General features: G+C 54.3%; 43 protein-coding genes and 1 pseudogene (1 of these 44 cut by a window edge). 9 read left to right on the top strand and 35 right to left on the bottom strand.

Annotated features, from left to right (window positions below; translation table 11 throughout):
- Positions 1-78: 78 nt before the first annotated feature.
- Together AC0YNW_RS17800 and AC0YNW_RS17795 are read left to right on the top strand one after the other, a co-directional pair.
- Positions 79-1179 (top strand): ParB/RepB/Spo0J family partition protein, encoded by a 1101-nt coding sequence (locus tag AC0YNW_RS17800; RefSeq protein ID WP_475833068.1) that lies wholly within the window; start codon positions 79-81, stop codon positions 1177-1179.
- Between the two features lie 98 nt (positions 1180-1277).
- Complete coding sequence (locus tag AC0YNW_RS17795) at positions 1278-2063, top strand: DUF421 domain-containing protein (protein WP_475833067.1); 786 nt, start codon at positions 1278-1280, stop codon at positions 2061-2063.
- Between the two features lie 90 nt (positions 2064-2153).
- Here the strand turns inward: AC0YNW_RS17795 and AC0YNW_RS17790 are convergent, their stop codons facing one another.
- The 4 genes from AC0YNW_RS17790 to AC0YNW_RS17775 all read right to left on the bottom strand — a co-directional run bounded on the left by AC0YNW_RS17790 (position 2154) and on the right by AC0YNW_RS17775 (position 9373).
- The gene (locus AC0YNW_RS17790) at positions 2154-3647 is read right to left on the bottom strand and encodes a DHA2 family efflux MFS transporter permease subunit (RefSeq protein WP_475833066.1); all 1494 of its coding nucleotides are present in this window, start codon (positions 3645-3647) and stop codon (positions 2154-2156) included.
- 44 nt (positions 3648-3691) lie between these two features.
- Positions 3692-6109, bottom strand: a complete 2418-nt coding sequence (helD, locus tag AC0YNW_RS17785; RefSeq protein WP_475833065.1) for an RNA polymerase recycling motor HelD — start codon at positions 6107-6109, stop codon at positions 3692-3694.
- An 855-nt stretch (positions 6110-6964) separates the two neighbouring features.
- Positions 6965-7831, bottom strand: a complete 867-nt coding sequence (locus tag AC0YNW_RS17780; protein WP_475833064.1) for a metallophosphoesterase — start codon at positions 7829-7831, stop codon at positions 6965-6967.
- A 27-nt stretch (positions 7832-7858) separates the two neighbouring features.
- Positions 7859-9373, bottom strand: coding sequence for a DUF4153 domain-containing protein (locus AC0YNW_RS17775; protein WP_475833063.1), 1515 nt, complete (start codon positions 9371-9373; stop codon positions 7859-7861).
- Positions 9374-9487: 114 nt separating this feature from the next.
- Here AC0YNW_RS17775 and AC0YNW_RS17770 point away from each other — a divergent pair, with 114 nt between their 5' ends.
- Together AC0YNW_RS17770 and AC0YNW_RS17765 are read left to right on the top strand one after the other, a co-directional pair.
- Positions 9488-11290 (top strand): ABC transporter substrate-binding protein, encoded by a 1803-nt coding sequence (locus AC0YNW_RS17770; protein ID WP_475833062.1) that lies wholly within the window; start codon positions 9488-9490, stop codon positions 11288-11290.
- 83 nt (positions 11291-11373) lie between these two features.
- On the top strand, positions 11374-11796 hold the full coding sequence (locus tag AC0YNW_RS17765) for a DUF2500 domain-containing protein (protein WP_475833061.1): 423 nt from the start codon (positions 11374-11376) through the stop codon (positions 11794-11796).
- A 15-nt stretch (positions 11797-11811) separates the two neighbouring features.
- Here the strand turns inward: AC0YNW_RS17765 and AC0YNW_RS17760 are convergent, their stop codons facing one another.
- Both AC0YNW_RS17760 and hisJ read right to left on the bottom strand, forming a co-directional pair.
- Positions 11812-12273 carry a GNAT family N-acetyltransferase gene (locus tag AC0YNW_RS17760; protein WP_475833060.1) on the bottom strand — a complete coding sequence of 154 codons (462 nt, stop codon included), beginning with the start codon at positions 12271-12273 and terminating at the stop codon, positions 11812-11814.
- 3 nt (positions 12274-12276) lie between these two features.
- On the bottom strand, positions 12277-13107 hold the full coding sequence (gene hisJ / locus AC0YNW_RS17755) for a histidinol-phosphatase HisJ (protein WP_475833059.1): 831 nt from the start codon (positions 13105-13107) through the stop codon (positions 12277-12279).
- A gap of 245 nt (positions 13108-13352) precedes the next feature.
- Here hisJ and AC0YNW_RS17750 point away from each other — a divergent pair, with 245 nt between their 5' ends.
- From AC0YNW_RS17750 to AC0YNW_RS17740, 3 genes are all read left to right on the top strand, one after another.
- On the top strand, positions 13353-14330 hold the full coding sequence (locus tag AC0YNW_RS17750; protein WP_475833058.1) for a M23 family metallopeptidase: 978 nt from the start codon (positions 13353-13355) through the stop codon (positions 14328-14330).
- 2 nt (positions 14331-14332) lie between these two features.
- The gene (locus AC0YNW_RS17745) at positions 14333-14740 is read left to right on the top strand and encodes a bactofilin family protein (protein ID WP_475833057.1); all 408 of its coding nucleotides are present in this window, start codon (positions 14333-14335) and stop codon (positions 14738-14740) included.
- Between the two features lie 164 nt (positions 14741-14904).
- Positions 14905-15306 (top strand): hypothetical protein, encoded by a 402-nt coding sequence (locus AC0YNW_RS17740; protein WP_475833056.1) that lies wholly within the window; start codon positions 14905-14907, stop codon positions 15304-15306.
- On the opposite strand, the gene AC0YNW_RS17735 is transcribed toward AC0YNW_RS17740, so the two are convergent.
- The 4 genes from AC0YNW_RS17735 to AC0YNW_RS17720 all read right to left on the bottom strand — a co-directional run bounded on the left by AC0YNW_RS17735 (position 15296) and on the right by AC0YNW_RS17720 (position 19160).
- Complete coding sequence (locus tag AC0YNW_RS17735) at positions 15296-16108, bottom strand: AAC(3) family N-acetyltransferase (RefSeq protein WP_475833055.1); 813 nt, start codon at positions 16106-16108, stop codon at positions 15296-15298. The two genes, AC0YNW_RS17740 and AC0YNW_RS17735, sit on opposite strands and share 11 nt — an antisense overlap.
- A gap of 188 nt (positions 16109-16296) precedes the next feature.
- Positions 16297-16470: a hypothetical protein gene (locus tag AC0YNW_RS17730; RefSeq protein WP_475833054.1), complete on the bottom strand. Its 174-nt coding sequence runs from the start codon at positions 16468-16470 to the stop codon at positions 16297-16299.
- 93 nt (positions 16471-16563) lie between these two features.
- Entirely contained in the window at positions 16564-17997 is a 1434-nt protein-coding gene (locus AC0YNW_RS17725) for an MBOAT family O-acyltransferase (protein ID WP_475833053.1), read from the bottom strand.
- A 2-nt stretch (positions 17998-17999) separates the two neighbouring features.
- Positions 18000-19160, bottom strand: a complete 1161-nt coding sequence (locus tag AC0YNW_RS17720) for a hypothetical protein (protein WP_475833052.1) — start codon at positions 19158-19160, stop codon at positions 18000-18002.
- A 189-nt stretch (positions 19161-19349) separates the two neighbouring features.
- Between AC0YNW_RS17720 and AC0YNW_RS17715 the strand changes: the two genes are divergently transcribed.
- Positions 19350-20639: an arsenic transporter gene (locus AC0YNW_RS17715; protein ID WP_475833051.1), complete on the top strand. Its 1290-nt coding sequence runs from the start codon at positions 19350-19352 to the stop codon at positions 20637-20639.
- Between the two features lie 167 nt (positions 20640-20806).
- Here AC0YNW_RS17715 and AC0YNW_RS17710 read toward each other — a convergent pair.
- From AC0YNW_RS17710 to AC0YNW_RS17675, 8 genes and pseudogenes are all read right to left on the bottom strand, one after another.
- A pseudogene (locus AC0YNW_RS17710) lies at positions 20807-22002 on the bottom strand (chromate transporter).
- 121 nt (positions 22003-22123) lie between these two features.
- Positions 22124-22981: a hypothetical protein gene (locus AC0YNW_RS17705; RefSeq protein WP_475833050.1), complete on the bottom strand. Its 858-nt coding sequence runs from the start codon at positions 22979-22981 to the stop codon at positions 22124-22126.
- A 137-nt stretch (positions 22982-23118) separates the two neighbouring features.
- On the bottom strand, positions 23119-23907 hold the full coding sequence (locus tag AC0YNW_RS17700; RefSeq protein ID WP_387471369.1) for a Cof-type HAD-IIB family hydrolase: 789 nt from the start codon (positions 23905-23907) through the stop codon (positions 23119-23121).
- Positions 23908-24072: 165 nt separating this feature from the next.
- Positions 24073-24609: a glycerol-3-phosphate responsive antiterminator gene (locus tag AC0YNW_RS17695; protein WP_387471367.1), complete on the bottom strand. Its 537-nt coding sequence runs from the start codon at positions 24607-24609 to the stop codon at positions 24073-24075.
- Between the two features lie 21 nt (positions 24610-24630).
- Entirely contained in the window at positions 24631-25434 is an 804-nt protein-coding gene (locus AC0YNW_RS17690; RefSeq protein WP_387471365.1) for a carbohydrate ABC transporter permease, read from the bottom strand.
- 13 nt (positions 25435-25447) lie between these two features.
- Positions 25448-26338 carry a carbohydrate ABC transporter permease gene (locus AC0YNW_RS17685; RefSeq protein ID WP_387471678.1) on the bottom strand — a complete coding sequence of 297 codons (891 nt, stop codon included), beginning with the start codon at positions 26336-26338 and terminating at the stop codon, positions 25448-25450.
- A 21-nt stretch (positions 26339-26359) separates the two neighbouring features.
- Positions 26360-27718, bottom strand: a complete 1359-nt coding sequence (locus tag AC0YNW_RS17680; RefSeq protein WP_475833049.1) for an ABC transporter substrate-binding protein — start codon at positions 27716-27718, stop codon at positions 26360-26362.
- 440 nt (positions 27719-28158) lie between these two features.
- Positions 28159-34707, bottom strand: a complete 6549-nt coding sequence (locus AC0YNW_RS17675) for a lamin tail domain-containing protein (protein ID WP_475833048.1) — start codon at positions 34705-34707, stop codon at positions 28159-28161.
- A gap of 375 nt (positions 34708-35082) precedes the next feature.
- On the opposite strand from AC0YNW_RS17675, the gene AC0YNW_RS17670 reads away from it, so the two are divergent.
- Positions 35083-35742, top strand: coding sequence for an SIMPL domain-containing protein (locus tag AC0YNW_RS17670; RefSeq protein WP_475833047.1), 660 nt, complete (start codon positions 35083-35085; stop codon positions 35740-35742).
- Here AC0YNW_RS17670 and AC0YNW_RS17665 read toward each other — a convergent pair.
- From AC0YNW_RS17665 to AC0YNW_RS17585, 17 genes are all read right to left on the bottom strand, one after another.
- Complete coding sequence (locus AC0YNW_RS17665; protein ID WP_475833046.1) at positions 35694-36356, bottom strand: hypothetical protein; 663 nt, start codon at positions 36354-36356, stop codon at positions 35694-35696. The genes AC0YNW_RS17670 and AC0YNW_RS17665 overlap by 49 nt on opposite strands.
- Before the next feature lie 852 nt (positions 36357-37208).
- Positions 37209-37985: an ABC transporter permease gene (locus AC0YNW_RS17660; protein ID WP_475833045.1), complete on the bottom strand. Its 777-nt coding sequence runs from the start codon at positions 37983-37985 to the stop codon at positions 37209-37211.
- 58 nt (positions 37986-38043) lie between these two features.
- The gene (locus AC0YNW_RS17655) at positions 38044-38820 is read right to left on the bottom strand and encodes an ABC transporter ATP-binding protein (RefSeq protein WP_387471353.1); all 777 of its coding nucleotides are present in this window, start codon (positions 38818-38820) and stop codon (positions 38044-38046) included.
- A gap of 12 nt (positions 38821-38832) precedes the next feature.
- Positions 38833-39837: an ABC transporter substrate-binding protein gene (locus AC0YNW_RS17650; RefSeq protein WP_475833044.1), complete on the bottom strand. Its 1005-nt coding sequence runs from the start codon at positions 39835-39837 to the stop codon at positions 38833-38835.
- Positions 39824-41284 (bottom strand): aryl-sulfate sulfotransferase, encoded by a 1461-nt coding sequence (locus tag AC0YNW_RS17645; protein ID WP_475833043.1) that lies wholly within the window; start codon positions 41282-41284, stop codon positions 39824-39826. Before AC0YNW_RS17645 ends, AC0YNW_RS17650 begins: the two co-directional genes overlap by 14 nt.
- Before the next feature lie 27 nt (positions 41285-41311).
- Positions 41312-41845: a MarR family winged helix-turn-helix transcriptional regulator gene (locus AC0YNW_RS17640; protein ID WP_475833042.1), complete on the bottom strand. Its 534-nt coding sequence runs from the start codon at positions 41843-41845 to the stop codon at positions 41312-41314.
- A 431-nt stretch (positions 41846-42276) separates the two neighbouring features.
- On the bottom strand, positions 42277-43848 hold the full coding sequence (gene gcvPB, locus AC0YNW_RS17635; protein WP_475833041.1) for an aminomethyl-transferring glycine dehydrogenase subunit GcvPB: 1572 nt from the start codon (positions 43846-43848) through the stop codon (positions 42277-42279).
- A 16-nt stretch (positions 43849-43864) separates the two neighbouring features.
- Positions 43865-45262: an aminomethyl-transferring glycine dehydrogenase subunit GcvPA gene (gene gcvPA / locus AC0YNW_RS17630; protein ID WP_475833040.1), complete on the bottom strand. Its 1398-nt coding sequence runs from the start codon at positions 45260-45262 to the stop codon at positions 43865-43867.
- 148 nt (positions 45263-45410) lie between these two features.
- Positions 45411-46184: an SDR family NAD(P)-dependent oxidoreductase gene (locus AC0YNW_RS17625; protein WP_475833173.1), complete on the bottom strand. Its 774-nt coding sequence runs from the start codon at positions 46182-46184 to the stop codon at positions 45411-45413.
- 17 nt (positions 46185-46201) lie between these two features.
- A complete protein-coding gene (locus AC0YNW_RS17620; protein WP_475833039.1) occupies positions 46202-49339 on the bottom strand; it encodes a glycoside hydrolase family 2 TIM barrel-domain containing protein in 3138 nt (1045 codons plus the stop codon).
- Positions 49336-50670 (bottom strand): MFS transporter, encoded by a 1335-nt coding sequence (locus AC0YNW_RS17615; RefSeq protein WP_475833038.1) that lies wholly within the window; start codon positions 50668-50670, stop codon positions 49336-49338. The genes AC0YNW_RS17620 and AC0YNW_RS17615 overlap by 4 nt, the downstream gene beginning before the upstream one ends.
- A 24-nt stretch (positions 50671-50694) precedes the next feature.
- A complete protein-coding gene (locus AC0YNW_RS17610) occupies positions 50695-51507 on the bottom strand; it encodes a carbohydrate ABC transporter permease (RefSeq protein ID WP_387471335.1) in 813 nt (270 codons plus the stop codon).
- 10 nt (positions 51508-51517) lie between these two features.
- A complete protein-coding gene (locus AC0YNW_RS17605) occupies positions 51518-52480 on the bottom strand; it encodes a carbohydrate ABC transporter permease (RefSeq protein WP_387471333.1) in 963 nt (320 codons plus the stop codon).
- Between the two features lie 31 nt (positions 52481-52511).
- A complete protein-coding gene (locus AC0YNW_RS17600) occupies positions 52512-53813 on the bottom strand; it encodes an ABC transporter substrate-binding protein (protein ID WP_475833037.1) in 1302 nt (433 codons plus the stop codon).
- Between the two features lie 155 nt (positions 53814-53968).
- Positions 53969-55126 carry a response regulator transcription factor gene (locus AC0YNW_RS17595; RefSeq protein ID WP_475833036.1) on the bottom strand — a complete coding sequence of 386 codons (1158 nt, stop codon included), beginning with the start codon at positions 55124-55126 and terminating at the stop codon, positions 53969-53971.
- Positions 55119-56846, bottom strand: a complete 1728-nt coding sequence (locus AC0YNW_RS17590) for a sensor histidine kinase (protein WP_475833035.1) — start codon at positions 56844-56846, stop codon at positions 55119-55121. Before AC0YNW_RS17590 ends, AC0YNW_RS17595 begins: the two co-directional genes overlap by 8 nt.
- A 64-nt stretch (positions 56847-56910) precedes the next feature.
- On the bottom strand, positions 56911-57671 hold the 3' portion of the coding sequence (locus AC0YNW_RS17585; RefSeq protein WP_475833034.1) for an amylo-alpha-1,6-glucosidase. Its footprint extends 961 nt past the window's final position; only the last 761 of its 1722 coding nucleotides appear in the window; its start codon lies beyond the right edge, outside the window; its stop codon occupies positions 56911-56913.

Genomic DNA, 57671 nt, shown 5'->3' with positions numbered 1-57671 from the left:
ATGTCCAGCCCTTCCTGGTATATAATAGGGTCGTCCCACTCGGACGTCTCCATACGAGAATGACAGATACGAAGGAGAATGAACGTGGATATCATTGAACTTCCGATTGCACTAATTGATGAAGACCAAGACCAGCCCCGATACCAATTCGACGAGGAAGCCCTGCAAGAGCTCATGCGCAGTATTGAGGAGCTTGGCTTGCTGTCTCCGATCAAAGTAAGAACAACCGCTGACGGACGCTACAAAATCATATATGGGAACAGACGCTACAAAGCGACCGAACGCCTTGGACGCGCCACGATTCCTTGCATCGTATCCAATACGACCGATGAAATGGAAATCTATCTGGAGCAAATCGCGGAGAACCTGACCCGTGAAGGCTTCTCGCCGATAGAAGAAGCGGAAGCTTTCGATAAACTTATGAATGATTCCAGATTCCGCAGCTCGCTGAAGTTTTTGGCAGCCAAGCTCGGGAAGCCGGAAAGCTATATTAAAAATAAATGCGAGCTGCTGAAATTCAGCAATGCCGTAAAAAAACTGATCGTCAGCGGTATCGAGATCCGCAAGGACAAGCTAACGGAAGATCAGCTCATGCCGCTGAAGGATCTGCCTATGGAGCACCGTGATCCGCTGGCGCTCATTGCCGCCCGTGACGAGCTTCCCGTCAGCGACGTAAAGAAGATTGCGAAGCTGTTCAAGGACAAGACCATCTCGGACAACACCAAAGAAAAGCTGCTGCTGAAGTCAGGGCCAGGCCTTATCGAGACCTGGTCAGTGTATGAGCAGAACCGGAAGGAACGCTCCCGCCAGCAAGAGGAGCCGAAGCCGCAGAAGCCAGCAGCCCCAAGCTCCCAGTCCGATGCTTCAAGCGCAGCACCTAGCGTGACGCCGCCAGAGAACAAACCGGCCGCTCCTGCCAGCCCGGCTCCCACAGGACAAGCGGAGACTGCTGCAAATTCAGTCACTGCGCCAGCAGCACAAGCCGCGGCCCCATCCGCCAGCGCGCAGCCTGCCGAATTGCTAGCGCAATTGCAGACGCAGCTGAAGCGGCAGGATGAGCTTGCGAATCAGCTCATCGCGCTCGACAAAACAAACGGCGGAGTGCTGTTCCCGCACGAAATTGACGATATTATCTCGCAATTAGAGAAGCAGATCGCTCAATGGAAAGCGTTGCTGTAACCCATCACAGGCTGCCTGGAGTCTTCCCGCTCCGGGCAGCCTGTTCCTTTTTTCATAGACCGTAATCTCCTCTCGTCTGTGCATATTTCCCATCCCCGATGAGCACCTTATTCTGGGAATGGGTGGGGAATGCCCCGTTCCATATTGCCCTACGGGAGGGATGCAAGCTGGCTATTTTCAAAGATTCGCTGCTCGTGATCGGCCGCATCTATACCATCTATCCGTTGCTCCTGGCCATCACCTTGTTTATGGGCAGACGTTCGATCGGACAGCTCCCTGTCTTCGACTTCCTGATCTTCTTGTCGCTCGGCTCCGTGGTGGGCGCCGATATTGCCGATCCGAAGGTCCAGCATATCCATACCGCCGTTGCGATCATAGCCATTGCCATCATGCAGAAGCTGTTCTCCTATTTGCTAATCAAAAGCGGCAAGTTCGGGAAGTGGATGACGTTCGAGCCGGTCGTCGTATTGAAAGACGGCCAGTTCCTTAGCTCCAACCTTCGCAAGCTCCAATATAGCGTGGACGATATTTTGCGGATGCTGAGGGAACAAGGCGTATTCGATGCCGCACTGGTTGAGGTGGCGATACTGGAGGGCAATGGCGAGTTAAGCGTGCTGAAGAAAGCGATCCATCAAGAAGCGACGCCTTCTATGCTCGGCGTTCCGAACGGAACACTCGGACTCTCCTACGCGGTCATTAAAGAAGGAAAGCCTCAGCTGCTCACGCTTGGCGCTCTTCAGCTTACTGAGGACTGGCTGGAGCATAAGCTTAACAAAATGAACCTCCGAATAGAGGACGTCTTCTTCGCCTCCTTGGACGAAAGTAAAGAACTGACCGTCACATCCTATCGTCAGGAACCGAAAATAAAAGTTTTTTTCCGTTAAATGTGGTTCGGACCTGATCAGCAAAAAAAGCCTTGGCCGACTAATGGCCAAGGCTTTTTTGCATATGAGCGAATCAGATCCGATTCGCAATTAATGCCCCATAATCGCGGGGTCCGGATTGTCCACGCCCGCGACTCTTTCTTCTTCCTGCGGCTTCGGCTTGCGCAGAAGGAGTGATAATGCGACAGCCGCGGTCACGAGGCACGCGGACAGGAAGAACGTATCGCCGTAGCCCGCGACGACGGCGGTCAGCGGATTGGCGTCTGCTCCCGCGCTTGCGGCATGGGAGGCAATTTGCGACGTTAGATAACCCGTCAAGCCCGCAACCGCAAATGAGACGACGACTTGCTGAGCGGCTGTGGTCAGCGGTGTAACGCGGCCCACCAGATGACGAGGCGCAGCGTTCAGGACATGCGTGTTGAGCGGCATCATGGAGAACCCCATGCCAAGACCCATCATGCAGATGCACGCGATAATCTTCCATAACGGGGTATCCACCGAGATACCAGATAGAATATACAAGGCGACGGATACAACGGTAAATCCGGCAATGGCGAGCGGGCGAGCCCCAATCTTGTCGAACAGTCGGCCGCTGATCGGCATGCCTATTGCCGCACAGAGCGCATAAGGCATCAGGATCAAGCCCGCTTCCAGCGCAGAGTAATGCATGACGCCTTGCAGATACAGCGGCACGATCAGCATGGCCCCGAACAGAGCGAGCTGAACGACCCACGTCAAAATGATGCTGCGAGTAAAGTCGGACGACTTGAATACTTTCAGCTCCAGCAGCGGCTGCTTCTGCCTCAGCTCCACAATGATAAAGAGGATGAGCGCCACGCCGCCAACGCTCAAGCCTGTGATCGTCGATGCGCTGGACCAGCTCGTGCCGCCTTCGCTTACACCATATGCCAGCATAGAGAATGCGACTGGTGCGAGGCACATGCCCACGATGTCCAGATGCGGCGCTGCTTGGCGGTCGGATTTCGGCAAATATTTGTACCCAAGAATAAAAGCGATAATACCGATCGGCAGATTAATGAAAAAAATCCAGTGCCAGCTGACCGAATCGACCAGCCAGCCGGAAAGCACCGGACCGAACGCCGGCGCTACCAGCAATGGAATGCCGAGTACGCCCATGATCGATCCGCGGCGCTCTGGGGGCGCGAGCTTAAACACCATCGCCATCCCGATCGGGCCTACCATCCCGCCGCCCAAGCCTTGAATAATACGGAATAGGATCAGCTGTTCCGGCGTTTGCGCAATCCCGCACAGGACGGAGCCGATCGTGAACAGAGCAATCGTCGTTATAAAAATGTGCTTGGAGCCGAATTTATCGGTCATCCAGCCTGCAAGCGGGATAACGGCGGATAGAGCCAGCGTATAGCCGGTGACGGTCCATTGGATCGTCTTCAAATCGGTGTCGAAATAATCTACGAGCTTCGGAATGGCATTATTAACGACAGTGCTGTCGAGAATCACCATAATCATGCCGGCAATAATCGCGATAAGCGGAGGCAGAATCGCTTTCAACGAGAAGCCGTCCCCGCCGGCTGCCGCCGGTTTGGTTTGCGTAGGAGTGGACATAGATCCCTGCTTTCTGCTCAGCGAGCTTGATATGGGTAAAATGATTAATGCGTTGGTTGCTCATACAAATCCCCAGGCAATGTCTGCACAAACGGCGACCAATCGCCCGTCGTGTATAGATGAAGCCGGTGCATCGCCCGCGTACATGCCGTATACAGAAGCTTCCGCTCGTTATCTCGTCCGTAAGCTTCGAGAGAAGCATCACAGACCATGACGGCATCGAACTCCACGCCCTTGGCGAGATACACAGGAATGACCATTACGCCTTTCTCAAAGTCCGGCGTTTCCTTCGTAATGAGCTGAAGAGCTTCGACGCCATGAATCCGCAGCGATTCATAGACCTCCCGGCTTTCGGCCGCTGTCTTCGTAATGATGGCGATGGAGTCGTAGCCTTCCGCCTTGAGCGAAGCGATATCTGCCGCCATTTGCGCATCACGCTTCCCCCTGCCGTCCAGTTGGACCAATAGTGGCTTCCGGCCTCTCCGATCGAACGGTTCTATTTCTTCCCCTCCCGGAAGCATCGATTTTGTAAATTCTACAATTTCTCTCGTCGAACGATAGCTGCGCAGCAAGCGGACCAGGCTTGTTTCATCCTTGCCAAAAAGACGAACGAGTGGTGAATCGGGCGCGTCCAAGCTCGTAGCCTGCATAAAGATCGCCTGCCCGAAATCACCGAGCACCGTCATCCGGGCACGGGGAAACAGTTTTTTTAAATATTCATATTGGAACGGCGAATAGTCCTGTCCCTCATCGACAAAAACATGCCGAATCTCCGTGTTCGTCCGAACGCCTTCGATCAGCTCCTTCAAGTACAAATAAGGAGTCGCATCCTCATAAAATAAAGCTTGCTGATCCAGCCTTTCTCTGGTTTGCTTGCAGATGTCAGGCCATAAATCAGGAAGCCCTGCCCTATTGGTTCTCTCGTGATAAGCGACCTCACCCTTGAACAATTGGCTGTATATGCCTTTGACATCTACAAACGAGAACTTCCTCACGGCTTTCCTAAGCGGTTTGAAGCTTTCTTTCGCCACCCTGCGGCGAAGCAGCTCCTCTTCTTTCGAGGCGAAGTCAAAGTCGGCTTCATCTTCCCGGCGCTTGTTGCTCAGCTTCTCGCGAACAGAGGTGAAATGCTCCGTAAGGTCGAATAGCTCCTTCTCTTTATGCAGCGTTTGGAAGGCTTCCGCATACTGATCGGCGTCGAGATAATTCAACTCTTCTTCTACCCAAGGCGCTTCCCGTTCCTTGCGCTCCAGCGAGGCCAGTTCATTCAGCAGCCATTCCTGCAACAGAGCGATTCGATTAAACAACGGCAGGGTACGTTCATACTCGTAAAATTTCGTCCGCATTTGCTCTGCCGTAATCAGATTGCGGTTCCGAAAGCGAATGCCGTTGAAGCGCATGCCTTTCTGCCCCAGCCAATTCCCATAGCTCTGCAGGTCTTGCAGGAAAGCTTCGGATGACTTATATTTCATCCCTTGAAGCCGAGCTTCATACGATGGCTCTCCTTGTGCAGTCAGTACATATTCCATCTGATCAAAGGGGTCCTCCGGCTGCAGCGAGGAACCTAACCAATAGTCGAGATATTCTTGAAACGTCGTCTGCTGCATATTCTCTTCGCCGAGCTCCGGAAGGACGGTAGAGATATAACTGGCAAACATCGTATTTGGTGAAAAGAGCACGATCCCATCAGCTTTAATCGTTTGGCGATGTTTGTACAGCAGGTAAGCCACCCGCTGCAAGGCCGCAGAAGTTTTGCCGCTGCCGGCCGCCCCTTGTACGATCAGCATCCGGCTTGTGTCATTGCGGATGATGGCGTTCTGCTCCTTCTGGATCGTGGCCACGATACTCTTCATCTGCGAGTTTGCACCTTTGCCGAGCACTTGCTGCAGCAATTCATCCCCAATCGTTTCGCTCGCGTCAAACATGTTGCGGATTTGACCGTTTTGAATCTGATACTGCCGTTTGAGCTCCATCGTCCCTTCGATTTCTCCGGATGGCGTCACATAAGACGCCGGCCCAGGAGAGCAGTCGTAGTACATGCTCGCGATTGGCGTACGCCAGTCATAGATCAGGAAGCTCAATCCGTCTTCGTCAACAAAGGAAGAAACGCCGATATAGATTTGCTCGCTGTGGCCAAGGCCATCCTCCTGAAAGTCGATGCGTCCAAAATAAGGATTCGGGAGCAGACGGTTCATGCTTTTCCATTGCTGCATCAGCAGCTTGTGGCCGCGCTCCCGCTCGGCCAATATGGCGGACTGCTGATTAATCGAGTAGAAGCTCTCTTCGAAATCTTCGTATGTGCTTGTGTTAATCGTCACTTCTTCCCAAAACCGCTTGCGGATATCTGTAGCCTGATCGCTCAGTCCGGCAACCTCCGGCTCCAGTTCAGCGATTCTCGCTTGGAGCTTGTTCCTGACCCGCTTCAGCCGCTCCTGTTCCTGCTGCCAAACCTTCGCTTCCATTTCTTTGAACACTCTCCTTTTTCCTTTTTATGGATTTTGAAAAGAGCATTGACAAAACAAAGTTCAAGACGTACAATTAAAGTGGGAATAAAACTGGATACACACTTGATTTAATTTGTCAATGACGCTATCGATTATATCATAGCGCTGTTTTGCATTCAATTGATTTTTTTCTGTTATTTTCTGACACGTTCAGCCTTGATCTGAATGGGCACCATTTTAGATATATGACCCTCGCGGTAAGCAACAAAAAGAGGACCCTTGAATAGATCAAGGGTCCTCTTTTTGCATAAGCACTGAATCCTAACAGGCGATGTTTCCGTTCGGGGATCGAACTTTTTTCTCCTTACAAATAAGGCAAGTGGAAGGCCTACCCAACATTTGTAACGAAACTGAAATATTACGTTCATCCTCCATTAATGAAAGGGGCATATAATAGAACTCGACCCCCTTTTTTATAATATAAACTTTTTGGCCCGCTGCCCGTTGCAGCGGGTCCCTTTTTGCTTCTATACAGTGTTGCCTTTGCACGGCGAGCGCGGGACTTGCGCATCTCGCGCCTTCGTCTCGATACGCTCGCCGTGCTTTCTCCCTCATTTTCTTCATCTGCTTCTTCGGGAGTCTCCGTCGCTACCGTATTGGTGCTGGGTGCGTACTGCCGTATATTCCCGAATATTATCGTACCTTCATTCCTGAAGATCTGCACATTTCCGAGGCAACAGGGCATAAGATCATCCGCCTTCTCTATTCATCTATTACGCCATATACGATAGCGTATGCGGATGATAGAACGGACGAATTGGCGATTCCTACAGGTCATTCGCCTCTTTTCCCGGCAATTGTTCCCGTCGCTCTCTACCCCGCCGCTTGCGGGGTCAACTCCACCAGCACAATCTCGGGCTGATTGAATAAACGAAGCGGGAAGCGGCTATTGCCCAGGCCGCGGTTGACGATCATCGCACTGTCACCAATCTCGTGCATGCCCTCTGTCCATGCAGGCCACATACCTTGGCCTGGTGCGAACACGCCGCCCTTGAACGGAACACGAATCTGTCCGCCATGGGCATGTCCCGTCAAGCTCAGGTCGATTCCATTCTCCGCATAGACCGGGAACAGCTCCGTGCGATGGGATAGGAGCACCGTGTAGAGATCGGAGCCGTACGCATCCGCTAGAGCTTCGGCCAGATGGGCATTCATCTTGTCCGCATCGCCGTCGCCCTTGTGGTTATACGTCGGATCATCTACTCCAATCAACCGGAATTCGCCATCTCCAAGCGGAATATCCTCATGAGCGTTCTTCATAATGTGGACGCCGAGCGCAAGCAGGCGCTCCTCTAAATCCGAAGAGTATTCCTCAGCTCCCTGTTCATGATTGCCCCTCGCGAAGTAAACCGGTGCAATCTTCGCCATGCCCTCCATCAATCTGAAGCTGGCCTCGCCGTCATAATGATTCCGGTCTACGAGGTCGCCTGTCACCACGATGATATCGGGCTCCAGCTTCTGCACCTTGCGGATCAGCGGACGCTGCTCCTTGCCGAACTCCTTGCTCTGAAGATCGGACAGCTGCACGATGCGGTACGAATCGAATCCGTCCGGCAGCTTGTCGCTTGCGACCTTATAGGTCGTTACGACGATTGAATTGTTTTGCGCGTACAGAAAGTAAATGCACAGTACAATGGCAGCAGGCAAATAGATAAGCAACCATCTCTTTGTTCTGCTCATCTCTCCACCTCCTCTTTCACTCCTTTATCACGGTAATTGACGATGATAAGACAGGTTCCACGATTGCCAATGGTTCCGCCACTGCGCTTCTCCCTCGTACCCCTTAAGAATACTCTCCAGCTGCGTATATTCCGGATGCTTCTCCCACAGTTTCACAATAGCTGGAGCGGCATCGGCTGACAACGTCCCAAGATAATACATATCGATTTTCCCTGTCTCCTCAAACCGTGCAATGTTATTGACGGCAATACGGGCGTCAATGTTCGCGAAATTCATTATTACGTACGAAGTTATGGCTAAAGCAATATAAATCTTCGCTAATGAGAACCTTGTATACCAGATCCGGACAAATGCCACCGCCATAAGCACCCCAAGGAAAATCATAAATCCGTGGACCAGCAGACGCAGCTCCGTATAGCCATAGACCTCTTCATACATCGATAGACGGCTGTAGGCCGAGACCAGCATCACGAGTGTACAGCCCATTAAGACGCTGAGCATCACTTGTCGCAAACGCTCGAACAGCGTGCTGCCTTTGCCGATGAAATGCAGGCCTACCAGCAGGATGCCAATATTGATCAGCGCGACGATTACCAGCTCAGAGAACCCTCTGCGTGCATATTCGGCATATGCCGTACCGTCAGGCAGCATGCCTTCAGCCGCTCCGAACAAATACGTAAATTGAATAACGGCAAATAAAACATAGACCACGTTGACGCACACGAGCACTGTAGCCGCAGATATCGGATCAAATTTCTCCCGCTCCGTCCCTGGGCGCAGCTTCGGTTCGCCGTCGGGAGTCAGCTCCGCAGCGCTAAAATCTGCGGCCTTTCTCTTTTGGAACAGCAGCCCCCATAAATAGCAAAACACATAAATCGATACACAGCAGGTAAAGATGATCCTGCTCACGACACTGTCGATAGAGTCGCCGGCGAACAGAGTGCCGAGCTTGTTCACCCAGAACATAAAGATGCCGTCGGCCGATGCAAGCAGCAGAACAACCACAAATAAGAGCGGAGCCGCCAGCATAAGGCCGAAGCCGACTTTGCCTGCTACCGATCTCGCTTTGTTCGTATCCCTTCTGCTGCTCACCCAGTCCGCCATCGTATTGAACGGTGCCGTCAGATGGGCGAAAGGCGTAACGAGCCATTGCTTAATATGCTCCAGGACGAATCTGGGGCGATGCCACGGCTGCGAGCCGCCGCGCGCCAGAAGCATGGTCTGGGCTACAATCAATATAAACATCACAATGGGATTAAGAAACCGGAAGAGTTCATTCGCATATAGAACGAACGTCATGGATAGCAGTGCAATCGGCGCGAATAGGAACCATCCCATTCTCGATTGCCCTCTCCAGCGGTCGAAGCCCCCCATTCTTCCTTTCATCGCATAGAAAAACAAGACATAGAACAACGCGACGAATATCGGTACGGACACGCCGGCCGGGCGTCCCACGAACAAATATTGTCCGAGCACGCCGAGAAGGATCGATAGTATCCACATGTTATTGTATCGCCTCTGCCATGGCGCGGGATCTCTCATCGCCCATAACCTCCCTTTGTAATGAACTCCCTTTTATTGTAACCTATAAAATAAGAACAAAAAGTGCAACTTTCTATTGCGGAATTTCATATTTTGCGTATAGCGGAGGTTCAAGTGAAAATTCGAAGACATTATTTCATCCTGAGAGAATCCTATCCGCAAGCGACTGACGGAGTTCCTCTTGAAGTGACGACAGCCGAGCTTGCCGAGAAGCTGGATTGCACTCATCGTAACATGGTGCTTCTGCTTAAGCGAATGGTACAGGAAGAATGGATCGAATGGGCCGCCAGGCGCGGCAGAGGGAACCGCTCTCTGCTCACCTTCGCGAAGCCGCTCGATTCTCTCATGCTCGAGGAAGCCGAGGAGCTTGCGCTACGGGGCGATCTGCAATCGGCGCTGCAGCTTCTCCAGCCGCGGGGCGCGGCTTTGGTCGGCCGGTTCCAGCAATGGCTGTCTGGCCAATTCGGCTTCCAGACCGTTGTAGAAGGGGAACGGCGCACCGACACGCTGCGCTTCCCAATGCCCGGCAAGATCGACAGCCTGGACCCTGCCCGCATCCATTATGTCGGGGAATCTCATCTGGTGAACCAGCTCTTCGACGGACTGGTACGGATGGATGTAAGAGGCGACGCCGTGCTGCCGCATCTCGCCCATGCGTGGGAGACCAATGAATCGCGGACAGAATGGACCTTCTTCCTGCGCAAAGGCGTCTTCTTCCACCATGGCCGCGAGATGACCTCCTGGGATGTGAAATATACGCTCTACCGCCTGCATCGGCTCGCGCCGAACGGACTATACAGTTGGGTGTACAACGGGATTGAGCATATCGATACGCCGGATGACTTGACCATCCGCTTCCGGCTCAAGACGCGTAATGAAGCATTTCTGTCGTTTCTCTCCACGAACCGGGCCTCGATCGTGCCTGAAGATCTATGCGAGCAGATTGGAGATGCATTCGGGCAGGCAAGCGGCGCCGTTGTAGGCACCGGTCCATTCAGACTCTCAAGCAGCAGCCATGGCATATGGATACTAGAGGCATTCCCCTCCTACTTTCAGGAGCGCCCGTTCCTTGATCGTGTGGAAGTATGGACGATGCCCGCTGATGCGGACCGCAAGGAAGAGGATATGGAGGAGCTGCGCCAATTTCAGGTCATGCACAATGTCCGGATTGAAGGCATGGCCGGCGGCGAGTGGGAGCAGGTCCGGCAATCAGGCACGACATGCAAATTTCTGACGGTGAATGAACTGAAGACCGGGCCGCTAGCGAATGCGGCATTCCGTTCAGCGCTTGATTATGCCATCCATCGGACAGAACTGCTCAGGCGATTGTCCGGCGATGTCATCGAAGAAGCAACCAGCTTCTGGTCCCGACCGGCAGCAGATGGCGGCCGGATCGTCACCGATGATGCTGACTACCTGCAGACATGCAGCGCCATGCTGCGAGAGTGCGGCTATGACGGCCAGCCGCTCGTCCTGACGACCATACCGCAATATGAACATGACGCCGCCTTGATCCAAGAAATGCTAGGCAAAGCAGGCATTGATCTGCAGATTCATCTCATCGCCGCCGAGCAGTTCAAGGGCAAGGAACGGATGTCCGCAGATCTGCTGCTATTCGCGATCATGCTCGACGAGCATCGCGAGCTGCGCCTGATCGATCTGTACAAAAGCATGATGCAGCATATGGATCAGTGTACGGGTGCCGTTCTGGGAGATGCGCTGCAGTGCATACTCGGCGAGCCGGACGCCTCCGTCAGAATGGGTCTGTTCATGGAGATGGAGGAAGAGCTGATCAAGCGGCATACCCTGCTTTTCCTGTACCGCAAGCATTTGAAGACGGCCTTTCATCCTTCCGTCCAAGGCATCTCGCTGGAATCGCTGGGATGGGTCAGATTCCGCGATCTGTGGTTCAGATAAGTGCAACATCTGATGGAAACAGGACGTATTAGAAGTAGTTCGCGATAAAACACAACCGACCATCAGATCAGGAGGTTATCTCTATGCCAGACTTCGGGCCTGGGCCGTCATTTCCCGGTGGGGGCGGCGGATTCGACTTTATGTTCACGGTCATGCCCATCATCATTATCATTGGCTTTATCCTCGTATTCGGAGGAATCCTGTACGCGGCGGTGAAACACTTCCGCAACGCAAGCGCCCCGCAAGAGAGCGCCTATGCGAGGATCGTAACCAAGCGGATGGATGTTCAAAGCCACACCAATCATCATCATCATCATGAAAATCAAATCGGCCATACGAGCTCTTCTTCCCGCACGTATTATTACATCACACTTGAGTTCGATAACGGCTCGCGCAAGGAATATCTAGATGTCAAAGGATTGTATGGGCTGGTCGTGGAAGGCGATGCCGGCTACGCCGCAACCAAAGGCGACTGGATCGTCGCCTTCGAACGGAGTGTAGGATAAGGTGATGAGCGTTGGCTAACTGATTTTCTTCTCCATACAGAGGCTGGATTGGCAGCCGATGTATTCGCCGAACGCGGGGATCTCGTAGAAGCCAAGTTTCTTATAGAAGGCGATCGCCTCTACCTGCGGAGCGCCCGCCTCCAGCCTCATGATGGAGCAGCCAAGCTCAAGCGCTTGCTGCTCCAGGTACTGGTACAGCTGACGGGCGACGCCATGCCTTCTCATGCGCGAATCTACATAGAACCGCTTCAGCTCTGCCGACTGCCCGTCCAGCTGCCGCAGACCGGCGCAGCCAATCGGCTCGCCATCCCCATATGCAAGGACGAACACCATCTCCTCTGTCTTCGGGTCATTGAAATCGACGACAAAGATATCCTCCGGCGGATACAAGCCCTCCAGATATTGGTCCAGCTCGCGGATCAATGCCGCGAGCTCGGGACTGCCTACAGGCACTCGTTCAATGACAAGCTTCTCCATGGACTAGCCCTCTCTCCGGCCCGACATCTGCTTCTCGAACCATTCCCATCCGAAGCCGACCTGCTCGGGCTTATGCGAATCGGAGCCGTATACACATGGAATGCTCAGCTTTACGCATTCTGTCAGGAACCACTCCGGCACATACGGCTTGCCGCATGTCGCCACCCGCATCCCTGCCGTATTCACATCAATGCCTACGCCAGACTTTACCAGCAGCGGCAGCATCCGCTCCAATCGGCTGCGTATGAGGCTCTCATCCATCTCAGGCAAAGCCTGATGGAACTTCTCGATCAGATTGATATGACCAATCCGTTTGCGCATAGGAAATCTTGAAGCCCACTCGATCGCCGCTTCGACATGGTCATAATACTCATTCACGACCCGTTCCATCGAGCCGTAATACGAGAGCAGCTGCTCCTTAAAGTGCTCTGCCTTGAAGTCGATGCAGCGCATGCCGTCTCTACCGGGCAAGTAATGCACGGAGTAGACCACATCCTCCAGTTCATCCTGCCATCTGTCCAGCATCCGTTCCGTATAATCGAGCCTTCCCGGCAAATAATCAAATTCCAATCCGGCCGCAACCTCGATCTTGCCCTCGTAAGCTCGTTTCATCTCTTGCACATAGGCCATGTAGAGCGGAAGCTCCTCCTCCGGCATCGCAAGCTCGTCCCATATATCATGATCCGCAATCCAGCCTTGCGGCAGCGGAGGATGCTCGCTAATGGTATAGCGCTCGAATCCTAGCTCGATCGCTCGATCCAGATACAGCTCCTGGGCCGCATCGCTGCCATGATAACAAAACCTGGTGTGTGTATGTCCATCCCACTTCAGCATGCCTGTCTCGCTCCTGTCCCTGCCCCTGTTTCTACCTTGGTTTTAATACCGTACGAGGCTTCTTTTTCAACTAGCGTATCATGCGGCGAGCCCGACGTAAATATCGTTCAAAAGTCATAGAAGACCCCCTATTTCCCGGCATTCCGATAATTCTGCAGCATAATCGCTCGAAATAAAGGATTTTTTTGGAGACATGTCGAATAGGAGGAAGTTGAAGACGTATTGGAAAATGTAGGAGGAAAAACATGAAGTGGATGTCGAAGCGATTCACGTTCGTCGTTATACCGGACGCGAATCAATCTGTCCAGCGCTACAACGTGCCTGGACTTATCATCGTACTCATACCCGCCCTTATCATACTGCTGGCGATATGCGCAGCCCTGTTCATTGTATTATTTTCGGGAAAGGCCAGTCATCTCAACAATGTGTTGCATCAGCTGTCCCTCTCCGAGTCGGGTTATGAGGAGCAACTGAAGGAACGTGAAGACCTGATCGCGGCGCTGGAGTCCGACGTATCCGCCTTGTCCGCACAAGCCAAGCATGTCGAGAGCAAAATGTCCGAAATTACCGAGCTTGAGCTTCAGTTGAAGGAGATTGCGGGCATTCAGGAACCCGAGGTTCGGATCTCATCGGATGTAACCATTGAGGAAGGCGGCCAAGGCGGTGAAGAGCTTCTCTTGCCCCCGGATGTGAATGATACGCTTGCGGCGGAGACGCTCCAGGACTTGTCCACCATGTCCACGCAGATGGACGAGCTGAAGCCAAGTCTGGAAGCAACGAAGGACGCACTCCTCAAGCACCAGCGCATTCTGGAGATTACACCGACGATATGGCCCGCGGATTCCCGTAAAATCACATCTACCTTCGGTGTTCGCCGCGATCCCTTCACGGGACGCGCAGCCGTACATTCCGGCCTGGATCTGGGCGGCAATCGCGGCGACCCGATCTATGCTGCGGCAGATGGGGTCATTACCTTGTCAGAGAGAACATATCCGCATGGCAACAACATCATCATCGATCACGGCCGCGGCATTGAGACCCGCTATCTGCATCTGAACAAGCGGCTGGTCGAGGTTGGCGATAAGGTGAAGAAAGGCGATCTCATCGGCGAGCTTGGCAACACGGGCCGAAGCACAGGCCCCCATCTTCATTACGAGGTAATCGTAGGCGGCGAGCATGTCGACCCTATGCCTTATCTAAAAGAAGACAGAGAGGAAAAGTGACCATGTTCAAAAGCAACAAATCGGGAAGCGGAAAAATTAATCCGGATACAACGGATACGCTCATCGGCGAAGGCACGATCTTCGAAGGCAAGATCAAGTCCGAGGCCAGCATCCGCATTGAAGGCAGCATCATCGGAGACATTATGTCAAGTGGGGATGTCATTGTCGGAGAGAACGGCGTGGCCAACTCCAACATTACAGCTCGGGACCTGGTGCTTGCCGGCCAATTGAACGGTGACGTCGAAGCGAGAGGCAAGCTGACCATCTGCGCCACAGGCGTCTTGAATGGCAACATTACAGCACAATCGCTCATTATTGAATCCGGCGGCGTGTTCAACGGCAGCAGCAAGATGGCCACAGCGCCTGCGACTGCAGCGCAATCTCAGAAGGAACTGAAAGCAACCTCTTAATGAAAGAACCGAAAACGGCGGCATCAGCTCCGGTCTTCGGTTCTTTTTTCTAGCTATGAGCAGCAACACGATTTTAACAAACCTTCATATCGGCTTGACATTCCCTTCACACTCGTCCGTTACACTAAGTCTGTTCCGACATCCGTGATGAGGAGGAGTTAGCAATGAAGCTGCCAATCCGTAACACGATCCTGATCCTGCTGGCTGCCGTCACGCTGTACGGCGCACTGGCCAGTCCCCCTGCGCCGGAGCATGCGCCTGTCGCAGCGCCGATCCTATCGGCTCAATCCCAATCCGCATTCAAGCTGGCATCCGCGAATAATTCCGCCTATACGCCGCTCCATGAGCTGGTGAATCAATACGGGGGAGAGCTGACCTATAACCGAGAAACCGATACGATCGACCTGACCGTAAATAGCATGAACTTCTCCCTCTTGCTGGGGAGCGGAAGCATCCTACAGAACGGCCATGAAGTCCCCGGAGACTTCTACATGGAGAACAGCCTTATCTATATGAGCGCAGATCAGTTCCGGAAGCTGTCTGTGCTGTCCGTTTTCAGCTCTTAATGTTGCGATGCTTCTCTATCCACTCTACCCCATAATCAACCAAGCTGCGGATCGGCATAAGCCGCACGTCTGCATCTCCGACTTTCCCTGCACGAACCGCATCCCCATATTCCTGCTCGAACGCTTCTCCGATGGCGTCGAAGTCGTCTGAATCATAATCCAGATCCTGATATACCGTCCATTCACGCTGACCGTTCACGAGGCATGGCGCTCCTTGCTGCCGGTATTGCTTGGTCGCGTACTCCCCTCTATGCTCCGACAAGTGCAGAGAGGTATTCCGATTGTAGCCTACGCCCAGCAACATGACCCAGCCGTCCAACTCATATAGCTTGGCCAGCGGTGACTGCTCGCCCAGACTGTCCGTTAAGGCATGATACTCTGTTATTCGGCGTGCATGTTGACCGCGAGCGGCGAACGACACTTGCGGATGCGAGCTTCTCAGCGTCCCATCCTGTTTGCGGAAACATTCTGCCAGTTGACCCATACGCCTGGATGGCGTCAGGTCTGCTTCGAACGGCGGCATTTCCTCCCGGATAATAGGCCACCACGATTCAGGGACGGGCGGATTCTGCCAATCCGAAGGCTCAGACAAATCCGACGAGTGCGTCGGCATCACAAGCGTTCCCTGTGGCCCCAGCGCATGCTCCAGCGCTAGCACAACGGCGGAAGGCCCTCCTACGATCCAGCGATTGGTCAATTTCAGTGAAGCGTGAACGATGAGTGACATGCCGGGTTTCAACCCGAGCACCTCAAAGTCCCGCGCCAATCCTGATACGGTTAACGGCAATTGTTGTATATTCACAGGCTTTCTTAGCCTCTCCTTTCGCATACCTCTATAGCGATCATTGTATCTCTATTCAAGTGGAATGCGCCATTCTACATTTGACTATAGTTAAAAAATACAAAAAACCATGTCCGTACAGCATGCGGCTGCAGGGACATGGGTTCATCTCAGGTTCTTATCGTATATCTATAGCATGGGTCTGCTGGTTACAGCTGAGCCGCATTCTTCAGGGCATGATCCCAGCTAGGAAAATAGAACAGCGCATTCCGCATTAATTCAGGATCACTCTGCTTCACTTGCTTCTTGCTGGTAGATCCTCCGCTCGTTTGCAGCTGCTTAATCCGGCGAACGACTTCGTCCGCGCCAAGTGTGAATTCCATCGGCTTCGCTCCTTTCCTAGGTTGCTCCCCCACTCTCTAGTCTTTCATATTGAGAGAGATCTATACCTATGGAAAAGCAGTTTATGGAAGCCGCTAGAACTGGAAGTAGATAAAGCTGCTTGATTCACCCTTCATCAACAAGAAGAGAAGCACAATGGCAATGACCGCATATACCGCGCCCCGTACAATGGAAGGCACGCTAAACTGCCATGCCAGCGACCATTTCTTGAATCGGGATACGACGATATATTCCATAATATGAAGCACATACAATCCCGCTGCAACCGCGAGCAGCAGCAGATGCGCCTTTGTTAACTGCACGCCGTCCAGCATCGTCATCTTCTTCAGCATGTAGACTGCGTCAGACCAGCTATTCGCTCGGAAGAATACCCAGCCGACTACAGTCAAATGGAAGAAGACGAAGATCGCAAACACTTTGTACAGCTTGTTGTCCAGCGCCTTCTTCCAGCCTAGACGAGCGATGCCCTTGGCGTACATGCGATGTCCCGCGGACAGCAGGCCGTGATAGAGACCCCAGATCACGAAGGTCCAGGCTGCGCCATGCCAGATGCCGGATATCGTCATCGCGGCAATAAGGTTGGCATATATGCGCCAGTTCTTTACTCGCGAGCCGCCCAGCGGAATAAAGATATAGTCGCGAATCCATTGTGACAGCGTAATATGCCATCTTCTCCAGAACTCGGCCGGACTCGCGCTTAGGTAAGGCGTCTTGAAGTTCAGATCCAGGCGCAAGCCCAGCAGGAAGCCGATACCGACCGCCATTTCGCTATATGCCGAGAAATCGAAGTAAATCTGGAATGCGAATAAATAGGAAGCAATCCATGACTCGACTCCGGTAAGCGTCTGCGCTTTGGAGAAATAGTCATTCACATACGGCGCGACCTGCTCGACGATGACCACTTTCTTGAACAGGCCAAGCAGGATGAACGCCAGACCCAGCTTCACGCGAGGCGCGCGGAACAAGATGGAGCTGATCTTGCGCAGCTGCGGAATAAAGTCATTGCCCCGCAGAATGGGACCTGCCGCAGAATGTGCGAACAAGGAGATAAAGACCCAAAACTCCAATAACGAGCGGCTAGGCTTCAGCTGCCCTCTGTGCACATCGACCAGATAAGCAATGAGCTGGAACGAGTAGAAGGAGATGCCGATCGGCAGCGCAATACTGCGGTCGTCGAACGCCGTTCCTTGCAGAGAGAAGGTCATCCCCAGCAAGCTCTCGATATTCTCCAGCAGGAACATCGAATATTTGAAGAACAACAGATTCGCAAGCACAACGGCCAGTCCCAGCCCAAGCGCAAGCTTCCCTCTTGGACCATGCAGTCCTTTGGATATAAAGTACACAGACGCTACAATTGCGCCGAACAACAGGAAGTAGCCAAATCCTGCATAAGCATAGAATGCGGCGTTCGCCAGCGCAAGAATGACCATTCTTCCGCGAGGCAATGCATAATACAAACCAAAGACGACGGCCAGGAATATGAGAAATGTCGGTGAATTAAATAACATGATTAGGCCTCCTTGCCCGTCCAGGCGTCCCAAATGATACGGGCAAGCAGTTGATTGCCTTCTTTGGTCAGATGAACATGATCGGTAAATAAGTCCGGATCAATACGATCCTGCAGCATGACATATTCCCCGCCAAGCTCCGATAGATAGGTATCGATTTTTTCGGTATTGGCGATATAGCCGGGATGCGTGACTTCCTTCTTGGACAGCTCACCGTTGCTTCCTGCTACAAATACAAAAAGACGCTTCCCTTGTTGATGCTCGGCGATCCGATTCATGAAGTAGACGCTCCAATTGGCCTCCGACATATCGAATGGCTCCGGATTAAAGAAATTCAAATATTGCTGCGACGTAATCCAGTTCTCCGAAAATTGCTTTTCATTCCATGCGCGCGGATCGCCCATCAAGTCGCTATCCTTGCCCATTTGCTTAATTGATTCCGGAATTACGGTTTTATAATGGATAACCGGCACCCATTTTGAGAGTGCAGCGATCGCGTTATGCTCCGTTTCCTTCCAGCCCGTCACATTTTTATAGCCGGTCGCTTCCAGATGCGGAAGCACCTTCTGGAATACAGCCGGATCTTCTTTTTTCAAATCATCGCCCAGCCAGAACACCTTCCGCACGCCCGGATTCCCCCCTACGAAGGAGGAGTACGTTAGTCCGATCATAACGTTATCCGTCTTGATGCCATGTTCGTCGAGCATCAGAAGCAGCGTGTATGCGTCACCCGCCATCATCGAAGGCGCCGACAGATTGAATACGGCCTGCAGCTTGCCTTCTCCGTCGGCTGTCGCGGAATCGGACAAGTATCTTCCCAAGGAATGGTCCGAGCTTTCATTCGTGCCCCAAGCTACGGAATTGCCGATCAGTATTGCATAGTCGGTCAAGCCCTCATCCTTAATATGGCGGGCAAGCTCTTCAACAGCGATGCCCATCACCTTGGAATCGGCAAGAAACATATCGTAATTCAGCCTGTGCTTGTACACGGTATCCAGCTTCACCATATAGCTTGCCGCAAACTGTGCCAGTATGAAAAACAGCAATCCAAATGCAACGCCATAGTACCCGTATCTTGCTTTTCGAAGCTTGGAGTAGGGTGCTTTTTTCGCTCGCGCAGACCGCTTAGCTGTCTGCGAAGAAGTGTTTAATTCGGGATTCATAATCGTACTGCAAGCCTCTTTTCACCTGAAAATGTGTAGATGTCGAATGATGTCACTACCATTTATACCACGCATGAAGACAATTGGAAAGATGTGTTGCACGTTGAAAAAATTTGTTTGCTGGTGATTGCCAATCCTAATTGCAGCCCGCTATAATGAGTCGTTGAGATTCGGGGAGGCCATTATTGCATGCTGCTCGCACTAGGAATTTTTGTACTTACTATAACGTTTGTGATTTGGCAGCCGAAGGGATTGAATATCGGCTATTCGGCAGCAGGCGGCGCTGCCATCGCCCTTCTGCTGGGCGTGGTAACGCTGCAAGACGTCTGGGATGTTACCGCTATCGTCTGGAACGCTACACTCGCGCTAATCGTCATTATGATCATATCGCTGCTGCTTGACGAGATCGGTTTTTTTGAATGGGCGGCGCTGCACGTCGCCAGAATATCCGGCGGCAGCGGCCGCAGGCTATTCGTCTATGTCATTCTGCTGGGAGCAGGCGTATCCATCTTCTTCGCCAATGACGGAGCCGTGCTTATTCTGACGCCGATTGTGCTGGCTATGGTTAGAGCGCTACGATTCAATGAACGGATGGTACTGCCCTTTGTCATGGCGGGCGGATTCATCTCGGACACAGCCTCGCTCCCGCTCGTCATCAGCAATCTGGTAAATATCCTGTCTGCCGACTTCTTCGGTATTGGATTCATGGAGTATGCCAGCCGTATGATTGTCCCGACGCTATTCGCCATCTTATCCAGCTTGCTGGTGCTCTACCTGTTCTTCCGCAAGAGCATTCCACAGAGCTATAATAGAAGCGGCTTGAAAGAACCACGCGCAGCGATCAAGGATAAGCGGCTATTCACCCTGTCCTGGTACGTACTTGCCTTGCTCCTTGCCGCTTATCTGGCAAGCGAATATATCCCGGTTCCGATTTCCGCTATAATCGGTACTGCTGCGATTGTGTTGCTGATCGCCGCTCGCAACAGCAAAGCTGTCCGCACGCGCGAAGTGATAGAGAAAGCGCCATGGTCCATCGTGGTGTTCTCCATCGGTATGTACGTCGTCGTCTATGGGCTCCGCAACGTCGGATTGACCGATCAGCTTGGAGCATTGTTCCAGTGGGCTGTTGATCAAGGTCTGTTCGCCGCTACGATGGTCGTCGGCTTCTGCGCCGCGTTCCTTTCCTCCATCATGAACAACCTGCCGACGGTTATGATTGACGCTCTAGCCATCGAAGGCGTCACGGCAGGCGGGGCGCTGCGCGAGGCCATGATCTATGCCAATGTCATCGGCTCCGACCTGGGTCCCAAGATGACTCCTATCGGATCGCTGGCGACGCTCTTATGGCTCCATGTTTTATCCAGAAAAGGCATGCGGATTACATGGGGCTACTATTTCAAGGTCGGCATCATCCTGACGCTGCCCGTCTTATTCCTAACGCTGCTGGGCTTATATTTGTTGCTTTTTTCCATCTACTAATTTGTAACAAAATAGATAAGATAAAGGTATCTCTTACGGGCCGCTTGCTCCCGAAGAGATACCTTTTGTTTTATAGGATGATGAGAACGACACTGGTCGTAAACAGACAGGCGCGCGAGATGGCATACATGACCTCATATTGGGGCTTAAGCAACTCCATTTGACTGTTATCCTCCGATACCAAGCGCTCCGCCCGCAGCCCCTATCAAGACGATAGCCCATGGCGGCAGCTTCCAATAAGAAAGCAGAAGAAACAGGATCGCGGCGAAAGCAACGTCCTGCGTCGAGCCTATGGCGCTCGTCCAGATCGGGTCATAGAATGCGGCAAGCAGCAAGCCGACGACTGCCGCATTGACACCAGCAAGCGCCCGGCGCGCCAGCGGCATCCCACGAAGCGTATCCCAGAAGGGAAGCGCGCCCGCGACCAACAGGAAAGCCGGCAGGAAGATCGCGATCGTAGCAATTGCCGCGCCTAGAGGCCCTGCCATAACGCTCCCAAGATAAGCCGCGAACGTGAAGAGCGGACCCGGCACAGCTTGAGCCGCGCCGTATCCGGCCAGAAACTGCTCGGTGTTCACCCAGCCACGTCCTGCGATCTCATCCTCCAGCAACGGGAGCACTACATGCCCGCCCCCGAATACAAGAGAGCCTGAGCGATAGAAGCTGTCGGCCATCGCCATCATGCTCCCCGTATCCCGCAGCAATGGCAGAATAAGCAGCATGCCAGCGAATAACAGCAAGCAGATGATGCCGAAGCGTCGAGACAGCGGTGCATGCCACTCCTGCGCCGTCTCCCCCTGCTTGATTGCTCCGGCTTGGTCCGGCTGATCCCGGCATAGCCATATCCCTGCCGCTCCTGCCAGCGCAATAATGACAATCTGGGTGAAGGCAGTCGGCCAGAGCAAGGCTGATGCCGCTGACACAACAGCTATCGTCGCCAGCAGCCGCCCCGAGGCCAGCTTCTGGCCCATGCCCAGGATGGCATGCGCGACAATCGCAACTGCCACAAGCTTTAGCCCGTGCAGCCATCCGCTCCCGTCCATTCCCGATGCTTGCATGTACCATCCGAAGAGCATCAGCGCCAGTACAGAGGGCCACGTAAAACCGATGAATGACAGCACCCCGCCGAGCAGCCCGCCCCGTTTCAGCCCAATGCCTCCCCGACCTGGCTGCTTGCCGGGCCGGGGAGGAACTGGCATAACGCAACCAGCTCCGCATATTCCTGCTCGCCAATCCACTTCCTTCGGCGCACATATTCGTCATGAAAATAACCTAAGTGGGCGATAGGCCCACCGAAGGAAGTCAGCCCGAGCTTCGTCGACACCCCTAACAGCTCCAACCATACCACTGCCTTGCTTTTCACGTAGAGAGTCCTCCCCTGTTCATTCCGTTCCTAGAGCTACCGTCATTGTAAAATAAGATCAATCGGTTGGGAAGAACCCTATTTTCACGGCAGCAGGCAAGAGAACGTACAGGGCAAAGCCCTATCCGGCGAGCGTGCTTTCCCCCTTCTTCGAACGAACCGCTTCGACAGATGCCCGCAAGCCCGCCGCTGTCGTCACAATGAAAAAGGCCAGCGCCGCAAGCGGCAGCAACGACCATTCCATCAGTGTCCTCTCCTGCAAGGTTTGCAAGCCGATTGCCAGCAGACCGCCGATGAACGACACCCCGGCAATATGAATCAGCGTTCGCTGCAAGCGCGCTGACATCGCACCCCTCACGACAAGCCATGCTATAACCGGAAGAACCTGCAGGGCGTGAAAACCTAACCCATGGAACCAAATTAAATTGCCCTCCAGACCGATGAATCTGCCTCCGTTGATGGAGATGCAGAAGCCGCCTACAAAAGAAAACATAACAGCGGTCATAGCATATCGAACACTCAATACGACGCTTGGCTGCAGCTGCGAGGCACGCTTCCGGAAAAACGCCGCCGCAAAGCCCAAATAAAAAACGGCCAGCAGCATGGCGACCATTCCAAAGCTATTCGCGACCGCAAGGTCAAAAGCGGAGCCGTCCGTTACGAACCGGGGATTAACTCCGCGGATATGCTGAACTGTCTCTGCGAAATAAGAAAATAGCGCTAGCGCAATGTAAGACCAGCGGAAGAAGGCTCTGCTCTTCCGGCCCATACCCGAATAGGGACTGACAGCGGCCGTTGACAGCAAGAAGATGCCAAGCGCCGCATTGAATGAAAAAGCTTTGGCCATGCCGGAGCCCGGCGTTTCGTCCGTGCCAAGCAGAAGCGCGCCCAAGCCGCACACGAGCGCCAACGCGATTCCTAGAAGCCCCGTAATGACCGTCCATTTCTCGCCTTTAAACCATAACGGTTGATCCTTCACCCTGACCATTCCTCCTGTAAAATCTGATAGTTCAACTTTACAGAAGGAACAGCGGCTTCGTTACGGTCGGAGGCTGTATTTTGAGTTACGACATTGGTAGATAACGATGCCAGACTACAGTCGCATCGTCCGTCATCCTACAGACAGAATTTGGCCATCGCTTCTGCGACTCCTTCGCCATAACCCCGCTTGCAGACATAATCGGCAGCAGCTTTCAGCTCTTCATGCGCATTGGCAACGGCTACACCAATCCCGGCATATTGAAGCATGTCCAGATCGTTAAGCTGATTGCCAAGCGTCATTATTTCCTCGCGCTTGATGTTCAGCCGTTCCGCGATTCTGCGCAAGGCCGTCCCTTTGCTTTGTCCACTCGTTATAATCTCCCAGTAGTCCGCCTCCGACTGGAAGGAGGCAAAGCGGGCATGAGCAGATTCATGCAACGCCCACACTTGGCGAATAATCGGCATATCTCCGATTAAAATAACCTTCTGAACGTAACTCTCCCTCCACTCATTGTCATGTTCATTCAGCAGCATGCAGCCGATTTGCTCCTTCTCTTCATAGCGGCGGACCGCCTCCGACGAGCGGAAGACGAATACCCCATCCTCCCGGAACAGGAACGCATCGAGGCCGGCTTGCCTTGCATCCGCAAGCAGCGCGTAGACGTCTTCTGCCAGGAAGGATGCCGACTCCATCACCTCACCCTTTTGCGCAATAACGGAGCCGTTGCACAAGATATAAGGCAGTCCCAGTGCCAACTCCCTCTCAAACGGAGCAGCCGTCAGCAGCGGCCTGCCCGTAGCGAAAGTGAATAGTCCTCCCTGGCTTGTGAATGCCGCTACGGCTTCCTTGACCGGGTTCGTCAACTGATGATCAGGCGACAACAGCGTGCCATCCAAATCGCTTACAATAAGACGTATCGCCACCTTTTCCCCTCCTAAGCAAGCTTAAATCGCACTTTAGTTCTCCTTTTTTGCCGCAACAAAAAAACCAAGTCGCCACACGAAGCGAACGGATGACTCGGACCCGTTCATCGCCTGATTCCTCGGTTATCTCGTCAACTCGATCCCTGCTTATACAACTGTCGTTCGTTACGTCCAGAAGCTCGGATGGCCGACGGACACATAATCCGCACCGCTAGCCAGCGCCTCTTTAATCTCTTCTTCATACCGAATCAGTCCGCCGACAATAAGCGGTCTGTTCACCTTGGCTTTCACCTCGCGGATGATGCGCGGCATGAGACCCGGCATCATCTCCACTTCATCCGGCTTGCTTGTACCCGTCAGCCTGATGCCCGTCTCCACCGCAGCGGTATCGATTGCGAATACGCGCTGAATACTGCGGATGCCGGCTTGCTTGGCTGCCGCAATAATATGGCTCTTCGTCGTCACGATGCCGTCCACTCCAAATTCTCTTGCGATATAATGTACGGCGGAGGCATCCCGTCCAAGTCCGTTCACCATCTCCATATGGACATACACTTGCTTGTCCATGCTGTGAAGCTTGCTTACAATGCCGCCCAGCGTCGTAATATCTCCTGTCATCAGGATGACGCGGGAAAGCGGAGCGTCCCATACATGCGACAGTTGCTCCTCATTCGTAATTGAAGCAATAATCGGGCTGACCATCGTCCATTCCTCCCTTGAAGCTTACTTAATACCCGAATGAATAAAGCTGTTCATGAATTGGCGCTGGAACACCATAAACCCTAGCAGCAGCGGCAGGATCACCAGCATCGTCGCCGCCGTTACCTCACTCCATTGCGCCCCTGTCTCGAAGGACTGGGCGAAAATCGCCAGACCAACGGTAAGCGGCCTATTCTCGACGGAGTTGGTAATAATGAGCGGCCACAGGAAGTTGTTCCAATGATAGCTGACCGAGACAAGTCCGAAAGAAACATAAGCCGGTCTGGCAAGCGGCATATAGATGCGCCAGAGGATTTGCCACAAGCTGCAGCCTTCCATGCGGGCGGCTTCGTCCAGCTCGAACGGAATCGTCTTAAACATCTGCCTGAGCAGGAACACCCCGAAAGCGGAGGCGAAATACGGAATCATAATGCCGAGCTTTGTATCCAGCAAAGACAAATCTCTCAGCACCGTATAGTTGGGAAAGATGAGAATATCGGCTGGAATCATAATTTGAGCGAGAAACAGCAGGAAAATTGCCGACTTGCCCCAAAACTCAACCCGCGCAAAGGCGAACGCAGCCATCGACACCGTCAAAAATTGAACCGTAAATACCCCGGCAACGATGATCAGCGTGTTCATGTAATAAGTTCCGAACGGCGCAGCGTTCCATACATGAGTAAAGTTCGAAAGCGTGAAATCGATCGAAATGGATGACGACAGCGCCAGCCGCTTCGGACGAAAGGCGGTCCATACCGTCCATACAAGCGGAATGAGCCAGACCGCCGCCATTATATACATCAAGCCATAGCTTATTTTCTTCATCATAGAGCGCTTCCTCCTATCTGTAATGAATGCGGCGGTCGAAGCCGAAAAACTGTATAGCCGCAAGCAATAGCAGGAGAATAATCATGACCGTCGTCAGAGCCGACGCCATGCCTTGGTCCCAGAAGCTGAAGGCCGTTTCATAAATGTAGAACAGCAATAAATTGCTGGCGTTCTCCGGTCCGCCTTTGGTCATAATCCATAGGTGGTCGACCAGCTTGAACGAATTGGTGAGTGCAATAATGGAGACGAACAGCGTCGTCGGCATGAGCAGCGGGAAGGTAATCCGCCAGAATACACGCCATGCTGGAACTCCATCCACTCTCGCAGATTCATACAACTCCTCGGAGATGTTCTGCAAACCAGCCAGATAAAACAGCATAAAATAACCGGCTTCCTTCCATACAATCATTATAATCATGGCCCACATGACCAGGTCTGGCGTGCCGAGCCAGTTGGGACCCTTGATGCCGAAGGTTTCGAGAAATCGGCTGACTATGCCGTATTCCGGAGTATAGATGAACAGCCAGATGTTGCCGATCGCAATCATCGGCACAACGGTCGGGTAGAAGAATGCGGTTCGCACCAGTCCTCTGGCCCGCATGACTTTGTTCGCAAACATCGCCATCAGGAGAGACAGCAGGATGCTCGTCGGCACCGTGCCGATTGCGAACCAAATATTGTTTTTGACCACTTTCCAAAACACGCTATCTTCCGCCATGCTTTTGTAGTTGTCCAGCCCGATATAAGAAGGCTGCGGAGTGCCGAGGTCAGCCTGGAACAGGCTGAGCTTCAGCGCCCCCGCAACCGGATAGAGCGTGAACACAAGGAGGAAGATGAGCGAGGGGAGCAGGAGCATCCACGCGAATGCGTTCAGCTTCCATGCCCGTCTGCGCCTTGTCGCCATCTTCATGTCGTTACCCCCTGCTTATTTGTTGAATGGCGCAAGCGCTTTGTCCGCCTCTTCCTGCGCCTTCTTCAGCGCAGTAGCAGAATCGGATGAACCTGTCAGTACGGACTGGATCGCATCGCTAAAAATTTTGGACACCTTGCCGTTGTTATGCGTAGACAGCTCCGCCGAAGCGTATTGCAGTTGGTCGCGCGCTACAAGAGCGGCAGGGAATTCCTGAGCATACGTCTTCATTTTGTCTGTCTCATAAGCAGAGATTCGCGGCGCTACATAGCCTGTATCGATACTCCACTGAGCAATGCGCTCGGATTCCGTCATGAACTTGATGAATTTCCAAGCTGCTTGCTTCTTCGCTTCGCTGATGCCTTTGAACATATAGAAGTTACCGCCGCCTGTTGGCGTACCGTATTGCTTGTTTTTCGGAAGCATCGCTACGCCGAAGTCGAACTTGGCATTGTTCTTCACGTTCGTCAAGTTGCCTGTCGTATGGTACATCATCGCTGTCTTGCCTTCGATAAAGTCGGACGGAACCGTACCCCACTCGATCGCGCCTTCCGGCATCGCCTTATGCACCGCTGCGAGGTCTCTCCAGAATTGCATCGACTGCACATTTTCCGGTGTATCGAAAAATACTTTCTTGCCGTCTTGCGTCATAATGTTGTCGCCGCTTTGCAGCGCGAACGTCTGGAACATCCAATACAGGAAGCCTGTCGACGGAATTTCAAGGCCCCACTGTCCGTCCTTCGTCAGCTTCTTTGCGGAGTCGGCCAGTTCTTCCCAAGTCGCAGGCGCTTTCTCCGGATCAAGGCCAGCCGCCTTGAACATTTCTTTATTGTAGAAAAGGACGATTGTACTGCGTTGGAAAGGAATCGACCATGTCTTGCCGTCTGTCTGGCCATTAGCCAGGAAAGCCGGATAGAAATCCTTCAAATATTCATCGCCGCCGTCAGCCGCAATTAGCTCATCCAGCGGTTCGATAGCATCCATGTCCAGCAAAGTGAACAGCTCCGTGCTCAGAAGCACAGCGAGATCCGGAGGCGTCTTGCCTTGGATAGCCGCTTGCGCTTTGACCATCGTGTCGGCATAGCTGCCTGTGTATACCGGCTTCACCGTAATGTCCGGATTTTCAGCCATAAAATCCTTCGCCATGTTCTCGATCACTTCCGTGATCGGGCCGCCTACCGCTACCGGATAATAGAAGCTGAGCTCTACCTTCTCCCTTGCAGGCTTGTCCGCTTCCTTCGCTGGCACCTGTGTTGCCGTGCCGTTACTGCCGGCATTGCTTGCGGATGGCTTCGCTCCGCCATTGCCGGAACAGCCGACGACAAACATGGCGCAAGCGCAAATGACAATCAGTGCTTTCATCATGGAACGCATGGGTGGATAACTCTCCTTTTACTTGTCTTTTTTTATATAACATGGCCGTCCCCACAACCGTCAGCGCGCTGAAACAAGATTTGCGGCGGAAGGGCTGCCAACGTTATTGCAGCGTGATGCAAAAGAAGGCAATAAAAAAGAAAACACTTATTTGAGCAGAAGTCATCATCACGGCATTCCCCTTGCGGAATAATCTCTCGTGAATGACCGTACATCTTTTCAAACAAGGGTTTTCTCATATTCTCAACCCGTGTGCCCTCGTATTCTGTTGGTGCCTTGCTTCTAGGACAACTATAGCGCCCAACTATTAAAGCAGTGTCAACGAAATGTAGAGATGTTGTAAAGCGGAAAGCTGCTTCAGAAAAAAACAAGCTCCGGGCTGCATCAGCCTGAAGCTTGCTTCTAATACTAGCGTTTTCTATATGTGGATTCTAAGCTATTTACGGCAGCAATTGCAGCCGGACAATAAGATTGTATAAGGCCTGCACGCTTTCGGAGCGGCTTGTCTGCTCCAGCGGCGCAAAGCGGTCATTGCCGCGCCCGTTCATCAGTCCAAGCTTTAGCGCTTGCTCGACTTCATCCTTGGCCCAATGAGCAATATCCCCTTTGTCGCCAAAGCTATCTATTGTTCGGGTGGCATCGCTGTCCTTCAGCGCATTCCCATGCTGCTGCGCCCATTGTGTAGCACGGACTAGCATAATCGCCATCTGCTGGCGCGTAATCCGCGCCTCTGGCGCAAAGCGCTCCTCCGATACGCCGCTTACGAGTCCCGCCTGATAGGCTGCCGCAACGGAATCGGCATACCATTGGCCGCTGTCGATATCCAAGAACGGCATATCTCTATCAGGTGCCTGCAAGCCCAGAGCCCTGACAAGCAGCGCTGTAAATTCCGCTCGCGTCACCGCCCGCTCCGGCGCAAAGCTGCCCCCTCCCATACCTTCGACAATATGCTTGGCAGCAAGTCTTGTTATCGCTTCGTGTCCCCAATGGGAGCTTGGCACATCCTGGAATACCGGGCTGTATTCCATGACCGTATAGCGGCTGAAATGCGTCGAGCCGGCTTCGATATATCCGTTGTTTACTTTTCCACGGACATAATGCAGCGTTCCGTCATTCATCAGCTGATAGATGCCAGCAAGCCATAGGTCGGTTCCTTCTTCAAGCTGGAAGTGCATATTGGCCTCTTCACTGAAAGTTGTCACAACCGTCCGCATGCCTTCGCGATCAACGGCCTCCAGTTTGAAATCCATGATTATGCCGCGCTGCTTCATTCCATCAGCTAGATTCTGCTCAGCCTTAACCGGAATCATAGAGAGCTCCAGTCTGCCATCCCCTCGTTGTTCTTCAGGCAGGGCTTGCAGCGCGGCCAGCAAAAGCTTGGCTGGAAGCTGCAGCGTCCACGAACCGGATTGAACAGATAAGCCATCAGCAGGAAGCCAATCGCTCATGCCGCCCGGAAGGGATACCAATGTCTGCTTGCCGCTGAGCTTCAGCTTGCCACCAAGCGCGGCAAGCTCGGCTGCAGTTGGCTCATATCTGGATGCGTATTCCGAACCCTGTCCGCCGTCGCCCGGTGTGCTCGGTGTAGTCTGATTCGCTACCGTCACCCGGATCGGCTCCGAATAAACTCTCCAACTCGACTCCGGCACAGCCTCACCTTCCACCGGCTGGAACAACGGGAAGTCATGATAGAGTTGCAGAATCGCATGGCCGGGTTTAACCGCCTTAATCAGGTTGCCTTCCAGTTCCACAGCACCTGAAGCTTCGCCTAGAATACGAACTCCGCCATTCAATGGAATGTCTGCTCCAGTCCGTGATGCAACTGCAACCAGCTCATCCCAGGACAACTCTGCTCCCGGACGCAGCGTGTAGCTTCCGTTCGCCCGCAGGCTGCTAATACCGGTCGGCAGCTCATTCATCCAGTTCGCATAGTCCGTAATAATGCCGCCGACTCCGCGCGCCGCCAACTCCTGCATGCCGCTCTTCGTATTCACCGTCCAGCCTACGGATGCAACGCCGCGCTGTTTGGCATAAGCGACAAGCTCAGGCGTCATCAGCGTCGTATTGGCCAGCAGGAATGCGCCAAGCTGCACATTGTCCGTGATCAGCTTCTCCGCTTGCACCAGCTCTTTGCCCGCTTCAGGCACGCCGCCATCCAACACGAAGCCGATGCCGATCTGCGGATTCTGCTCATGCACCCGCTTCAGTACTTCACTGCTGAAGCTGGACACATAAACATCTGCCACCATATCGTAATGCTCAATCAAATCAACAAGCTCCCGTTCGTAACCGATCCCCTTCATTTCCAGCGCAAGTACAATGTCTTTATTCTTGGCATAGGCCAGCAGCTCAGCCAGCGTCGGAATTCGAGCATCCGGGAATTGATCATAGATCGGCTGCCATGCTACCTGATCCGTGCGATTGGCCGTCAGCGCCTTCAGCTCCTCAAGCGTCATCTCGCTTGCCCGCCCGCTGCCGTTCGTCGTCCGATCTACCGTGAAGTCATGCAGCAGCACCAACTCGCCATCCTTGGTGCGCAGCACATCCGTTTCAATCACATCGGCATTCATCTCTACCGCAAGCTTGAAGGCGTCCATCGTATTCTCCGGCGCCAGTGAGCTCATGCCGCGATGCGCGACGAACAACGGCGGAACGCCAAGCGTCGCTTGCTCGTCATAACTCTGAATCGCTTCGACCCCCGCTTGCGGCTTGCTCGTCATCAGTCCTGTAACGCCTGCCGCGATCGCCCGGTGAAGATCAGCCTCCTGCTCCATTCCGTATGCCCATACCGAGATTCCCCGAGCCGCCAGGTAAGAGGTCAGCTCGGCGCTTGCCGCCCGGTAATCCAGCAGCGCTGTCAAGCCCGTGCTGTTTCTTACGCTAATGACGATATCGTTCCATTGCTCCCGCTTGAGGCTTGTGCCTTGAATACGCACAACTCCGCGATATTCATCATCCAGCTCGCGCATGTCCTTCACGACAGTGGCATTCCCCGACACGATCATGACATCTTGCATTTCAAGCTCGCCAAGCAAGCCGTGTACCGCCAGCATAAGCGAACGGTCTTGCAGCTCCAGCATCGGCAGTCTGTGACCGTCAAGCCGCTGCAGCGCATCCTTCAGCTCCATGTTCACATTGATTGCCATCAGCTTGCCGCCCGATAGACCAACCGTTAGCAGGAAAGCCGAAGTTCGTGAGACGAATGTTTCAGGAAGCACTCCTGATGCATCAGCCACTGTTGGCGCTGCCGCCAGCTTGCTCTCTGGCTCCTCGGTCAATAGCACATTCTCCTTCAAGTCCGATACCGGAATCAGATCCAGGCGTCCGTTCGGCCCGAACAGCAGCAGTCCCGGCGTCGGGTTCGGCTGATCGACAAAGTCGGCGCGGCTGTTTTTCGTATCCGTATCGCTAATACGCTCCAGTGAATGCCCTCCCGCAACGCCCGGATGGGCTTCAATGCCCATATACATGCCGGACCGATACACAACGACATCGATCAAAGCTTTGTTGCGGTCAAGCAGCAGCACCTCGTCGCCCGTATTCGCAAGCTGCATATTGCCGCAACCCCAGTCGCAATTCGGAATCATTTTCGCCACTTCGGGATCTGACTCGTCAAGCTCGAAGTCGGCTTTGATGCCATAGCGCTCCTCAATGCCCTTGGCATTCTTAGCCACGACAATGACTTCATATGGCGCCAGTACCGTTCCTTCCGGGAAGTTGTACATCCCTTCCGCAGCCGCCTGTCCTTCTGTCTCTTCATCGCCCAAATAATAGCCGCTTATATCAATCGGCTGCGTGGAAATGTTCGTCAGCTCGATATATTCGCCCGTAATCTCTTCGAAAAGCGGATCATACACCACTTCTGTAATGAGCAGCGTCTGGCTGGTCGGAATCGGAATTGGCTTGTTCGGCAGATCTGGCGGCGCAGCCGCAAAGTCCGCTGCCGGGACATCGGTATCGCTAATGCGATGAATCGCATTGCCGTTGCCGCCAGCCGCAGCCGTCACTCCTTTGTAAGCAATGCCGCGGTAAGTCATATCTTTCAGATAAGGCACAAAATCAACAACTTCATTGGCTCTATCCATCAATAGAATCTCGTCGCCGCCATTCGCCAGCTGGATGACGCCGGTGGACCATGTCGTCGGCAGCAAATCAGGTACGGCCGGATCATCTTGCGGCTTGAATACGCCCTCCCATGGCACTTCGAAGTCCGGCGACACGCCGTATGTCTGCTTGAATATAAGCGCGGACTGGCTGACAACGACAACCTCGCCCGGCTCAATCACCGTACCGGCCGGGAATTCAGCCATGCCCTCGCCGCCGCCTTCGTTAATGCCGTCGCCCAGCTTGAAGCCGCCGATATCCACCGGCTTCGTTCCATAGTTGCGCAGCACAATGTATTCTTTGCCGTCATCGGCGCCCGGCGCATCGTACATGAATTGCGAGACACGAACCGGCGGACGCTCAGCTGCCGGAGGCTCGGAGCCATAGCTCTCCCATGCCGCCAAGTCCAGCTTCAGCATCCGGTCCATGATGAACGTAGTCGTATACCGGTATTTGTTCGCCCCGGATTCCAGCAGGACATACAGCTCTCCCCCGGCCACGGCTATGCCTTCCGACATCGGCACCGTAACAAGCGAAGCATTCGTTTCTGTAGCGGCTTGGCCGTCCAGGAACCACAGCGGCACAGTAACACCATTCACAACAGCGCTCGCATGCGGCGTTCCTGCCAGATCCGGCGTACGGTAACGGTATAGCGTGCTGTCATTGGCGCGCCCGTACGAGGTGCTCAAATAGACAGTGCTGTCGTCGAATGCCGCTCCTTGCACTTTTTCCCGAATAGAGAACAAATAATTAGGTGTTGCTGTTGTTGCCTTATTGCCATTCCAGTTGTCTGCGCCCGGAAGGCCTGTGTCTGTCGACAGCTCGTAGCCCGCCATCCAGGCATAATGCGTCTCGCCATCCCGGTTCGCAATATGATGCTGAGGATCGGTCGGATATGACTTTGCCTCATAGAACTCGCCTACCCAAAGCACTCCGTCCGCATAAGTCATGAAAGCTGCTTGCAGTGGCACCGGAATGACTCCGGTGAACTGCACCTCTCCCCCATGCTCCGCCGCCCCAATATCAGCAACATCGAGCCGGTACAGGTACGTCTCCGAGGCGACCCACACATCGTCGCCGATAATCGATACGCCCCCGGCATGACCCAAGTACGGCGTGCCGTCCTCGTTCATGAGCGAAAGCGACTTGAGCTGGACGCCTGTCGATTCCTGCATAACCGATAGCACGCCGGGACGGCCGTCGTCCATATACGACACGGTTACAAGCCAGTCCAGCTCTTCGTCGTAAGCAATGCCCTGCGGCACGACGCCTTCGGCAAGGCCAGGAATAACCGGTCCGGCTTCGCCGATCGCCCAGGTCAGCGCATATTTCTCCGGCTGCTGAAGCAGCGCGCGTTCCGTCTGCGTCAGCTTCTGATGCCCAGGCTCTGCCGAAGCAATCGCAGAAGGAGCAGACTCCTTGTCTGATGTGTTCACTGCGCTGACCTGAAAGTCGTAAGAGACATTGCCGACAAGCCCGTCCACTCGAAAAGAAAGCTGCGATGCCGGCACTTCAAATTGCAATTGGCCGTCCATATAGATGCGGTAGCTCCAAAGATCGGATTCACCGTTCGGGGACCAGCTTAGGTCTGCCGATCCTTCGCCTGCAGCAGCGGTGAGCCCTATAGGAGACTGCGGCGCTTCGGTATTCACGACTGGCTTCGGCGGAGCTTGTCCCGCCACTACATAACCCGGTGTCGGCGCCTGCAAGCCGCCAATCAGCTCCATGGCCGTACTGCCGCCGCTAGGATAGCGGAATGTGATCGATTTGCCTTCCGCCACATGCGAGGCGGAGTAGGAGGCTTTGGCAATCTCGTTGCCAGAGAGGCCCCGAATCGTGACGTTCTGATTGCCGCTGTTCGTAAGCCCGCCAATGTTCTCAAAGATACGGTAACTGCCCTCGGGCACATATTTGCCCGTATATTCGGCGTAATAATAGCTGTTGAACGCTTCCATGCCAATTGGAGCAATCTCTCCTCTGCGCGTCCAGATGACATAGCTGCTCCATTCCGGCAGCACCAGTGATTCTTCAATGGTCACAGACCAGCTAGCGGAAGCAACCGTATGGCCTTGAAGCTCTACGGGATGGCTTGCTGCATTGTACAGCTCGACAAATTCAAAAGCGTCATACCCGGCAAAGTTAGCCGTATCCGGTATCAGCTCTGTGATGAGCAGCTCTCCCGGCAGCGGCGCCGCAATATCGCCATCACCTGGCGATGGTGCAGGCTGAGGCTCGCCGCCCGGATCAGGCGCCCCCGGAAGCTGCTCCGCCAAGAGCGTGGCCGGCGTCGGCGTCTCGTCATTGCGCAGCCGCTTCATCTCGGCGGAGTCTCCCTCCTTGTAGATGACACTGCGGTTCAGCATGCCGTCGGCAACGCCTTCGTTGAACAAGGCCGACACAAGCGGTAGACCTGCGGTATCCGCTATCGCTACTTTGCGCAATGCGCTGTCATGAAGACCCTGCGCCGATGTTGTAAGCGCTATCTCAATAACGTCTGCGGAATCCAGTGAAACGCCGTAGTTGGCGTTAAAGTCCTCCAGCGGGACATTCGGGTAGTCGAATTTTTTTAGCCATAGCACCTTCGTCTCCCCTGCCCCAATTGTCGTATCGCCTATAGGCCAGCGATTGGCCGGATTCGTCATGCTGCTGGTAAAGTATTGAAGCTGGTATTGATTCAGATTGATCGCTGCCTTGCTGCTGTTGTGCAGTTCGATAAATTCGTAAGGCTGGCCCTCTCCCCCGGAACGCGGCACAATCTCGGTGATCCACAGCGCTGACGGAGCCTCGGCTGCATACGCGCGATCTGTCCATGACTGCGGCCACAGGCCTGCCAGCAATGCAGCAACCAGCACATATGCACTCCACTTCTGAAACTTTTTCTTCAACACGATCCCTCCCAGTAATATTGGATTCTACCAATCTCACAACCTGTGAATCCGGGTCCGACATGCCCCTTGCAACAAAAAAAGAGAAAACCCCGTTTGATTCAGGTAGAAGCAAAATGCTTCCAGCCTTCGTGCAAACAGGGTTTTCTCGTTTTCTCCGACCCATATTCCATTCAGTTGTTAGCTTTATTATATACACGAATTTTACGAGAGTGTGAAGAAGTTTTTGAGAAGTTGTAAAAAAAGAGGCAGAGAAAGAAGACGAAGGCCCAAAAAAAGAGAGGGAAATAGACTTGTAATCTTCAAGAATGACCAGCTTGCGTGATCCATAGAATAACAAAATAAAGGAAAGTGTGCGAAAGGAGCTGTTCTGGCATGACGATTTTGAACAGAAGCGAAAGAGGCGCGGAAAAGGAAGGCTGCGATTTTACGATTGAAGTAAGCGGAGAAGGCGTGACATCGGCAGCGCCGGACCGGACGATCATCACCCTCGGTGTTGTGACTGAAGGCAAGGAGGTTGCGCCGGTCCAGCGCGAGAATGCAGACGCAATCCGGGCTATTATCGAAGCATTGACAGCGCTTGGAGTGCCGAGATCAAATGTGCAGACAAAATCGTATAGTATCGAACCACAATACGATTACGAGGATGGCAAGCAAGTATTCCGCGGATACAAAGCAACGCATCTGCTGCAAATTACGCTGGATGGCGTGGAGCATGCCGGCACGGTGCTGGACACGGCAACCGCCCATGGCGCCAATTTGGTCTCCGAGGTCGCCTTTGCCTCCTCCGAAGCGGAGAAGCATCAGGAGGAAGCGCTCGCGCAAGCCGTGCGCCGCGCCCAGCAGAAAGCAGCCGGGATTGCGGCAGCGCTTGGCGTCTCCCTATCCGCCGTGCCATGCAAGGTACAGGAGATCGGGGGAGATGGCGAGCCCATCCGCTTCAAAACGATGATGGCGGCCAGCGACGCTACGCTGATCGAGCCGGGTCAATTGACCTTCAAAGCGGCTGTGCGCCTTTGGTATCTCTTCGCATAAGATGCGTTCAATTGTTGACGATCTAGCTCAGGGTAATCCGCCAGCCTTCCTTCGTACACCTTCTCCATCCGGGGGTGGTGGTGGAAGTGCTGCGGCGTAACAAGAGCAGGCGGCAGTTCTCCCGCTTCCGGGTTATTCCACAGCGAGAGTCCGCCTCTGCGGAGCACCTCCGCTACGAATTGCGAGCAGAAATAAGCGTCCGGGATTTCAAGGTCTCGGTTGAGCAACACCCCGATTAGACCGATCAAATTGTAGGAATAACGCTCCCGCTCCTGGCGGAACTGCTCAATCGCCGCGGCGACAGCTTCCTTTTCTTTGCGCGTTACTTCCAGCCGCAGTAGGATGCATGAAGTTTGTTGATAATAGCTATATGTTCCGTAATAGACGTCTTCTTGAACAAAACCGGCATTAAGCGGGTTACGTGCCGTCTTGCGGCCAAAGCTGTACAGCTCGTTCAGCTCAGAATCCAGCGCGATGGACGCATGGTTATAGGGGGCATTCGTGAAGCATTGAATCAGCCTCGAAAATGCTGTTCCCGTATTGGAAAGCAGAATGTATAAGTATGATTTACGGCTCGTTGGATTCTTTGGACGGTTCGTTTTGCCTGCTGTCATATCCGTCACCTCTTCGTTCATAATGGCAGCCAGTCGAATTGTTTATGACTTGGTACCAATATATCAACGAGCCGAGAAACGGAATAGTACCAACTCTGTCTGGTACTGGTCTTCGGGTCTGAGGGGGAGGATAGTGTGAGCGGAAGGCGCGCTGTGTTTTTCTACATGACGATGTTCGGCTGATTGACGGGCTGTTGGGGCCCGTCTGTTACTCATTGGGTGATCTAGTAGCACTCTCTTATGACGGAACTTCCGATGCTCATCTGCTGCTGACTGGTGTTTTTAGTTCCTGCTCCTAATTAACGTTTTGTGGCAATACTATTCCGTTCAGACGGCTTGAACACGCATTTAGTGTTTTGTAGAAACGTTAATTTGGGATTTTTAGCTCCTGCTCCCAATTAACGTTTTGTGGCAACACTATTCCGTTCAGATGGGCTTGAACGCTCATTTAGTGTTTTGTAGAAGCGTTAATTTGGGATTTTTAGTTCCTGCTCCCAATTAACGTTTTGTGGCAACACTATTTCGTTCAGACGGGCATGAACGCACATTTAGTGTTTTGTAGAAACGTTAATTTTGGATTTTCAGCACCTGCACCCAATTAACGTTTTGTGGCAACACTATTCCGTTCAGACGGGCTTGAACGTGCATTTAGTGATTTGTGGAAACGTTAATTTGCGGTTTTTAGTTAACCGGCATGAATAACGGAGCGACTCAACGCAAACTATATGGGATAAGAACAACGTGTTTTAACAACACTCAAAAGAGCCCCGCCGCCTCTCGGCTGCGGAGCTTCTTTGCGCATTCTTGTTGGCGTCGTCCTACAACTGACCTGCCAAGACTATTAGCCAAGGTTCAACGTCTGAGCGAAGTTGTGCTAACGACACCATAACGGGATAGCAGCCTGCGGCCGATCCAGGCGACTGCGCGATCAGTCAGGAAACCCATGAGGCCAAGGCAGATCAGGCCGACGAAGATCCAGTCCGTGCGGAAGAACAGACGCGAATTCCAGATCAGATAGCCGACGCCCTCGTTGGATGCAATCATCTCCGCGCCGATAATCGCCATAAAGGATGTGCCCATCGCGAGCCGGATGCCAGTGAACATATAGGGTACGGTAGCGGGAATAATAACATGCAAGACGATCTGCCATTCCGATGCGCCCATGCTGCGGGCAGAACGAATCTTATCCTCTTCCACCGACATGACCCCGGTTAGCGTGTTCAGCACGACGATAAAAAAGGTCGCGTACAGAATCAACGCTATTTTCGAGGTTTCGCCAATTCCGAACCATACCAGAAACAGCGTAATAAACGCGATAGGCGGTATAAACCGGATAAAGTTCAAAAACGGCTCCGCTACAGCACGGATCGCACCTACCTTACCGATAATCAGTCCGACAGGTATCGCTATCAGGCTCCCTAGCGTCCAACCCGCCAATACACGGTACGAGCTAATGCCGATATATTGCAACAGAGTTCCGTCCTGCAGCAGCTCATACCCGCCTTGCGCCGTATAGATCGGTCCCGGCAATATCTCCGGCCCGTACACCAGCGACAAGAGCTGCCAGACCGTCAAGCCTCCTAGCAGGAAGAGGCTATGAACCCCCCATTTTTTCAATCTCGCGCTCATGGCGATCACTCCGTTTCCCTTTTCAAATCATACGCCGTGCCATTGACAGCAGAACTCGCTATTCCTCAAAATGCGATTGAATCACCTCATGCAGCTTATGGAATTCTGGAGAGGCCAAATCGCGTGGATACGCTAGCGGCACATCGTAGATATGCGAGATATGTGACGACGGTCCCGCCGACATAATGCCGATTCGGCCACCGAGCAGAAGCGCCTCCTGAATGTCGTGCGTCACGAAGATGACGGTCTTGTCGGTGCTGCGCCAAATATTGACCAGCTCCCGCTGCATCGTGCGGCGGGTCATGGCGTCGAGCGCCCCGAACGGCTCATCCATGAGCAGAATGTCGGGATCGTTAGACAATACGCGGGCCAATTGCACCCTCTGCTTCATGCCGCCCGACAGCTCGCGCGGGAATTTCCCTTCGTGACCGGAGAGACCGACCATGGCAATGTACTTGTCGGAGATTTCCTTTCGTTTGGCAGCGGGTATCCGCTTCATCCTCAGACCAAACTCTACGTTCTCCCGAACGGTCAGCCAAGGAAAGAGAGAGGAGTCTGCCTGCTGGAAGACGACAGCACGATCCTGGCCGGGACGCACCACTTCCTTCTCCCCGACACGCACCTCGCCCGAGGTCTTGGAGACGAAACCGGCGATGAGACTAAGCAGCGTCGACTTGCCGCAGCCGCTCGGCCCAAGCAGGACAAAAAATTGTCCGCCTTTAACGGTCAGGTCCACATCCTTGATAATGTAATGCAGTTCTCCCGCCGATGGCTGCGAGTAGCTTTTATTCAATCGCTCGATGTAAATTTCATTGCTTTTCGACGCTGCGCTCATCCCATCATCCCCCTATTTCAATTCGACGCGATCCGGGAATGTCTCCCGCACCAGTTCCAGATTCAATTTATCGTCCAGGTTAAAATCCTTCTCGATGATGCCGTTGTCAACCATATACTGCTTTTGGCCTGCCATGCCCTCATAGGCCTTCTGCGTGAAGCCGATATTCCACGGATTTTTTGGCAAATCCTTTAGCGTAGCCTCACGAGGCTGCTTCACTTCCTTGTACAAAATGTCGGCCGTCTCGTCAGGATGGTCCTGAGCGTACCTCGACGCTTCGTCGACCGCCTTCAAGAAAGCGATAACCCCTTCCCGATTGCTGCCGATCAGCTCGTTGGAGGTGATTAGACCCGTGCCGAGACGCACCGGCGTCTGGGACATATCCGTCAGCTCATAAGCTTCTTCCAGCGCGCCAAATTTTTCGTTCAGAACCGCCCCATAGACCCATGCCCCGTCAATCTCGCCTTTTTTCAAAGCAACATAAGCTTCATCAAAGCCGCCTTGGCCGATCAGCTCGACCTCCGACAGATCAATCCCGTTCTCAGCCAGGTAAACATCCCATAGATAAGGAATAAAAGTGCCTCTGGAGAAGCTCAGCTTCTTGCCCTTCAAATCCGCCGCGCTGCTGATCTCCTTGCGCACGAACAGCTTCCACTCGCTGGCGCTCAGTTCGGTAGCAGTGCCGGAGGAGGCAATAATGGAATAATCGCCTTTGCTGACAGCGTTCAGCAGCGGGAAATCGGCCCCGAACGCGACGTCTACTTGCTTGATAAAGAGCGCATTGACACCCTCGGCCGGAGTCGCGAACGTCACCAGTTCAGCGTCAAGGCCATGCTTATCGAAGAAGCCTTTGCTCTTCGCAACCTGGAATACCGTATTCGTCGTAATGTCTGCAATTCTGAGCTTAAGCTTGGGACCATCGCTTTTTCCGCTGGAGCAGCCGGCCATTAGAACAGCAGCTGCAACCAACGTCAGCAGTACCAAACTCCATCTGTTTGCCGCGCTACGATTCTTCATGGCTATTCTCCTCCTTCGCAGGGGCTTCATCGGTACGTGCCACGCATAAAGCACCCTCTTCATAAGACAATGTCCCTTCTACTTCAACGGCTGTAATCGCTCCTCTTGGCGCTGCGCCCGGCAGACGATAGTCCGCCACATCCAGCGGCGCAATCTCCGTCTCGACCGGCTGCTCCAGCTGAGGCACCCATTCGTAAGGCACGCGGTATGCGCGATATACCATGTTGGAGTTTCGTTTATTTTTGTAGGGGGAGATATGCTCCCATACCAGCTCATGCTCGTTCGTCACCTCGAAGATGCGTCCGTCCGCCCCTTCCGTAATGAGGGTATTGCCGTTCGGCAGCCGCTGGGCGGAGCTGATATAGGGGCTGTAGAACCGATAAGAGTCAAGCGGCGCCTGGAAGCCCGCTTCCGTCGGCGTATACTGCCATTCGATCTCCAGCGTAACGGGATTGATCTCCAGAATGCGGGAGTGGTCGCGCCGCGCGTTTTTCAGACCGTCCGGGGACTCTGGGTTCGGCAACCCGTAGCCGCCCCAGCCGCCATTGTCGAAGATGAGAATATTGCCCTCTCCCGGCAGTCCTCTCGGAATCATGTGAGCATGGTGCTGGCCGATAATCCAGCCGATATGCTTAGTCGCTTCGTCATTGTAATTCGGCCCGAGCTTCCATACGATGTTCCCTGTTTTTTTATTTATAATGGCAATAATATTCGTCTCGCGCGCATCCCATATGATATTGTCCGGATGGAACCGCTCGTCGCCCTCGTCGTAAAATTTGTTCGGCCCAAGCACCGAAGCAGAATTAATATGCATCCAATCGCCTGCATTGGCGCCAAAGAATCTCGTGTTGGGGTCCTTGTACAACGCCCGCTTCGCATCCTCGTCAAAGCCCAGCTCCTCGAAGTGATCGCTGCACGTCCACTCCCAGATGACGTTGCCTTCCCAGTCGACTTCAAGAATCGTATCGTCCAGCAGCTCCTTGTCGGAAATTTCCGGACGGCTTACATTTTTATGCGCCAGCACGATCGTATTGCCGGAATCCGTCTTCGGCTCCTGCCCGGGCACGTAATAGCCGACGGGATTGCCTTCACGCTGGTAATCATGATGCTGGCGCGCCATCCACTGCGCAGGATGCCCGGGATCTTCAATCCACTGGTAGCGGTCGAACTTCCAGACAATATTGCCGTACCAATCCACCTGCACCAGATTCAGCTCATCCTGAAAACCATACTGCGGATCGCGCTCCGCCGTACTGCCCAGCACATAGCCGCCGGGAAGCAGCTTGTTCGGAAAGCCTCTCAGCCCCTTCCACAAATGCACCTCTCTGCCGTTCATATCGACCAGCAGCGCGCCCGTCTCCGCCGCCTGATAAAGCGTATAGCCGCTCCATGCCTTTCTCGGGTTATATACCGTCGTTCCTGTCGGATAAATCGTAGGGTGTCCCATCGTTATTACTCCTCTCTCAAACCAAATTTAGTAGGATATAAATCGATTCGTCCGGTTCGTTAATTCCGCGCCCTTAGTCTTCTGGGCAGCCTGCTTCTCTTCCGCATAAGCCATCACGGTATCCGAGAATCGTTCCACATTGTGGCTCAATCTTTTGAAAATCCCGATTTGCGTATCCAGTTCCTCGGACGTAAAGCCCTCGAACAATACCGAGATCATATAAGCTCCCGCATCCCGGTTGCGCTTCAACAGCTCCCGCCCTTGCTCGGTAATCCGCAGAATAACGGTACGGCGGTCTTCCTCGCTTCGCACCCGGGCGGCGAACCCGCCATCCTCCAGCTTGTCGCATAACGCAGTGACCGCTCCCGACGTAAAGTCCAGCTGATCCGCCAGCTCCCCGAGACGCTGCTCTCCCTGCTGATGAATTAAATTCAGAATGAGCAAGCCCGGCAGCGAAATGCCTTCAATCGTAATTTTGTCGCGCTCCTTCACGAAACGTCTGACCAGCTTGCGGAACAGCCAATCCGCTTCCTCAAGCAACTCCCAATTCCTGTTGTCCATATATCCCCCTTCATCCACACGCCGGATGAGAAAACCTCTATCGAGGCTTTTCCAAATAGAATTTTTATATCCGATCCCCCGGAAAACTTATAAATTCTATTGTGGTAACAAAAAAACTCCTGGCTTCCTCTAGCAAGTAGAGAAAAGCAGGAGCCTTTGGCGGTCCAATCGGCGACTGATTGATTTAATTTTAAGATAATGAACATTCATCAAATGATTAATCATTAAATGAGTGTTCGTTGATTTGCGTTGGATTCAGACTAAACCAATTATTCACACCTGTCAAGTAGGAATAATAAAATTTGATAAATAAAGAAGCCTCCACCACCTCGTTCAAGGATGCGGAAGCTTCTCGTTTTTCAAGTATTTCGAAATTTAATAGCGGGATTAGCTGCAAGTTACATCCACTTCATATGCTTGCCTCCAACCAGCTACTTCCCGGAAGCGGCAAGGCCCGTCTTGCGCAAATATACTCTCCAGCTAGTGCACCACAGAGCCGGATCGTCGAGGGACGATTCGTCAATGCGATGCACGGTGCTGGCATGCGGCGCGTCCTTGACGATTTGCGGCTCGTTGTAAGCCTCGTAAGAGATATGCTCCAATGCGGCAATATACTCGTCCAGGTCGTCCTTGGAGTACGATTCCGTCGGCTCCAGCGTGAATGGCTGCGGCACGATATACGGATGATGGCTGGTCCAGTAGTGAAGGCCGAAATCGCACATTCTGCGTTGTACGTCTTCTGTCGTAACACCTGTTTCTTGCGCAAGCTGCTCCCAGCTATAGCGCACCTGCTCCAGACGCATGCCTTCCACATACGGAGCGCTAGCCCCGCGGATTTTCGTAATATGGTGATACAAATAATTGTTGTTCAATACGGCGATCTGGGCCACATTGAGCAGCCCGTCTGCTCCAAGGCTGCGAATCCAGGCGTACGAGCGCAGCACGGTCTGGGCGACGCCGTGGAAGGAGCGCACCTTACCAATGCTATACTCCTGATCCCACTTAAAGGTGTAGCGGCCGTTCTCTTCCTCGACATAAGGCCCTGGCAGGAATGGCTTCAGCTTCTCCACGACGCCGAGCGCGCCAGTCGCTGGACCGCCGCACATATGCGGCGCGGCAAACGTCTTGTGCAGGTTGAAGAAGCACATATCGAAGCCCGCTTCCTTCGCTCTCGCAATGCCGAGCAGGCCGTTGGCGTTCGCCTGATCGTAGAAGCACAGCCCGCCCGCTTCATGCACCAGATCGGTAAATTCGCGGATGCGCGGATTAAAGATGCCCGTATCCTCCGGGTTCGCCACGACAAAGCCCGCCGTCCGCTCCGAGATGACCCCCTTCAGCTTCTCGATATCCGGGAAGCCGTTCTCATCCGGGTACAAAGTAATAATCTTATAGCCCTTGACCGCAGCCGTTGCCGCTTGCGATGGATGAGAGAAGATCGTCGTAATGATCTCATCGCGCTGATCGCCTTCGCCGTTCGCCTCATGATAGGCCCGGACGATCGACGCCATGGCGAACAGCGCCTGCGTGCCGCTGCTCGGCTGGAAGCTGAATGCATCCATGCCTGAAATCTCGCGCATCGCCAGATCCATGCGGTGATAGATTTCCAGCATGCCCTGCACGGTGCTCTCATCCTGCAGCGGATGCAGATCGGCTACCTTGTCGCTGCGAATCAGAAACTCGTTAACACGCGGAATATATTTCATCGTGCAAGTGCCTTGCCCAATCTCGACATTGAGATCGGAGCCGAGCGTCTCCTGCGATAATCTCAAATAATGGCGCAATACCTTCGCTTGACCGATTTCCGGCAGCTTGGGCGCCTCGCTTCTGCGCATGGACGCCGGAATTAGCGATACGCCGTCGCCAACCGCTTCCTTGATTTCGGCTTCCGCCTCAGGCATCCAGACGCCGCGCTCGCCGGGCTGATGCAATTCAAATATAACCGGCTCATCCCATTTGGCCTGATGAAAGGCTCTTACCTTCTGCTCTCTCTTGATCGGTTTCATATGATCGCTCCTCCCCTTACGCTTTGTCCGTCAGACGCTTCAGCGCCGCAGCCAATCGGTCGATATCTTCCTGGAAAATAACCTCCGTCACACAATAAAGCGCACATTGCCCAAGCTCCGGAAAGTCCTCCGACAGATCCTTGCCGCCGAAGATGCCTTCCGCCAGCAAGCCTTCATTCAACTCGCGCACCGTCTTACCCGTCCCGTTGAAATCCACGACAAACTCCTTGAAAAACGCGCCTTCAAACCGTACCTGGACACCCGGAATTTGACTCAGCTTTCGCGCCGCATACTGCGATTTCTGCATAATCGTTGTACCCAGCTCCTGCATGCCATGCGGTCCCATAATGGCGAGATAGACACCTGCTATAATGCCCCACAGCGCGGTCTGCGTGCCGACCGATTCCTTGCCCTTCTCCCGCTTGGCAAAGGAAGTCCGCTCATACGCCACGTCGCCGAAGCCGTATTCGCCCTCCACGCTGGTCGGCGCAATGCCGAACAGACGGGACGGATATTCCATCACATAACGCTCCTCATCTCGCGTGGCGATAAAGCCGGCTTGGCCTCCTCCGTAATTCATCCGAATGCCGAGCGGCTGCAAGTCGCCGCAGACGATGTCCGCTCCGTAAGCACTCGGCGGCGCAAGCACGCCAAGCGAGCTTGGATCGACGCCGACGACAAACTCCGCTCCATGCGCATGCGCCAGATCGGCGATCTGCCCGCCGTTCGCTTCAATCATGCCGAGATAGCCCGGATTCTCGATATAGACGGCGGCAACATCGTCGCCAAGCTTGCTCTTCAAGTCCGCCAGATCAAGCGCGCCCGTTGCCGTATCGAACTTGACCGTCTCCACTTGGATGACCGGGGTGCAATAGTTGATAATGATTTTGAGCTTGTCAGGCGAGACGGAGCCCGCTATCAGCACGCGTCCTCTTCCCGTCATCCGGGCAGCCATGCGCAGAGCGGTGGATGCCGCCTGCGCCCAGTCGAACGTCGGCACATTGACGACGTCCATATCGATCAGCTCTGCCATTAAGCTTTGATACTCAAACAATGCTTGAAAACGTCCATGATCTTCGTACGGCTCGCCCGCATACGCCGTAACGAACTCGGAGCGCTGGCTGATCTCGTCGCATACCGCCGGAATAAAATGCTGCCAGCAGCCCGCCCCCAGAAAGCTTACCGCTTCCTTCGCGCTTGTGTTGCGAGCAATCAGGCGCTCTACATGGCGCTGTAGCTCATATTCCGTCAGCGCCGGAGGCATATTCATCGCCTTCGGCATCCTCAGATGGGCGGGGACGCCTTGGTACAGCTCTTCTATATCGTTAATGCCAATGGAGCGAAGCATCGCTTTGCGCACCTCGGGCACTGTATTCGGAATATAAGGATGGACCGTTCTGTTAGGGGAAGTCATGCCATTCGCCTCCTGATTCTGATGAAAATGTTGCAACGCTTCTTTAAAGTGCGTGTTCAAAAAGTCCGTTTTCAGCACATGAGCTTATGCTTCCGATGATGCGTTTTTTCAAAACGCTGCAGAAGATGGGATGAAGCTGAACAAGCTCTTAAGCCAGCCCGCCTCCGTCTACGACCAGCACAGAACCTGTCACCCACTGCGACATATCGCTTGCCAGGAACAGCACCGCATTCGCGATGTCCTGCGGCGTGCCTAACCGAGCCAGCGGACGATCCGCCGAGGAGACGAGGAACGACTTCTCCTCCAGCTGGAGCTGCCGCGCTTCATCCCGCAGCAGCGGCGTGTCGGTGTCGCCGGGGCATACGCAGTTGACCCGGATGTTGTCCCTGCCGTGGTCAATCGCCATTGCTTTCGTCAGATTGACCATGCCCGCTTTGGCCGCGCAATAAGCGGCCGCCTTGTCGCCGCCCTTAAGCCCCCAGCCGGAGCCGGTGTTGATAATGCTGCCGCCCCCATTCTCCGCCATGAACGGAATGATGAATTTGGAGAGCAGGAAAGCCCCTTTCAGGGTAACGTCAAGAACGAGATCCCATTCCGCTTCTTCGGTCTCGACAACGGTTTTGCGGCGGATAACGCCTGCATTGTTGAACAATATATCCGCTCTGCCGAACCGCTCGCGAATGCCCTTTACCGCCGCCTCACATTGCTCCGCCGACGTCACGTCGCAGCGGAAGCTTTCCGCTTCTCCGCCGCCTTCGCGAATGCCCTCTGCGGCAAGCTGCGCTTGCTCCCCGTTCACATCGAGAATGGCGACCTTGGCTCCATAACGGGATAGCGTCTGCGCCGCTGCCAGGCCAATGCCCGATGCGCCTCCGGTTACAACAGCTACCTTCCCCTGCACATTCAGCAATTGTTCGATCATGTCCGCTCCCCCCATTGTCATGACTCTCGCTCTCCTCTCGTTGTTAATTCCGCGCCCAGTGCAACAGGCGATATTTCCTCCGCATGGTACGGCTTCAGCTTCACCGCGAATTGGAACGGCTCCGGCTTCGCCTGATACGGCGGAAGCTGTGCCGGACCGCAGCTGTTGCTGCCAAGACCGGATTGCTTCCAGTCCAGATGCCAGATGATATAATCCCGCTCCTTCAGCTCGGAGCGATGCTTGGCAATATCAAGATCCTCGGTCGTGTAACGATGTGCGCTGAAATTCAGCTCCGGCGCGCCCGCCGCCATCAGCCCGATTCCTCTGTCGTCATGCAGCGTCACCCAGCGAACATCGGTCCGGTTGCCGTTCTCCTGCGGATACACGTACGGGAATTCCAGCTCCTCCACACCGCTGCGGTAGATGCCCACGGGGTTCGCGCGCTTGCTGTCCGCATAGTTCTCGCCCGGTCCGCGCCCGTACCATACAGCATGGCGCAGCGTCTGCGGCACCTCCAACTCCCAGCCGATGCGCGGCAGCATTTCCGGCGGCTTGCCTTCCGGCAGGCCCGATACATCCAGCGTAACCAGTCCATCCGGCGCAATCCGGTAGACGACCTCGCAGCGGAAGCCCCAATCATAGACCGGAGGCGCGATGCGCAGCGAGAAACAGATCAGCCATTCGTCGCCATCCGCTTCGGCATGCCATCCATCTACACGCGTCTGCATCCGGTCCATATGCGCTTTGTGCCATTCCTTCACAACATACATATCGTTGTCGATCACAGCGCGCCAGAAGCTCATGCTTGGCCCTTTATGCAGCAGCGTGCTGCCTTCGAATGTCCACTCCGTCAGTTGCGCCTTGTGCAGATCGAACGCAAGTGTGAATCGATCCCCGGCAATGACAGCGCGGTTCCCCTCTTGCTCATAACGCAATGCGCCGTTCATCTCTCGCTGTGGCTCGGCTCCCGCGACGCCTTCAGCTTCAGCAACTGCCGCAAGCGGCAGCGTCCATTGGTCGAAGGCCAGCTCATGGCCCCGCGGCGCCCAGCGCTGATCCGACGCAAGTGTCACGTTGACGCGCAGCCAAGCGTCACCGCTGCCTGCATCCAGTTCTCCGCGCTCATATGGCAAGTTGACAATGCCCTTTTCCCCTGCCGGAATCGGCGGCAGACGAAGCTCTCCGCTTTGAACAGCCTCGCCATTCTGCACAACCGACCAGGACAGCGACAGATGGTCCAGCTTCAGAAAATCATAACGGCTCAGCAGCTCCAGCTTGCCGTCTGCGGCATCCAGAATCTGCATCGTAACCGGCTCAATCGTTTTCTTATATTCCAGCAGCCCCGGTGATGGGGTGCGGTCCGGCAAGATGAGGCCGTCAATGACGAAGTTGCTGTTGTTCGGCTCGTCGCCATAATCGCCGCCGTAAGCATAATCCGTTTTGCCGCCCTCGCTTTTCAGCAGCAGACCATGATCGATCCACTCCCATACGAATGCGCCTTGCAGCCGCTTGCTGCCGCGGAACGCTTCCTCGTATTCCAGCAGCCCGCCCGGGCCGTTGCCCATCGCATGAGCGTATTCGCACAAGATATGCGGCTTGCCCAAATCGTTCTTTTCGCCAAAGCCGATCATCTTCTCCACCGAGGAATACATCGTGCTGTAGACGTCGCATACCTCCGCCTCGCGGTCTCCTTCATAGTGGATGAGCCGCGTCGGATCAGCAGTCTTGCACCATGCGCTCATTGCACGCTGATTGCAGCCAAAGCCGGATTCATTGCCGAGCGACCACATGATGATCGAAGGGTGGTTTTTATCCCGCTGCACCATACGCGCGACGCGGTCAACATAAGCGGCTTCCCATGCGGGATCATCGCTCAGCATATGCGGCTTGCCGATCAGCTCTACGCCATGGCATTCCAGATCGGCTTCGTCCATGACATACAATCCGTACTCGTCGCACAGGTCATAGAAGCGCGGATCATTCGGATAATGCGCTGTACGAACGGCATTGATGTTATGCCGCTTCATCATGAGCACATCCTGCTTCATGACCTCGTACGGGACATAACGGCCCAGCTCAGGATGATGGTCGTGGCGATTCACACCCTTAAGGCGCACAGCCACTCCGTTCACCTTTATCAGCCCTTCGCTCACTTCCACCTGACGGAAGCCGACGCGCGCCGGAATAACCTCGACTGTCTCACCGTCCAGCGTTTGCAGCGTCATAAGCAGCAAATACAAATGCGGCTCCTCTGCCGTCCATTTCCGTGGATTGGCAATCGTCATCTTCTCTTGCAGCGCGGCCTTGCCGCCTGCGTCGACGCGAACCTTATCACTCGTCCACGATGCGATCTCCCTGCCGCTGCCCCACTCGGACAGCGCATAGTGAACCCGATAGTCGGCTGCAATCCCGCTGCCTTTGCCCGCAAGCTCGCTGTCAATCGACAGCAAGGCGTCATCACCCCCGCCTGCAAACTCGGTACGAACCGCAAAGTCGCGAATATGCGTCTGCGGACGGGCGATGAGCGATACGTCTCGGAAGATACCGCTCAGCCACCACATGTCCTGATCCTCGATATAGCTGCCATCAGACCATTGGTAGACTTTCACAGCAAGGCTGTTTCTCCCTTCCCGCACGTAGTCGGTAATATCGAACTCCGATGGCAGGCGGCTGCCTTGGCTGTAGCCTACAGGCTTGCCATTGACCCAGACATGATACGCGCTGTCGACACCTTCGAACCGAAGCGTAACGCGGCGCGACAGCCAGCCGCCTGGCAGACGGAACTCCTTGCGGTAGCAGCCCGTTGGATTGTCGCTTGGCACTCGCGGCGGATCGATCGGGAACGGATAATACAAATCGGTATAATGCGGCTTGCCGTAGCCTTGCAGCTGCCAATGTCCCGGCACGGCAATGCCGGCCCAAACGCTGTCATCGTAATGCTCTTCATGGAAGTTCTCCGGCGCCAGCTCCGGCGCTTCGGCATATTGGAACTTCCAGGTTCCGTTCAATAGGCGAAACCAAGGCGACCTGCCCCGGTCATAAGATCGTGCGCTCGCCTTGTCGGGATAGGCGATAAAGTAGGAACGGCCTTCCTCACGGTTCCGCTCCAATACGTCGAGCCGCTGCCAATCCGGCAGCCCAGTAGATGTTGTCATGCTGTATGTCCTCCTGTCTCTTTATGTTGCAATAAGGGCTGTACAAACTTGTAGTAATAACCGTAGCCGAGCAGTAGCATGACGCCAGTCACGGCAAAGGGCAGTTCTATTCGACCGCCGGACAGCAGCAGCCCCGCCGTATAGGTGGCTCCCGCCGAACCCACGCTGCGGAAAACGGAGCGCATGCCCGCGTAGATGTTGCGGTCACGCTCATGGAGCACCGACATCGACTGGCTGTCGATCATATTGCTCAGCATGGTGAATCCGCCGCCCCTCATCAGCAGGAGCATAGCGAACATGGCCACCGGCAGTTGCATGCTTAGCACGAATGCTAGCAGCGCATTGCCCAGATAGACCCAGCGGAACGCCTTCGCAATGCCGAAGCGCTCCAGCACCCACGGCGTCAGCAGCGAAGCTATGAACAGCAATATGCCATTGGCCGTAAGCAGCAGCGAGATCGCGCTGTCCTCCCAGCCCGTCCGGTGCTTCACCATCACGTTCAGGAACCCGCTAATCATCGCAAAGCTGATGCCGCTAATGAACGTATAGCAGGCTAGCGTCCATACCGTCCGGCTCGGCTTGCGCCATACGAACGTCTTCGGTCCGCGCCCGCTCTCTTGGGAGGTTGCTGCCGCTGCGGCAGACTGGCGGCTTCCCGCAGCCTGCGCCGGATGCTCTCCTTCTGAAGCCGATGACGCCATTCGCCCGCCCCGGCGCTCCGGAGGGAGCCATAGCGCCCTCAGCAGCCCAAGCACCGCGAGTGTGCCCGAAGCGCAATAGAGCACCGCCCGATACCCGGCCGCAGCTCCTTCCGGGTCCGTGCTGCTAGAAAGCCAGCCCGGTATCATGCCGCCAAGCAGCGTCCCTGCTCCAACGAACATGGTGAACACTGCAAACATCAAGCTGAACGACCGGGTCTCTTCCTTCCGCGACCGGGTGTAGGAGAACAGCAGCTGCACCTCCGTCGTCTCGATACAGCACAGTCCGGTCGATATCAATAATTGAGCCGCATAAAACCGAATCTCTCCACACCCGGAAGCGAATAAGGCAACTCCGCCTGCCACGGCGAACACGCCGGATACCAGCAGCGGCTTGCGCCCGACCTTGCCCGCCAGCAGGCTCACGGGAATCGCGAGCCCGCCCATCACGAGAATGCCCGTCGAGACGATGCCGCCAACCTTCGCTTCGGTTAATCCCATCGCTAGCAAATAGTAATTCAGCACGAGCGTGTACAGGCCGATGCCGATGCCGTACAACGCCTCGCTGGTCAGAAACCGGCGCGCGCCTTCGCTCATTTGCAGCGTATCTCTAAAGTAGCTGTTGCCTGCCATGATGTGTCAGAACCCTTCTTGGGCTCACCCTTTAATGCCCGTTCCCGCAACGCCTTCGACGATATGCTTCTGCGCCATAAAGAAGATAGCGAGCGGCGGGATGCAGATGAGCGTCGTTACGGCCATAATGCCTTCCATGTCGACGCCGTACATGCCGCGGAATTGCGCCAGTCCAAGCGTCAATGTATATTTGCTTTGATCGTTCAGGAAGATCAGCGGTCCAAGGTAATCGTTCCAGCTGTTCAGCATATGGAATACTCCTACCAGTACCAGCGCCGGCGTCATAAGCGGCGTAATAATACGGAGGAAGATTTGCACAGGATTGGCCCCGTCGATTCGAGCCGCTTCCTCCAGCTCCACCGGGAGCGTCATAATGAACTGCCGCAGCAGGAAGATGAAGAATGGAGCGCCGAAGAACGAAGGCACAATGAGCGGCTTCAGCGTATTGATCCAGCCCAGATAGTTAAACTCCATATAGAGCGGGATCATCGTCACTTCCCACGGAATCATCATCGTCGCCAGGAGCAGGATGAACAACGCGTCGCGTCCCTTGAACTTGTATCTCGCAAAGCCGTAAGCGACAAGCGCAGAGGACAGCAGTTGTCCGATCAGCGACAGGCCCGTGACGATCAGCGAGTTTTGGAGAAACAGACTAAAGGGCTGGGACGTCCACGCCTTGGCAAAATTGTTGAAATGAAGCTCCGACGGGAGCCATTTCGGCGGGAATAGATACAGCTCCGTTGGCGCCTTCAGCGATGTCGTCAGCAGCCAGAAGAAAGGAGCCAGGAACAAGGCGGACAGGAGCGCCAGCAGCGTATAAATGATGACTTTTTTCATGCGCGTCCCCTCATTTCGCTTTCTTTTTGTTGCCGTTCTGCTTCATCTCGCCCTCGTAGTACACCCACATGCTGGAGGACTTGAATACGATCATCGTCAGCGCCAGCACAATCAGGAACATGAACCAGGCGTTAGCGGAGGCATAACCCATCTTGGAATATTTGAAGGCGTTCTCGTACATGTACATGGCGTAAAAGTAAGTGGACCGCATCGGTCCGCCGCCTGTCAGCACAAGCGCCAGCGTCAGCTGCTGGAACGCCGCAATAATCGTCGTAATCAGATTGAACAGCACCGTCGGGCTGAGCATCGGCAGCGTAATGCTGAAGAACTGTCTGCCGCGTCCCGCTCCGTCTATGGAAGATGCCTCATAGAGCTCCTTCGGAATGTTTTTGAGTCCGGCAAGGAAAATCAGCATCATCGTCCCTTGCCCCCACAGGCTGGCGATGACGATGGCCACCGGCGCCCATGTCGTATCGTTGAGCCAGTCCGGTCCCGTAATGCCGAGCAGCGACAGGAAGTAGTTCAGAATGCCGTATTCGCCGCTGTATACCCATGCCCAGATCATCGCCAGCGCTACTCCCGAGATGACGGAAGGGAGATAGAAGATCGTGCGGAATATCGCTTTGCCTTTGACATTCTGGTTGAGCAGCATCGCAAGCCCCAGCGCAATGATGATATTCAGCGGCACGAATAGCGCAGCAAACTTGAGCGTGACGCCCAGCGATGTCCAGAACATCGGATCTTCCGTGAACATTTCCGAATAATTGCGAAAGCCTATAAACTCCACCTGACCGACAACCGGCCAGTCAAAAAAGCTGATAACAAGCGAAAAGAGGAGCGGCCCCAGCGTGAAGGCGAACAGACCAATGATCCATGGGAGAATAAAGAGGTAGGGTGTTGCCCTACCCCATTTGATCTTGCTTCGCCGTTTCGCCGCTTGCGGGGGGATGATCGCTGTCTCGTGTGTGCTCATGTTAATTCCCCTTTCCCCGGCGCTTTCTATGTTATTTCAAAAACTTCTCCGACTCCTTCACAGCCTGGTCCAGCATCTCCTGCGGATTGTTGCCGAGCATGATCGCTTCCACCGCAACCGACAGATTCCGGTTGATCTGACTCCAGTTCGGATGCAGCAGGAACGCTGGCGCATTCGAGGAGCGCTCCAGCATCGTATAGAACGGTTTGTACAGCGCGTCTTCCTTGAAGCCCTTATCTTCTACAATGCTGATGCGGATCGGCAGGTCGGCCGTTCTCATCTTGATCGCTTCCGCGGAGACGTAGAACTTCACGAACTCCCATGCCGCTTCCTTATGCTTGGAATCCTTGGCGATGGAGACGGCGGATTGCGCCAGCACGCCCTTCACATCTTTGCCCGGGAAGGTTGGCGGCTCGACCGTACCGACGTCGATGCCCGCTTCCTTGAAGCCTTCCAGCGGCCAGATGCCGCTTTCCCACATGGCGATTTTGCCGGCTTTGAAAATATCGTCGCCACTCTGCTGGTTTTTGCCGCCGACGAGCACGCCATAGCCTTCCTTCACTGCTTGGCCGAGCACGCCGATTGCTTCCGCTGTTTCTTTGCTGTTCATGTAGCCCGAGATGGCGGTTCCATCGTCACTGATCAAGCTGCTGCCGTTGCTCCAGACGAAGCCTTGCAGATCGTAGGTGTCGTTGTCGGCGCGCACGCCGATGCCGTATTGCTTCTTGCTCTTGTCCGTCAGCTTCTGTGCGATTGCTTTCATGTCGTCCCATGTCCAACCATCCTGCGGATACGGGATGCCCGCATCGTCGAACAGCTTCTTGTTATAATAAAAGACCCTTGTCGTAAAGCCCGCCGGCAAGCCGTACAGATTGCCTTCTACTTTGTTGTAGGCGAACAGGCCCGGATAGAAATCGTCGATTTGCAGCGTTTCATCCTTCTCGACAAAGCCGTCCAGCGGCTCCAGCGACTTATAGTACGTCGGGAAGTCCCACATGTACATCACATCCGGAGGGTTGCTTGCGCCGAAGCCCGCAGCCAGCTTCTGGTCGAAGCCGTCGCCGTAAGGCTCCACCTGCACCTTGATGCCGGGATGCGCCGCTTCGAACTTCTTGGCGATCTCCTGCTGAATCTTCAGCGCTTCTCCGGTATCCCAGGTTGCGAAGCGAATCGTAGCGTTGCCTCCATTGTCTTTCCCTTCATTTTGCGAGTTGGTGTTGCCCTTGTTCTGATCCTTGCTTCCCTCCGAATTACCGCCTCCTCCGCTGCAAGCGGATAGGGCCAGCACGATGACCATCATGATTGCGGTCAGGAGCATTGCGGACTTCCTCATTTCGAATTCCCCCTATGTGGTGTAGGATCGTTACCGGTCCAAAATAATTGAACCGCTTTCATTGTAGCTCGAATGAAAGCGGTTCAAAAACGTTCACGCGTCCGCTCTTAGGCATCCGTTTGTTCGATAACGGGCGAGCTTCGCGAATTTGTATGTTAGGATTCTCCTTTTTGTTGGCCTCGATACTGGCTCGGGGTCATGCCGCTTGAGCGCTTGAACCATTTGCTGAAGTATTTGCCGTCGATGAGGCCAATATGCTCTGCAATATCCTGCTGCGTCAGCGTTGTATGGGCCAGCATGTCGCGGGCGGCGCGCAGTCGCATTCGGTGGATGAAATCAACGAAGTTCTCTCCCGACACCTTCTTAAACAACGTGCTGAAATGGCTGCGGCTAAGCCCTACGCGATCTGCTACATTGCTGACAGACCAAGGATAGCGGAGATCCTTCGCCACGATGGCGACCGCCTTCTGCAGCGCCTCAGGCCATGACTCCGCATGGATGCCGTAGCTTCGGTCGCGCTCAGCCTTTGCATGCAACGAACGGACGGTACGCAACCAGCCTTCCATCCCGAGCTGCGCGCCTTCCTTGTACCAGCGGAAGGACGGGTCCTTGCCCAGCCGCTCCATCAACAGCGCATCCAGTTCCTCCTTCAGCTCAGGGGCAAACACGATATAGCAGCGATTATGACCGCATAACATCGTGGCGGCTCCTTGCTTCTCTGCAAGCGCTGCCGCAAGCTCGCTCAGCCCTTCCTCCTGCTGCAGCAGATAAATCTCATGCGCGCCCTCCATCCAGCTCCATTCAGCAGCCCAGCGCTGCCGGAGCCGCTCCATAAATTCTGTTTCATTATGCGCCCCGTATACCCAGGCGCAGAACATATCGTCCAGACGGCCGGTGGCTTTCTCCACTCGCGGTTCGGCCGCCAAAGCGGACAATTCGTCGCGGAAACCTCCGAGCAGCCGCTCCATCTCCTCATCCTCAAAGGCGGTCTTAAGCAAATAGCCCGCCACGCCCAGCTTGATGCCCTGCTGCGCATATTCAAAATCGCGGTGGCAGCTGAGCAGCAATATTTTCGTATGGGGAGCCAGCTCCTTGATTTTGCGCGTCAGCTCGATGCCGTCCATCTCCGGCATGACGATATCCGTGATGACGACCTCCGGACGATGCTCCAGAAAGCTCTCCCACGCCTTGCGGCCGTTCGGCACATCCGCGACGACTTCCATGCGGAATTCGCTCCAGTTCACCGTAGCACGCAGTCCTTTGCGGACAATGCTCTCATCATCGGCGATCAATACCTTAATGGGTTCATTCATCCGAAGCCGACTCCTTTCTGGGCCATACGATCACAATAGTTGTGCCTTGCTCCGGCGTTGATTCGATGGATAGTCCGTATTGCGGGCCAAAATGAAGCCTGAACTTCTGATCGACATTGGCGACGCCAAGCCCGCCTCTCGTCGTCCGCTTGCTGCCCGGATTAAGCAGCGCACGCGCTCGCTCCTCCGTCATGCCGCGTCCGTCGTCCTGGAGCGTCAATCGAAGCAGCTCTTGCTCCTCTTGCAGCTTCAGCTTGATCGAGCCTTCGCCGTCCTCGAAGCCATGGAAAAAGATATTTTCGAACAGCGGCTGCAAGCTCATACGCGGGATGAGCGCCTCTGCCGCCCCTTGATCGACATTCGCCTCATAGCTGAACATATCGCCATAGCGAATGCGCTGGATATGGAGGAAGTGATCGATCATCGCCAGCTCTCTATCCACCGTAACAAGCTCCTGCGTAATGTCCAGATTGCCCTCCAGCACCATCGTCAAATGATAGAGCATCTTGCGAATTTCCTCATTGCCTTGGAGCCGTGCCTTCCACTGGATCGAATTAAGCGTATTGAACAGCAGATGGGGGTTGATCTGGTAATGAATCGCCCTCAGCTCCGCCTCTTTCTTCTGCTGCTCCGTACGGGTCACCTCATCCAGCAGTGTCTGGATTTGGCCGACCATATTGTTGAAGCTGCGCCCCAGCACGCCGAGCTCGTCATCCGAATCCACCTCGATCCGGGTTTGAAGTTTGCCCGCTCCCGCCTTGTTCATGGAATCCTTCACCCGCTTAATGCGCGAAGTGAATCTCGACGCAAGCAAAAAGGCCAATATCAACGCAAGCAGAACAGACAGCGCAAGTCCGACTGCCGTATAGGAGCGAATGACATTCGACGATTGATAGAACGTCTCGTATGGCAGGCGCGCCTCCACCGTCCAATCGTTCTCTGCAAGCGGCTGCGACCAGATCACATCGTCAGGCTGCGGCTCCCTGTCCCCTAGCGAATCATAGATGACTTTCCCCGCGCCGTTACGAATAGTAAGGGAAGCGTCCATGTCGCGTTCGAAGCGCTTCAGCTGATCGTAGATATCGTCAGCTTCCATCTCAATCAGAATGCTGCTTTCCTTCAGAGGCCCTTCCTGGTTGCGAATCGGTACGACCAGCCCCATCACCTTGCGCGAGGCATCGCGATAATCGGCGCGGTAATGATGCGTCTCGTACAGGCCTGTCCAGTATTGTCCCCGGAATTCGGGGCTGATGCCGGTCCACCAGCTTTCCTGCCGCAATACATCCGGTATCAGCGTGTTTTCACCATAGAAATAACCGGACTTGGTGACGATGAATACGCCGGCATGCATTTCGGTTTTAAGCGCTTTCAAAAAGTCTTCCAGATTGTTTTTCTCCTGAATTTGCGAATAGGACTTCGGCACTTCTTCCGTAAGGACGCTTTTGGTCGGGTCCAGCAGATAAGAGTGAATATATTCGGCCGTCAGCCTCATCTGGCGAAGCTGGGCATCAATTTGATATTGAAGCTGGGATACCGCATTCTCCCCGTATTTGCCGAACTGCACATGCAGCAAATCCGAGGAGGTGCGGTACGATAAAAAGCCCAGCGACAGCAGCGGTATTATGGCGACTACCAGAAAAAAAGTGAGCAGCTTGAAGCGTATGCTCTTGCGCGGAAGCTGCAATCCTCTCCGAATCCAGCCTTGCGGCGTTCTGTCCACGCTAGTCGCCTCCTCCGGGCATCATGCTTGTGTATCAGAAGTGTATCATGCCGGATGTCTCTCTTCAAACGGTGGAAATATGTTCCTTAGACGCATATTCATTCGCCAAAATGAGGAAGACGCTTGATGTCCAAGTGAACGCCCGGTCCCGCAACCCTTCGCCGGTCAAGGCATTGTAATTCTCCGCCATGCCGCTTATGCTCGCCATGCGACAGAAGCGTTCCGCAGCCGTTCCTGCAAGCCCGCTCTCTCCGGCGCTAGCCAGTCCGTCGGCCAACAGCATCATGACCGGCGCCCAGATCGGTCCGCGCCAGTAGCCGTCAGGCGAATAATAGGCGCTGCCGACGCTTTCGGTAGCAAAGCCATGCGCCGTCAGGAAGCGGCCTTCTTCCTCCAGCCCTGCAAGCAGATGTCGATAGAGCGGCTCCGGGAGACGCTTCCCGAGAATAATCGGCATATACATCAACAGGCTGTCGCCGCTGCGCTCCAGCTGTTCGTCGCGAACCCACGCACTTAATGATGTTCCATCCCAGAAGTGTTCGACCAATCGATCCGTAAGCGCTTTGGCACGATGCCCCCATTCTCTTCCTTCGTCATGCTTGCCCAGTTCATGGGCAACCTTCGCCAGCGTTTCACACTGAAGGATGAGGAAGGCGCATAGATCCGGTGTCTCAATCGGACCGCCGAAACGGAACACGGTACTGTTGTCCCAGCCGCTGTCATTGCCGTGCTGGTACTCTGGAATGCCGTTCCCATTGTCGTCACGTTCCTCAAACCACCAATTCGTCCATTTCACTAGCGGCTCGTATACTTCCGCAAGCTGCT

The organism is Paenibacillus sp. J31R120, from assembly GCF_056269225.1.
Note: the sequence above shows the minus strand (reverse complement) of the source record. Positions and strands in the feature narration are given on the sequence as shown.

Bases quoted from the DNA above. Each gene is read 5' to 3' on its own strand.
- AC0YNW_RS17645 (WP_475833043.1), bottom strand. From the start codon at position 41,284: ATGGGACACCCTACGATTTATCCGACAGGAACGACGGTATATAACCCG.
- AC0YNW_RS17790 (WP_475833066.1), bottom strand. From the start codon at position 3,647: ATGTCCACTCCTACGCAAACCAAACCGGCGGCAGCCGGCGGGGACGGC.
- AC0YNW_RS17610 (WP_387471335.1), bottom strand. From the start codon at position 51,507: ATGAAAAAAGTCATCATTTATACGCTGCTGGCGCTCCTGTCCGCCTTG.
- AC0YNW_RS17715 (WP_475833051.1), top strand. From the start codon at position 19,350: ATGCTGCTCGCACTAGGAATTTTTGTACTTACTATAACGTTTGTGATT.
- AC0YNW_RS17680 (WP_475833049.1), bottom strand. From the start codon at position 27,718: ATGCGTTCCATGATGAAAGCACTGATTGTCATTTGCGCTTGCGCCATG.
- AC0YNW_RS17695 (WP_387471367.1), bottom strand. From the start codon at position 24,609: ATGGTCAGCCCGATTATTGCTTCAATTACGAATGAGGAGCAACTGTCG.
- helD (WP_475833065.1), bottom strand. From the start codon at position 6,109: ATGGAAGCGAAGGTTTGGCAGCAGGAACAGGAGCGGCTGAAGCGGGTC.
- AC0YNW_RS17600 (WP_475833037.1), bottom strand. From the start codon at position 53,813: ATGAGGAAGTCCGCAATGCTCCTGACCGCAATCATGATGGTCATCGTG.
- AC0YNW_RS17765 (WP_475833061.1), top strand. From the start codon at position 11,374: ATGCCAGACTTCGGGCCTGGGCCGTCATTTCCCGGTGGGGGCGGCGGA.
- gcvPA (WP_475833040.1), bottom strand. From the start codon at position 45,262: ATGACTTCCCCTAACAGAACGGTCCATCCTTATATTCCGAATACAGTG.
- hisJ (WP_475833059.1), bottom strand. From the start codon at position 13,107: ATGCTGAAGTGGGATGGACATACACACACCAGGTTTTGTTATCATGGC.
- AC0YNW_RS17780 (WP_475833064.1), bottom strand. From the start codon at position 7,831: ATGAGCAGAACAAAGAGATGGTTGCTTATCTATTTGCCTGCTGCCATT.
- AC0YNW_RS17665 (WP_475833046.1), bottom strand. From the start codon at position 36,356: ATGACAGCAGGCAAAACGAACCGTCCAAAGAATCCAACGAGCCGTAAA.
- AC0YNW_RS17750 (WP_475833058.1), top strand. From the start codon at position 13,353: ATGAAGTGGATGTCGAAGCGATTCACGTTCGTCGTTATACCGGACGCG.
- AC0YNW_RS17620 (WP_475833039.1), bottom strand. From the start codon at position 49,339: ATGACAACATCTACTGGGCTGCCGGATTGGCAGCGGCTCGACGTATTG.
- AC0YNW_RS17730 (WP_475833054.1), bottom strand. From the start codon at position 16,470: ATGGAATTCACACTTGGCGCGGACGAAGTCGTTCGCCGGATTAAGCAG.
- AC0YNW_RS17625 (WP_475833173.1), bottom strand. From the start codon at position 46,184: ATGATCGAACAATTGCTGAATGTGCAGGGGAAGGTAGCTGTTGTAACC.
- AC0YNW_RS17760 (WP_475833060.1), bottom strand. From the start codon at position 12,273: ATGGAGAAGCTTGTCATTGAACGAGTGCCTGTAGGCAGTCCCGAGCTC.
- AC0YNW_RS17595 (WP_475833036.1), bottom strand. From the start codon at position 55,126: ATGAATGAACCCATTAAGGTATTGATCGCCGATGATGAGAGCATTGTC.
- AC0YNW_RS17720 (WP_475833052.1), bottom strand. From the start codon at position 19,160: ATGAATCCCGAATTAAACACTTCTTCGCAGACAGCTAAGCGGTCTGCG.
- AC0YNW_RS17650 (WP_475833044.1), bottom strand. From the start codon at position 39,837: ATGAAGAATCGTAGCGCGGCAAACAGATGGAGTTTGGTACTGCTGACG.
- AC0YNW_RS17725 (WP_475833053.1), bottom strand. From the start codon at position 17,997: ATGTTATTTAATTCACCGACATTTCTCATATTCCTGGCCGTCGTCTTT.
- AC0YNW_RS17605 (WP_387471333.1), bottom strand. From the start codon at position 52,480: ATGAGCACACACGAGACAGCGATCATCCCCCCGCAAGCGGCGAAACGG.
- AC0YNW_RS17655 (WP_387471353.1), bottom strand. From the start codon at position 38,820: ATGAGCGCAGCGTCGAAAAGCAATGAAATTTACATCGAGCGATTGAAT.
- AC0YNW_RS17690 (WP_387471365.1), bottom strand. From the start codon at position 25,434: ATGATGAAGAAAATAAGCTATGGCTTGATGTATATAATGGCGGCGGTC.
- AC0YNW_RS17745 (WP_475833057.1), top strand. From the start codon at position 14,333: ATGTTCAAAAGCAACAAATCGGGAAGCGGAAAAATTAATCCGGATACA.
- AC0YNW_RS17670 (WP_475833047.1), top strand. From the start codon at position 35,083: ATGACGATTTTGAACAGAAGCGAAAGAGGCGCGGAAAAGGAAGGCTGC.
- AC0YNW_RS17685 (WP_387471678.1), bottom strand. From the start codon at position 26,338: ATGGCGACAAGGCGCAGACGGGCATGGAAGCTGAACGCATTCGCGTGG.
- AC0YNW_RS17740 (WP_475833056.1), top strand. From the start codon at position 14,905: ATGAAGCTGCCAATCCGTAACACGATCCTGATCCTGCTGGCTGCCGTC.
- gcvPB (WP_475833041.1), bottom strand. From the start codon at position 43,848: ATGAAACCGATCAAGAGAGAGCAGAAGGTAAGAGCCTTTCATCAGGCC.
- AC0YNW_RS17800 (WP_475833068.1), top strand. From the start codon at position 79: ATGAACGTGGATATCATTGAACTTCCGATTGCACTAATTGATGAAGAC.
- AC0YNW_RS17660 (WP_475833045.1), bottom strand. From the start codon at position 37,985: ATGAGCGCGAGATTGAAAAAATGGGGGGTTCATAGCCTCTTCCTGCTA.
- AC0YNW_RS17615 (WP_475833038.1), bottom strand. From the start codon at position 50,670: ATGGCAGGCAACAGCTACTTTAGAGATACGCTGCAAATGAGCGAAGGC.
- AC0YNW_RS17775 (WP_475833063.1), bottom strand. From the start codon at position 9,373: ATGAGAGATCCCGCGCCATGGCAGAGGCGATACAATAACATGTGGATA.
- AC0YNW_RS17795 (WP_475833067.1), top strand. From the start codon at position 1,278: ATGAGCACCTTATTCTGGGAATGGGTGGGGAATGCCCCGTTCCATATT.
- AC0YNW_RS17640 (WP_475833042.1), bottom strand. From the start codon at position 41,845: ATGGACAACAGGAATTGGGAGTTGCTTGAGGAAGCGGATTGGCTGTTC.